57 protein-coding genes, 1 tRNA gene and 1 pseudogene (2 of these 59 running past the window's edge) are annotated in these 53,879 nt (G+C 73.0%); 28 read left to right on the forward strand and 31 right to left on the reverse strand.

All coding sequences use genetic code 11. The features are described from left to right. The 4 genes from ACIRRS_RS05065 to ACIRRS_RS05080 form a co-directional block, all read left to right on the forward strand. A protein-coding gene (locus ACIRRS_RS05065; protein ID WP_402965174.1) for an ABC transporter ATP-binding protein crosses the window boundary here: on the forward strand, nt 1–582 show its 3' portion. The gene continues 189 nt to the left of window position 1, outside the view; the window shows 582 of its 771 coding nt (coding positions 190–771); the start codon falls outside the window, past its left edge; its stop codon occupies nt 580–582. Next, the gene (locus tag ACIRRS_RS05070; RefSeq protein WP_402965177.1) at nt 582–3,077 is read left to right on the forward strand and encodes an ABC transporter permease; all 2,496 of its coding nucleotides are present in this window, start codon (nt 582–584) and stop codon (nt 3,075–3,077) included. The genes ACIRRS_RS05065 and ACIRRS_RS05070 overlap by 1 nt, the downstream gene beginning before the upstream one ends. A gap of 130 nt (nt 3,078–3,207) precedes the next feature. Further along, nucleotides 3,208–4,527 (forward strand): sensor domain-containing protein, encoded by a 1,320-nt coding sequence (locus tag ACIRRS_RS05075; RefSeq protein WP_402965179.1) that lies wholly within the window; start codon nt 3,208–3,210, stop codon nt 4,525–4,527. Beyond that, a complete protein-coding gene (locus ACIRRS_RS05080) occupies nt 4,479–5,123 on the forward strand; it encodes a response regulator (RefSeq protein ID WP_402965182.1) in 645 nt (214 codons plus the stop codon). Before ACIRRS_RS05075 ends, ACIRRS_RS05080 begins: the two co-directional genes overlap by 49 nt. A 67-nt stretch (nt 5,124–5,190) precedes the next feature. On the opposite strand, the gene ACIRRS_RS05085 is transcribed toward ACIRRS_RS05080, so the two are convergent. The 3 genes from ACIRRS_RS05085 to ACIRRS_RS05095 all read right to left on the reverse strand — a co-directional run bounded on the left by ACIRRS_RS05085 (nt 5,191) and on the right by ACIRRS_RS05095 (nt 9,028). Further along, nucleotides 5,191–7,290 carry a hypothetical protein gene (locus ACIRRS_RS05085; RefSeq protein WP_402965185.1) on the reverse strand — a complete coding sequence of 700 codons (2,100 nt, stop codon included), beginning with the start codon at nt 7,288–7,290 and terminating at the stop codon, nt 5,191–5,193. A gap of 124 nt (nt 7,291–7,414) precedes the next feature. After that, the gene (locus ACIRRS_RS05090; RefSeq protein ID WP_402965187.1) at nt 7,415–7,891 is read right to left on the reverse strand and encodes a hypothetical protein; all 477 of its coding nucleotides are present in this window, start codon (nt 7,889–7,891) and stop codon (nt 7,415–7,417) included. A gap of 114 nt (nt 7,892–8,005) precedes the next feature. After that, complete coding sequence (locus tag ACIRRS_RS05095; RefSeq protein ID WP_402965190.1) at nt 8,006–9,028, reverse strand: LuxR C-terminal-related transcriptional regulator; 1,023 nt, start codon at nt 9,026–9,028, stop codon at nt 8,006–8,008. A 149-nt stretch (nt 9,029–9,177) separates the two neighbouring features. On the opposite strand from ACIRRS_RS05095, the gene ACIRRS_RS05100 reads away from it, so the two are divergent. Next, nucleotides 9,178–9,405: a hypothetical protein gene (locus tag ACIRRS_RS05100; protein ID WP_402965192.1), complete on the forward strand. Its 228-nt coding sequence runs from the start codon at nt 9,178–9,180 to the stop codon at nt 9,403–9,405. A 55-nt stretch (nt 9,406–9,460) separates the two neighbouring features. Beyond that, nucleotides 9,461–9,694 carry a response regulator transcription factor gene (locus ACIRRS_RS05105; RefSeq protein ID WP_402965195.1) on the forward strand — a complete coding sequence of 78 codons (234 nt, stop codon included), beginning with the start codon at nt 9,461–9,463 and terminating at the stop codon, nt 9,692–9,694. Nucleotides 9,695–9,756: 62 nt separating this feature from the next. On the opposite strand, the gene ACIRRS_RS05110 is transcribed toward ACIRRS_RS05105, so the two are convergent. After that, a tRNA-Met gene (locus tag ACIRRS_RS05110) sits at nt 9,757–9,830 on the reverse strand. A gap of 136 nt (nt 9,831–9,966) precedes the next feature. On the opposite strand from ACIRRS_RS05110, the gene ACIRRS_RS05115 reads away from it, so the two are divergent. Genes ACIRRS_RS05115 through ACIRRS_RS05125 form a run of 3 tightly spaced genes read left to right on the forward strand, consistent with a single transcriptional unit; the run spans nt 9,967 to nt 13,573 of the window. Continuing rightward, nucleotides 9,967–10,500 (forward strand): PadR family transcriptional regulator, encoded by a 534-nt coding sequence (locus tag ACIRRS_RS05115; protein ID WP_402965198.1) that lies wholly within the window; start codon nt 9,967–9,969, stop codon nt 10,498–10,500. Further along, nucleotides 10,497–11,198, forward strand: a complete 702-nt coding sequence (locus ACIRRS_RS05120; RefSeq protein WP_402965200.1) for an ABC transporter ATP-binding protein — start codon at nt 10,497–10,499, stop codon at nt 11,196–11,198. The genes ACIRRS_RS05115 and ACIRRS_RS05120 overlap by 4 nt, the downstream gene beginning before the upstream one ends. Next, on the forward strand, nt 11,195–13,573 hold the full coding sequence (locus tag ACIRRS_RS05125; protein ID WP_402965203.1) for an FtsX-like permease family protein: 2,379 nt from the start codon (nt 11,195–11,197) through the stop codon (nt 13,571–13,573). The genes ACIRRS_RS05120 and ACIRRS_RS05125 overlap by 4 nt, the downstream gene beginning before the upstream one ends. Before the next feature lie 265 nt (nt 13,574–13,838). Here ACIRRS_RS05125 and ACIRRS_RS05130 read toward each other — a convergent pair whose 3' ends face one another. Then, the gene (locus ACIRRS_RS05130) at nt 13,839–14,690 is read right to left on the reverse strand and encodes a hypothetical protein (protein WP_402965206.1); all 852 of its coding nucleotides are present in this window, start codon (nt 14,688–14,690) and stop codon (nt 13,839–13,841) included. After that, the gene (locus tag ACIRRS_RS05135) at nt 14,683–15,195 is read right to left on the reverse strand and encodes a SigE family RNA polymerase sigma factor (protein ID WP_402965208.1); all 513 of its coding nucleotides are present in this window, start codon (nt 15,193–15,195) and stop codon (nt 14,683–14,685) included. The genes ACIRRS_RS05130 and ACIRRS_RS05135 overlap by 8 nt, the downstream gene beginning before the upstream one ends. A 255-nt stretch (nt 15,196–15,450) precedes the next feature. Between ACIRRS_RS05135 and ACIRRS_RS05140 the strand changes: the two genes are divergently transcribed. Continuing rightward, complete coding sequence (locus tag ACIRRS_RS05140) at nt 15,451–16,239, forward strand: hypothetical protein (protein ID WP_402965211.1); 789 nt, start codon at nt 15,451–15,453, stop codon at nt 16,237–16,239. A 276-nt stretch (nt 16,240–16,515) separates the two neighbouring features. Here ACIRRS_RS05140 and ACIRRS_RS05145 read toward each other — a convergent pair whose 3' ends face one another. Next, nucleotides 16,516–16,722 (reverse strand): DUF397 domain-containing protein, encoded by a 207-nt coding sequence (locus ACIRRS_RS05145; RefSeq protein WP_402965213.1) that lies wholly within the window; start codon nt 16,720–16,722, stop codon nt 16,516–16,518. Then, nucleotides 16,712–17,623 (reverse strand): Scr1 family TA system antitoxin-like transcriptional regulator, encoded by a 912-nt coding sequence (locus ACIRRS_RS05150; RefSeq protein ID WP_402965216.1) that lies wholly within the window; start codon nt 17,621–17,623, stop codon nt 16,712–16,714. Before ACIRRS_RS05150 ends, ACIRRS_RS05145 begins: the two co-directional genes overlap by 11 nt. Before the next feature lie 57 nt (nt 17,624–17,680). Here ACIRRS_RS05150 and ACIRRS_RS05155 point away from each other — a divergent pair, with 57 nt between their 5' ends. From ACIRRS_RS05155 to ACIRRS_RS05200, 10 genes are all read left to right on the forward strand, one after another. Beyond that, complete coding sequence (locus tag ACIRRS_RS05155) at nt 17,681–17,956, forward strand: hypothetical protein (protein ID WP_402965219.1); 276 nt, start codon at nt 17,681–17,683, stop codon at nt 17,954–17,956. Further along, on the forward strand, nt 17,953–18,198 hold the full coding sequence (locus ACIRRS_RS05160) for a hypothetical protein (RefSeq protein WP_402965221.1): 246 nt from the start codon (nt 17,953–17,955) through the stop codon (nt 18,196–18,198). Before ACIRRS_RS05155 ends, ACIRRS_RS05160 begins: the two co-directional genes overlap by 4 nt. Nucleotides 18,199–18,712: 514 nt before the next feature. Next, nucleotides 18,713–18,982, forward strand: a complete 270-nt coding sequence (locus tag ACIRRS_RS05165) for a hypothetical protein (RefSeq protein WP_402965224.1) — start codon at nt 18,713–18,715, stop codon at nt 18,980–18,982. After that, nucleotides 18,963–19,481, forward strand: coding sequence for a DUF6879 family protein (locus tag ACIRRS_RS05170; RefSeq protein WP_402965227.1), 519 nt, complete (start codon nt 18,963–18,965; stop codon nt 19,479–19,481). The genes ACIRRS_RS05165 and ACIRRS_RS05170 overlap by 20 nt, the downstream gene beginning before the upstream one ends. A gap of 15 nt (nt 19,482–19,496) precedes the next feature. Next, a complete protein-coding gene (locus ACIRRS_RS05175; protein WP_402965229.1) occupies nt 19,497–19,814 on the forward strand; it encodes a helix-turn-helix domain-containing protein in 318 nt (105 codons plus the stop codon). Nucleotides 19,815–20,296: 482 nt separating this feature from the next. Next, complete coding sequence (locus ACIRRS_RS05180) at nt 20,297–20,860, forward strand: hypothetical protein (protein ID WP_402965232.1); 564 nt, start codon at nt 20,297–20,299, stop codon at nt 20,858–20,860. Nucleotides 20,861–20,979: 119 nt separating this feature from the next. Further along, on the forward strand, nt 20,980–21,669 hold the full coding sequence (locus tag ACIRRS_RS05185; RefSeq protein WP_402965235.1) for a hypothetical protein: 690 nt from the start codon (nt 20,980–20,982) through the stop codon (nt 21,667–21,669). Between the two features lie 60 nt (nt 21,670–21,729). Beyond that, nucleotides 21,730–22,416, forward strand: a complete 687-nt coding sequence (locus tag ACIRRS_RS05190) for a tetratricopeptide repeat protein (protein ID WP_402965238.1) — start codon at nt 21,730–21,732, stop codon at nt 22,414–22,416. A gap of 41 nt (nt 22,417–22,457) precedes the next feature. After that, on the forward strand, nt 22,458–23,369 hold the full coding sequence (locus tag ACIRRS_RS05195) for a transcriptional regulator (RefSeq protein ID WP_402965240.1): 912 nt from the start codon (nt 22,458–22,460) through the stop codon (nt 23,367–23,369). Nucleotides 23,370–23,558: 189 nt separating this feature from the next. Then, the gene (locus tag ACIRRS_RS05200; RefSeq protein WP_402965243.1) at nt 23,559–24,116 is read left to right on the forward strand and encodes a uridine kinase; all 558 of its coding nucleotides are present in this window, start codon (nt 23,559–23,561) and stop codon (nt 24,114–24,116) included. A gap of 347 nt (nt 24,117–24,463) precedes the next feature. Here ACIRRS_RS05200 and ACIRRS_RS05205 read toward each other — a convergent pair whose 3' ends face one another. From ACIRRS_RS05205 to ACIRRS_RS05215, 3 genes are all read right to left on the reverse strand, one after another. Next, nucleotides 24,464–25,963 carry an Ig-like domain-containing protein gene (locus ACIRRS_RS05205; protein ID WP_402965245.1) on the reverse strand — a complete coding sequence of 500 codons (1,500 nt, stop codon included), beginning with the start codon at nt 25,961–25,963 and terminating at the stop codon, nt 24,464–24,466. A gap of 240 nt (nt 25,964–26,203) precedes the next feature. Next, nucleotides 26,204–27,631, reverse strand: a complete 1,428-nt coding sequence (locus tag ACIRRS_RS05210) for a PTS transporter subunit EIIC (RefSeq protein WP_402965248.1) — start codon at nt 27,629–27,631, stop codon at nt 26,204–26,206. Nucleotides 27,632–27,922: 291 nt separating this feature from the next. Next, nucleotides 27,923–28,975, reverse strand: a complete 1,053-nt coding sequence (locus ACIRRS_RS05215; protein WP_402965251.1) for a chitinase — start codon at nt 28,973–28,975, stop codon at nt 27,923–27,925. 182 nt (nt 28,976–29,157) lie between these two features. Here ACIRRS_RS05215 and ACIRRS_RS05220 point away from each other — a divergent pair, with 182 nt between their 5' ends. Continuing rightward, nucleotides 29,158–30,309: a hypothetical protein gene (locus ACIRRS_RS05220; RefSeq protein WP_402965254.1), complete on the forward strand. Its 1,152-nt coding sequence runs from the start codon at nt 29,158–29,160 to the stop codon at nt 30,307–30,309. Between the two features lie 96 nt (nt 30,310–30,405). Here ACIRRS_RS05220 and ACIRRS_RS05225 read toward each other — a convergent pair whose 3' ends face one another. The 5 genes from ACIRRS_RS05225 to wecB all read right to left on the reverse strand — a co-directional run bounded on the left by ACIRRS_RS05225 (nt 30,406) and on the right by wecB (nt 37,544). Beyond that, a complete protein-coding gene (locus tag ACIRRS_RS05225; RefSeq protein ID WP_402965256.1) occupies nt 30,406–30,930 on the reverse strand; it encodes an RICIN domain-containing protein in 525 nt (174 codons plus the stop codon). A 217-nt stretch (nt 30,931–31,147) separates the two neighbouring features. After that, on the reverse strand, nt 31,148–33,925 hold the full coding sequence (locus tag ACIRRS_RS05230; protein WP_402965259.1) for a bifunctional YncE family protein/alkaline phosphatase family protein: 2,778 nt from the start codon (nt 33,923–33,925) through the stop codon (nt 31,148–31,150). Nucleotides 33,926–33,976: 51 nt separating this feature from the next. Continuing rightward, on the reverse strand, nt 33,977–35,338 hold the full coding sequence (locus ACIRRS_RS05235; protein WP_402965262.1) for an ABC transporter permease: 1,362 nt from the start codon (nt 35,336–35,338) through the stop codon (nt 33,977–33,979). Continuing rightward, nucleotides 35,335–36,282: an ABC transporter ATP-binding protein gene (locus ACIRRS_RS05240; RefSeq protein WP_402965265.1), complete on the reverse strand. Its 948-nt coding sequence runs from the start codon at nt 36,280–36,282 to the stop codon at nt 35,335–35,337. Before ACIRRS_RS05240 ends, ACIRRS_RS05235 begins: the two co-directional genes overlap by 4 nt. Before the next feature lie 143 nt (nt 36,283–36,425). After that, nucleotides 36,426–37,544, reverse strand: coding sequence for a non-hydrolyzing UDP-N-acetylglucosamine 2-epimerase (gene wecB, locus ACIRRS_RS05245; RefSeq protein WP_402965267.1), 1,119 nt, complete (start codon nt 37,542–37,544; stop codon nt 36,426–36,428). Between the two features lie 459 nt (nt 37,545–38,003). Between wecB and ACIRRS_RS05250 the strand changes: the two genes are divergently transcribed. The 4 genes from ACIRRS_RS05250 (at nt 38,004) to ACIRRS_RS05265 (ending at nt 41,044) form a co-directional block, all read left to right on the forward strand. Further along, nucleotides 38,004–38,216, forward strand: a complete 213-nt coding sequence (locus ACIRRS_RS05250) for a hypothetical protein (protein ID WP_402965270.1) — start codon at nt 38,004–38,006, stop codon at nt 38,214–38,216. Beyond that, a complete protein-coding gene (locus ACIRRS_RS05255) occupies nt 38,213–38,794 on the forward strand; it encodes an archaeosortase/exosortase family protein (protein WP_402965273.1) in 582 nt (193 codons plus the stop codon). Before ACIRRS_RS05250 ends, ACIRRS_RS05255 begins: the two co-directional genes overlap by 4 nt. Continuing rightward, entirely contained in the window at nt 38,791–40,161 is a 1,371-nt protein-coding gene (locus ACIRRS_RS05260) for a glycosyltransferase family 2 protein (RefSeq protein ID WP_402965275.1), read from the forward strand. The genes ACIRRS_RS05255 and ACIRRS_RS05260 overlap by 4 nt, the downstream gene beginning before the upstream one ends. Before the next feature lie 142 nt (nt 40,162–40,303). Continuing rightward, on the forward strand, nt 40,304–41,044 hold the full coding sequence (locus tag ACIRRS_RS05265) for a choice-of-anchor P family protein (RefSeq protein WP_402965278.1): 741 nt from the start codon (nt 40,304–40,306) through the stop codon (nt 41,042–41,044). 81 nt (nt 41,045–41,125) lie between these two features. On the opposite strand, the gene ACIRRS_RS05270 is transcribed toward ACIRRS_RS05265, so the two are convergent. After that, the gene (locus ACIRRS_RS05270; RefSeq protein WP_402965281.1) at nt 41,126–41,479 is read right to left on the reverse strand and encodes a zinc ribbon domain-containing protein YjdM; all 354 of its coding nucleotides are present in this window, start codon (nt 41,477–41,479) and stop codon (nt 41,126–41,128) included. Between the two features lie 156 nt (nt 41,480–41,635). After that, on the reverse strand, nt 41,636–42,109 hold the full coding sequence (locus ACIRRS_RS05275; protein ID WP_402965283.1) for a DUF2000 family protein: 474 nt from the start codon (nt 42,107–42,109) through the stop codon (nt 41,636–41,638). Here ACIRRS_RS05275 and ACIRRS_RS05280 point away from each other — a divergent pair. Continuing rightward, nucleotides 42,108–42,929 carry an AraC family transcriptional regulator gene (locus tag ACIRRS_RS05280; protein ID WP_402965286.1) on the forward strand — a complete coding sequence of 274 codons (822 nt, stop codon included), beginning with the start codon at nt 42,108–42,110 and terminating at the stop codon, nt 42,927–42,929. The genes ACIRRS_RS05275 and ACIRRS_RS05280 overlap by 2 nt on opposite strands. Here the strand turns inward: ACIRRS_RS05280 and ACIRRS_RS05285 are convergent. From ACIRRS_RS05285 to ACIRRS_RS05330, 10 genes are all read right to left on the reverse strand, one after another. Further along, nucleotides 42,902–44,146, reverse strand: a complete 1,245-nt coding sequence (locus ACIRRS_RS05285) for an MFS transporter (protein ID WP_402965289.1) — start codon at nt 44,144–44,146, stop codon at nt 42,902–42,904. The genes ACIRRS_RS05280 and ACIRRS_RS05285 overlap by 28 nt on opposite strands. After that, on the reverse strand, nt 44,137–44,643 hold the full coding sequence (locus ACIRRS_RS05290) for a MarR family winged helix-turn-helix transcriptional regulator (RefSeq protein ID WP_402965291.1): 507 nt from the start codon (nt 44,641–44,643) through the stop codon (nt 44,137–44,139). Before ACIRRS_RS05290 ends, ACIRRS_RS05285 begins: the two co-directional genes overlap by 10 nt. A 67-nt stretch (nt 44,644–44,710) precedes the next feature. Beyond that, nucleotides 44,711–45,058: a GNAT family N-acetyltransferase gene (locus tag ACIRRS_RS05295; protein ID WP_402965494.1), complete on the reverse strand. Its 348-nt coding sequence runs from the start codon at nt 45,056–45,058 to the stop codon at nt 44,711–44,713. A 12-nt stretch (nt 45,059–45,070) separates the two neighbouring features. Beyond that, nucleotides 45,071–45,619 (reverse strand): isochorismatase family protein, encoded by a 549-nt coding sequence (locus ACIRRS_RS05300; RefSeq protein WP_402965294.1) that lies wholly within the window; start codon nt 45,617–45,619, stop codon nt 45,071–45,073. Between the two features lie 38 nt (nt 45,620–45,657). Beyond that, the gene (locus ACIRRS_RS05305; protein ID WP_402965297.1) at nt 45,658–46,134 is read right to left on the reverse strand and encodes a MarR family winged helix-turn-helix transcriptional regulator; all 477 of its coding nucleotides are present in this window, start codon (nt 46,132–46,134) and stop codon (nt 45,658–45,660) included. A gap of 88 nt (nt 46,135–46,222) precedes the next feature. Then, a complete protein-coding gene (locus ACIRRS_RS05310) occupies nt 46,223–47,191 on the reverse strand; it encodes an aldo/keto reductase (RefSeq protein ID WP_402965299.1) in 969 nt (322 codons plus the stop codon). A 49-nt stretch (nt 47,192–47,240) separates the two neighbouring features. Further along, a complete protein-coding gene (locus ACIRRS_RS05315; protein ID WP_402965302.1) occupies nt 47,241–47,378 on the reverse strand; it encodes a hypothetical protein in 138 nt (45 codons plus the stop codon). A gap of 309 nt (nt 47,379–47,687) precedes the next feature. Further along, nucleotides 47,688–48,236 (reverse strand): DUF4240 domain-containing protein, encoded by a 549-nt coding sequence (locus ACIRRS_RS05320; RefSeq protein WP_402965305.1) that lies wholly within the window; start codon nt 48,234–48,236, stop codon nt 47,688–47,690. Between the two features lie 132 nt (nt 48,237–48,368). Beyond that, nucleotides 48,369–49,247, reverse strand: a complete 879-nt coding sequence (locus ACIRRS_RS05325) for a hypothetical protein (RefSeq protein WP_402965307.1) — start codon at nt 49,245–49,247, stop codon at nt 48,369–48,371. Between the two features lie 4 nt (nt 49,248–49,251). Beyond that, entirely contained in the window at nt 49,252–49,905 is a 654-nt protein-coding gene (locus tag ACIRRS_RS05330; RefSeq protein ID WP_402965310.1) for a papain-like cysteine protease family protein, read from the reverse strand. Between the two features lie 369 nt (nt 49,906–50,274). Between ACIRRS_RS05330 and ACIRRS_RS05335 the strand changes: the two genes are divergently transcribed. Then, nucleotides 50,275–51,246, forward strand: coding sequence for a hypothetical protein (locus ACIRRS_RS05335; RefSeq protein WP_402965313.1), 972 nt, complete (start codon nt 50,275–50,277; stop codon nt 51,244–51,246). Between the two features lie 79 nt (nt 51,247–51,325). Beyond that, entirely contained in the window at nt 51,326–51,745 is a 420-nt protein-coding gene (locus tag ACIRRS_RS05340) for a peptidoglycan-binding protein (RefSeq protein WP_402965315.1), read from the forward strand. Here ACIRRS_RS05340 and tgmC read toward each other — a convergent pair. The 3 genes and pseudogenes from tgmC to tgmA all read right to left on the reverse strand — a co-directional run. Beyond that, a complete protein-coding gene (gene tgmC / locus ACIRRS_RS05345) occupies nt 51,738–52,895 on the reverse strand; it encodes an ATP-grasp peptide maturase system methyltransferase (RefSeq protein ID WP_402965318.1) in 1,158 nt (385 codons plus the stop codon). The two genes, ACIRRS_RS05340 and tgmC, sit on opposite strands and share 8 nt — an antisense overlap. Beyond that, nucleotides 52,892–53,864: pseudogene (gene tgmB / locus ACIRRS_RS05350) on the reverse strand (ATP-grasp ribosomal peptide maturase). Before tgmB ends, tgmC begins: the two are co-directional and overlap by 4 nt. Then, nucleotides 53,864–53,879 carry the final stretch of a putative ATP-grasp-modified RiPP gene (tgmA, locus tag ACIRRS_RS05355; RefSeq protein WP_402965321.1) on the reverse strand. The gene runs 245 nt beyond the window's last position, so only the last 16 of its 261 coding nucleotides appear in the window; the start codon falls outside the window, past its right edge; it ends in the stop codon at nt 53,864–53,866. The pseudogene tgmB and the gene tgmA overlap by 1 nt, the downstream one beginning before the upstream one ends.

Genomic DNA, 53,879 nt, shown 5'->3' on the forward strand with positions numbered 1-53,879 from the left:
GGGCTGGTGCGGCCGGGATCGGGGCGGGTGCTGGTCGGCGGGACGGACCTGGCGGGGCTGGACGAGCTGCGGCTGACGAAGCTGCGGCGGGAGCGCATCGGGTTCGTCTTCCAGGCCTTCAACCTGCTGCCTGCCCTGACTGTCCTTCAGAACGTCGTGCTGCCGCTTCAGTTGGCGGGGAAGCGGCCGAACCGGGCGCAGGTGCGGGCGGTCGTGGAGAGGGTCGGGCTCGGGGACCGGATCGACCACCTGCCCGGGCAGCTGTCCGGCGGCCAGCAGCAGCGGGTGGCGATCGCCCGGGCGCTGGTGACCAGGCCGGCGGTGGTGTTCGCGGACGAGCCGACCGGAGCGCTGGACACCCGGACGGCGGCCGCCGTGCTCGCCCTGCTGCGGGAGTCGGTGGACGAGGCCGGGCAGACGCTGGTGATGGTGACGCACGACCCGGTCGCGGCCTCGTACGCGGACCGGGTGGTCTTCCTCGCCGACGGCGGCCTCGTCGGCGAGATGCGCCGGCCGACAGCGGAGGCCGTCGCGGCGCGGATGACGCGGCTCGGGGCCCGGGACGAGGAGGCGGCGCGCTGATGTGGGGCGTGGTCCTGCGCACGGTGAGGTTCCGCAAGGCGGCGTTCCTCGCGACCTTCACGGCGATGTTCCTGGGCGCCGCGATCGTGATGGCCTGCGGCGGGCTGATGGAGACCGGGGTGCGGATGGCGGTCGCGCCGCAGCGGCTGGCCGGCGCGCCGGTCGTGGTGACCGGCCACCAGTCGTACGAGGGCGGAGCGTTGACCGAGCGCGCCCCGATCGACCCGGCGGTCGTGGAGGCGGTCGGGGCGGTGCCCGGCGTCGGCGCCGTGGTGCCCGACGTGTCCTTCCCCGCGACGCTGGTGGCCGACGGCCGGGTGGTGAACCCCGGGACGGCCGGGCACGGTTGGGGCGGGGCCGCCCTGACCCCGTACGCGCTGACCGGGGGCACCGCCCCGGCCGCCGGGCAGGTCGTGCTGGACGCGCGGCTCGCCGCCGAGGCGCGGGTGCGGGTCGGCTCCGGGGTGCAGGTGGTGGTGCGGGGGGCCGCCAAGGCGTTCACCGTGTCCGGCATCGCCGAGCAGCACGTCGGCTCCTCCGTCCGCGCGGGGCTGTTCTTCTCGGACGAGCAGGCGCGCCAACTCGCCGGAACCGACGGCAGGTTCGACCTCCTCGGGGTGGTTCCGGCGGACGGCTTCGCGATCGGGGCGCTGGAGAGGGCCGTCGACGGGAGGGCCGAGGTCCTGACGGGCGAGCGGCGCGGGCTGGCCGACCTGCCCGGCGTGCTCTCCGGGCAGCGGACGGTGACCGTCCTGGCGGCGATCTTCGGCAGTTGGGCGGTGCTGATCGTCGTGTTCGGCGTCGCCTCCACCCTCGGGCTCACCCTCCAGCAGCGGGCCCGCGAGACGGCGCTGCTGCGGGCGGTCGGCGCCACCTCGCGGCAGGTGCGGCGGATGGTCCTCGGCGAGACGGCCGTGCTGGCGCTGCTCGCCACCGCCCTGGCGGTCGCCCCCGGGTACGCCGTCGGCCGGCTGCTGTTCGGGCAGTTGAGCGGCAACGGCGTGGTGTCCGAGGAGGTCGTCTTCCACCAGGGCCCGCTGCCGGTGCTGGTCGGCGCCGTCGCGGCGATCGCGGCCGCCCTGGGCGCGGCCCTGTTCGCGGGGCGCGCGGCGGCGCGGACGGAACCGGTCGCGGCGCTGGCCGGGAGCACCCCGCAGATCGGACGGCCCACCCGGGGCAGGCTGGTGCTGGCGCTGTTCCTGCTGGCCAACGGTGTCACGCTGGCCGTCGTCACCGCCACGGTGATGTCGGACGGCCCGACCCTGGCGAGCACGGCGGGGCCCGCCTCGGTGCTGTTCGCGATCGGGCTGGCGCTGCTGGCCCCCGGGATCACCAGGGCCGTCGTGGCCGCGCTGGGCCGGCCCGTCCGTGCGCTCTCCGGCCTGGCCGGGTACCTGGCGCTGCGCAACGCGGCGACGGGCAACGTGCGGATGGCCGGGGCGGTGGCGCCGGTGGTGCTGCTGATCGGCATCGCCACCGGGACGTTGTACATGCAGGCGACGGAGGACGCCGTCTCCGCCGCGTCCGGGGCGAGCAGCGTCCGGGCCGAGCACGTGCTCACCTCGCGCACGGGGGGCTTCGCGCCGGGCGTCCTCGGCACCGTCCGGAGCCTGCCCGGGGTGGCGGCGGCCTCCGAACTCGCGGGCTCCACCGGCTTCGTGGGCTCCTCGGGCGATGCCGTCGACCTGCGGGGGGTCTCCGCCGACGCCGTCCGGCAGACCCTCGCGCTCGACGGGCTGACCGGGCGGATCGAGGACCTGCGGGGCGACACCGTCGCCCTGTCGGAGAAGCAGGCGAAGGAGTTCGGCGTCGGCCTCGGGCAGCGCCTGAGGATCCACTTCGGGGACGGCGCGGCGGCCGAGCCGAAGGTCGTCGCCACCTATGCCGACAACCCGCAGGAGCGCCATCTGCTGCTGCCCGCCGAGGTGTTGGCGCCGCACACCGTCACCGGTCTGCCGGCCGAGATCCTGGTCCGGACGGCGGAGGGCGCCGACCCCGCCCAACTGCGGTCCCGGCTGGGCGAGGTGGCGGCCGGCCTGCCCGGCGCGGAGGTCGGCGACCGCTCGGCGCTGACCGGCTCGGAGAACGGGATCCAGCAGATCCTGGTCTCCTCGAACTACACCATCGTCGCGATGATCGTCGGCTACGCGGCGATCACCGTGGTCAACAGCCTGGTGGCGGCGACCCGCAGGCGCCGGGGCGAGTTCGGCCTCCAGCGGCTGACCGGCGCGACCAAGGCGCAGGTGCTCGGGATGCTGGGCGTCGAGGGAGCGCTGACGGCCCTCGTCGCGACCCTGCTGGGCACGGCGGCCTCGGCGGCGACGATCGTCCCGTACAGCCTGGTGAAGGCGGATTCGGTCCTGCCGAAGGGCTCGATCGGGATCTACCTGGGGATCGTCGGCGGCGCGCTGGCGCTGGTCCTCGGGGCGACGCTGCTGCCCTCCTGGCGGGGGATGCGGACGCCGCCGATCGAGACGGCGGCAGCCCCGGTCTGAGCGTGCGGGGCCGCTCCGTGCGGGCTTCCGGCAGGGGAGCGGCCCCGCGCCCGTGGTGCTAGCCTGGCCGACGGGCAGAATTTAGACGTACGTACGTATCGGGCGCGTCGGTGGATCGGGGGGTGGTGGGATGGACGTCGGACGGGAGCTGCGGGAGTTCCCCGCCCGGGTGCGCAGGGCCGGTGAGGACCTGCTGGTCGGGCTGCTGATCGCCGCCGGGGCGATGCTCTCCGTCTGCCTGTTCCTCGTCACCGCCTACTTCGTGATCCTCTTCGTCATCGGCATCGGCGCCCTGGTGCTGCCCGTCGTCACCGGGTGGGTCCGCCGGTTCTGCGACGCCAACCGGCGCGCCGCCGCCCGGGCGGGCGTCGAGGTGCCGAGGCCGTACCGGCCGGAACCCCCGGAGTTCGAGCGGGACATCGTCGGCTGGATGCGCCGCTGCAAGTGGATCCTCACCGACCCGGCCACCTGGCGGGACCTGCTCTGGCTGCTGGCCAACTCCGCCGTCGGCCTGCTCGGCTTCCTGCCCGCCGCGGTGCTCTACTACGTCCTCGAAGGCCTCGCCCTCGCCGGCGGGCTCTGGCGGCCCGTGCTGCGCGCGCAGGGCACCGGGCGGGAGTACTTCCTCGTCCCCGTCCAGAGCAGGCCCGGCGCCCTCTTCGCCGCCTGCGCCGCGATCGCCCTCCTCCTCGCCTGGGTGCGCTTCGGCCCCGTGCTGCTCCTCGGGCACGCCCACCTCGCCCGGCTGCTGCTCGGGCCGACCGAGCGCTCCCGGCTCGCCCTGAGGGTCCGGCACCTGGCGGAGACCCGCACCGGTGCCGTGGACGCCGCCGCCGCCGAACTGCGCCGCATCGAACGGGACCTGCACGACGGCGCCCAAGCCCGGCTCGTCGGCCTCGGGCTGACCCTCGGGGCGCTGGAACGCCACCTCGGCGAGGAGTCGCCGCAGGCCCGGCGGCTCCTGGGCGAAGCCCGTACGTCCTCCGTCACCGCGCTGCGGGAACTGCGCGACCTGGTGCGCGGCATCCACCCGCCCGTGCTCGCCGAACGCGGGCTGGCCGACGCGCTGCGCGCCCTCGGGCTGGCCAGCCCGCTGCGGGTCGCGGTCGCGGTGGACATCCCGGGGGAGGTGGCGCCGCCGCTGGAGTCCGCCCTGTACTTCGCCGTCTCGGAGCTGCTCGCCAACGCCCTGAAGCACGCCGAGGCCGAGGAGGTCGAGGTCCGGGCCTGGTACGACGGCGCGGTACTGCGCGCCCGGGTCGCGGACGACGGCCGGGGCGGGGCCGACATCGCCGGGGGCACCGGCCTGCACGGCATCCGGCGGCGGCTGGCCACCTTCGACGGAACCCTCGACATCGGCAGCCCGCCGGGCGGCCCGACCGCGATCACCATGGAGATCCCGTGCGCCTTGTCCTCGCCGAAGACCTCTTCCTCCTCCGGCAGGGGCTGATCCAACTCCTGGACGCCCACGGCTTCGAGACCGTCGCGGCCGTCGACAACGGCCCCGACCTGCTCGCGGCCGCCGCCGAGCACCGCCCGGACGTCATGATCGTCGACGTCCGGCTGCCGCCGGGCTTCACCAACGAGGGCCTCAGGGCCGCCCTCCAGGCCCGGCGCGAGAACCCCGGACTGCCGATCCTGGTGCTCTCCCAGCACGTCGAGCAGCTGTACGCACGGGAGTTGCTCGCCGACGGCACGGGCGGCATCGGGTACCTGCTCAAGGACAGCGTCTTCGACACCGGGCAGTTCGTCGACGCGATCCGGCGGGTCGCGGCCGGGGGCACGGCGATGGACCCGGCCGTGGTCGCGCAGCTGATGACCAGCCACGCGCGGGACGAGCCGCTGCGCACGCTGACGGCGCGCGAGCGCGGGGTGCTGGAGCTGATGGTGGAGGGCTGCTCCAACGCGGCCATCGCGCAGCGGCTCCACGTGACGGAGGGGGCGGCGGCGAAGCACATCTCCAGCATCTTCGCGAAGCTGGGGCTGGCGGCGGACGGGGACAGCAACCGGCGGGTGATGGCCGTGCTGACCTACCTGAACGCCTGAGCCGGGCCCTCGACGAACGGCGCCGAGGCCTCCCACGGGGGTGGGGGACTCGGCGTCCGGCGGGTCCTCAGTCGGCGTCCTCGTCCCCGCTTCCGTTCGTGAGCAGGACGGTGGCGAGGCTGATCCCGCCGGCGCGCAGGTCGGGCGCGTCGACCGGTGCGACCAGCACGTCCCGGCCGGCGCGGCGCAGGCGGTCCAGCAGGTCGGCCCAGCTCGGGGCGGGGGCGCTCTCCGTGGTGGTGAAGCCGTGGACGTCCTCGGGGGAGACCGCACCGGCCCGCAGGTCGTCGAAGAGCGGGTCCCCGGTGTCCGCGCCCGCCCTGGTGCCGCCACCCGCCCCGCCGCCGCCGAGCTGCACGCGGCCCAGCAGGTCGCGCACGGCCTCCAGCGCCGCGTCCCGGCGGCGCGGGGCGGCGGCAGCGGCCCACGGGCGGGCGCCGGTCAGCGGGTCCGTGCAGCGGGCGAGGACGACGGGGGCGGGGCGCCGGGCGGGATCGCCCAGCTCCAGCAGCTCCAGGCGGACGCCCAGGTGCTCGGCCGCCCGTGCCAGGAGGGCGAGTTCGGCGTCCCGGGCGAACTCCTCCGGGGCGATCCGGGCGACGGGCGTGGTGCGCCACAGGGCCCGGCGCAGCCCGTCGTGGGCGAGGGCGGTGAGCAGCCCGCGCCGGACGGCCCCGGCGTGGTCGGGGGCGGCGCCGAGGCCGGCGGCCGTCGCCTCGTGGAGCCGCGCGCGGTTGTGCGGGCCGAAGGGGCGCAGGGCGGCGGCGGGCACCCGGACGGTGCGGCCGTCGAGCAGGGAGACCGCCGGGGCCCAGGCGGTGACGGGCCCGGCGGGGGCGTCGGTGCGGGTGCCGGTGGACAGGGCGTCCGGGGTGACGGCCGGCCAGGGCGCGTCGGCCGGGGCCGGGGCGGCGGGGACGGCACGGGCGGCGTACGCCTCGGCGGCGCGCAGCAGGGCGCGGGCGCGGGCGGCGGCGGTGTGGTGCAGGTCGAAGGCGGAGACGAGGCGGCGGCCGTCGCCGGTGTCGACGGCGACGGTGCCGACCTTGAGGGGGGTCTGGTGCGCGTGGTGGTCGGGGAAGGTGGTGAAGAGGCCGGCGGGTCTCTCGCGTACGGGCTCTTCCCGTACGACGGCCTCGGCCTCGGCGTCCTGGGCGGCCTGGACTGCCGGGGTGTCCTGAGCGGCGAGGGCGTCCTGAGCGGCGAGGGCGGTGCAGTACGGGCAGTGCGGGTGGGGCAGCAGCCGTTCGGAGACCACGGTCAGCGAGTCCAGTTCCAGGGCGAGGCCGCCCAGCGTGGACGCCACCGGCCCGGTCCACGGCGTGGGTTCGGGTGCGCGCGCCTCGTCCGCCGTCCCCTCCTTCTCCGGGCCGTCCTCGTCCGGCCGCACCACCGTGCAGTTCCCGCAGTTCCCGCAGGAGCAGTCGGCGCCGGGAGCCGTCATGGCCGTCATGGGGTTGACGGCCGCGCTGCGCCCGAAGTCCCAGGCAGGCAGCAGGGTTTGGCCCTCCGGCACGCCCGCCGCCAGTAGCCGGGCGATCCGGCCGCTGCCGCCGACCACCACGGTCGGGTAGTGGTCGAGCTCCGCCCAGCCCGGCTCGTCGGGGCCGCTCAGGACGGTCACGGTGACGGGGCAGCCCGCCTGGGTCAACTCCTCGGCCTGGGCGATGAGTTCGGCCAGGCCAGGGCCATCGGTGACGGCGAGGTCGGCGCACCCGTCGCGCAGCAGCCCCAGGGCGCAGGAGCGGGCGAGCCGGTCGTCGCCGAGGACGGCCACCGGAGTGGTGCGGAAGTGCCGGAGGCGGTTCGTGCAGGGGGCCGGCCCGGCGGCTTCGGGGGTGGGCGGCTCTTCCTCGGGGGCGCCGACGGGGGCGGCGAGGCCGTGCTCGTACAGGGCGCCCACCAGCCGTACCAGCAGGGCGCGTTGGGCCGGTCGGAGGCCCTGGGCGAGGGCGGCGACGCTGCGGGCGCCGTCCAGGCGGGGGGCGAGGAGGGCGGCGAAGCGGTGGGCGTCGGGGCCGTCGAGGCCGAAGCCGCCCTCGGCGTCGTGGAACAGCACGCCGTCGGCCGTCTCGGTGAAGCGGACGTCGGGGCGCAGCCGGGGCCGGGTGCCGGCGATCCGGTCGTAGGCGGTGGCCGGTCCGGCCGTGGTGGTGAGGGCGTCCATGGTCGATCCCGTCGCTGGTCGGGGCCCTGGACGGCCGGGGGCGGCTGGCGCTCTCCAGCGGCGTGTCGAGGGCGTGCAGAACCGCGGAACGGCACGCGGGTGGGGGAGTTGAGGGGGATGTGGATCAGCGGGGCGGGAGGATGGAGAGCACGCCGTAGCGGGCCCCGTCCGTCCCGGTGAGGGTGTAGCGGGCGCCCGGTGGCAGGTAGAGCAACTCGCCCGCGCGCAGGCGGATGTGCTGGTCCCGTACGGTCCGGCGGGGGAAGGAGGCGGCGACGCCGACGGCCCCGGCGCCCTGCACGATCAGGGCGGCGGCCTCGGTCGCCGGGCACCCCGGGGACGGGGACGGGGACGGGGGCGGGGAGGCCGGCGGTCCGGCGGGGACGAGCTGCGCCAGGTGGACGGGCTGCTCCAGCAGCACGGCCAACTCGGCGCGCAGGAAGGCCAGGTACCCGTCGAACCCGGCCCGCAGGCCGCGCGGCTCGGCCTGCGGCCACAGGACGGCCGGGCGCAGGACGCGCCGCCGTTCGGCGAGGAAGCCCGCGATCTCGCGCAGGTGGTTCTCCTCGCCCGGCTGCTCGCGCGCCTCGCCCCACTGCATCGGGTGCCCTCCTCACGTCTCCCGGGCCGTCGTGCCCACGGGAGTCATGGTGGGGGCGCTGCGGGGGCCTGGCCAGTCACGTATTCCCGGCACCGTACGACCCGGCGGAGGCGGTCAGTCCTCCGTGAGCAGCCCGGCCCGGACGGCGGCCACGCCCGCCTGGAAGCGGCTCTCGGCGTTCAACTGCTGCATGATGTCGGCGATGTGGCGCCGGGCGGTGCGCAGCGACATGCCGAGCCGCCGGGCGATGGTCTCGTCCTTGAGCCCGGCCGCGAGCAGTTCGACGATCGTCTCGTCCAGCTCCTGGGCGACCTGCTCCAGTCCGTCGTCGGCCGCGTCGGCGAACGGCCGGGCCGCCGCCCAGGTGTGGTCGAAGAGCTCGCACAGGTACGTCACCAGCGAGGGGTCGCGGACGGCCACCGCGCCCCAGGAGCCGTCCTTGGAGGGGACGAAGGCCAGCTCGCGGTCGAAGACGATGAGCCGCCCGAACAGCTGGTGGGCCGTGCGGTACTCGCCGCCGAGGAGGGAGGCCGCGGCCACGTACGCCTGGCTGGGGCCGTTGAACCGCGCGGTGTGGTGGTACAGGGTGCGCATCTTCACGCCCCGGCCGAGCAGGGCCTGGTCCCGCCCGAGCGCCTCCTCCATCGCCTCGGGCACCCGGCTGCCGCCGCCGGGCTGGCAGGCGAGCACCTCGCGGGTGCACTCCTGCGAGGCGCGGTTCAGGGCGGAGCGGACCTCGGGCAGGCTGGCGAGGAGCTGCACCCCGGAGCCGGAGCAGCCCGCGCCGCAGCCGCCGCGCCGGTAGTACGGGGTGAACCCGGCGAGCAGGCCGCGCATCCGGGCCAGCTCCTCCTGCTCGGCCCTGATCCGCGCCTCCACGGGGGCGGCCAGTTCGGTGACGGCGAGTTCGGGGGCCACCGCGTAGCCGGTGTCCGGGTCGTCGGCGTCCCGGAAGACGAGGCGCAGGGCCACCAGCCGCTCCAGCGCCGCCCGGGCCTGCCCGTCGGTGAGGTCCAGGTCGTGGGCGGCCTCCTTGGCGGCGGTCCGGCGGTGGTGCAGCACCCAGGCGTACACCCGCTGGTCGACGGGATCGGCCGACGACCGTCCGCTTGTGGTGATTTCGGCGAATTCGTCCATCTTTCTCCCCCGCTCCCCTTCCTGCCGGACACCTTGGTGAGGCCGGGCGCCTCTAGTGCCCCCACGCGACCGTGATCAAGCTGGTTCCCAGTACCGGAGATCCATGGCACCCACGAGTCCTACGCTCGCCAGTTCCCAGGAGGACGCACATGAAGCGCTCGATCATCGCAGGTCTGGTCCTCGCCGGACTGTTGGCGGGCGGGGCCGTCGTCTCCGGGTCGGCCGAGGGCTCCTCGCGCAGCACGGTCGCGGACACCTCCTGGGGCGGCTGGGTGTGCCCGCCGAACTCGCCGCTGGAGATCTGCCGCAACCACCACTTCCCGCGGCCGCCGAAGCACGACGAGGTCGAGCCGGGCGCGGTCGTCGTGCAGGCCTGAGGCCTGTCTAGAGCCCGGTCCTGAGTTCGCAGAAACGATCCCGCAGGAGCCCGCCATGACCCAGCCCTCCCTCGCCGCGGCAGCCCCGGCCCTGACCGTCCGCGAGCACCAGGTCCTCGAACAGCTCGCCGGCGGCGCCACCTACCGGGCGATCGCCCGCCGCCTGAACCTCAGCCCGCACACGGTCGACACCTACCTGCGCCGCATCCGCAGCAAGACCGGCGCCGTCAACCGCACCCAGCTCGCCCTGCTCGCCTTCTCCCTGGGGCACGGCCCGGCCAGGGGCTGACGGCACGACACGAAGACCGGGCCCGTCGCACGAGGTGCGACGGGCCCGGCCTTGTTCTGCAGTAGCGGGGACAGGATTTGAACCTGCGACCTCTGGGTTATGAGCCCAGCGAGCTACCGAGCTGCTCCACCCCGCGTCGGTGAGACCAACCCTACGGCATGGCGTACGCCAGGCGAAATCCGGCCCTCGCCCGCCGGCGGGCGAGGGCCGGCGGGAGGGCTCGCCGCCTCGCTATACATGCCATGTATACGTGGTGTGTATAGTTCCCGATCATGTCACTCGGACAGATGCTCCTCGGCCTCCTGGAAGACCAGCCGCGCCACGGATACGACATCAAACGGCTCTACGACGAGCACTTCGGGCGGGACCGCGCCCTGCACTACGGCCAGGTGTACGCCACGCTCTCCCGGCTGCTGAAGAACGGCCTGGTCGTCGTGGAGGGCGTCGAGTCCGGCGCCGGCCCCGACCGCAAGCGCTACGCGATCACCGACGCGGGCGTCACCGACCTCGCCGACTGGATCAACCGGCCCGAGAGCCCGCAGCCGTACCTCCAGAGCACGCTCTACCACAAGGTCGTGCTCGCCATCCTGACCGGCCGCTCCGCCGCCGAGGTCCTGGACGTCCAGCGCGCCGAACACCTGCGCACCATGCGCGAGCTGACCCGCCGCAAGCTCTCCGGCGACCTCGGCGACGAACTCATCTGCGACCACGCGCTGTTCCACCTCGAGGCCGACCTGCGCTGGCTGGAGCTGACCGCCGCCCGCCTCGACGACCTCACCGCACGCCTGACGGAGACCCCGCGTTGACCACCGCCCAGCCCCTGTCGACCCAGCCCCTGCTCAGCGCCGTGGACCTGCACAAGTCCTTCGGCCTCACCCCGGCACTGGCCGGAGCCTCGCTCACCGTCGGTGCCGGCGAACTCGTCGCCGTCATGGGCCCGTCCGGCTCCGGCAAGTCCACGCTCCTGCACTGCCTGGCCGGCATCACCCGCCCCGACAGCGGCGCCGTCCGCTACGACGGCCGCGACCTCACCACCTGCTCCGACACCGAGCTGAGCGCACTGCGCCGCTCCCACTTCGGCTTCCTCTTCCAGTTCGGCCAACTCGTGCCCGAACTCTCCTGCCTGGAGAACGTCGCCCTGCCGCTGCGCCTGAACGGGCTGCGCCGCCGGGCCGCCGAGGCCCGGGCCGTCGATTGGCTGGAGCGGCTGGAGGTCGCCGGCCTCGCCGCCAAGCGCCCCGGCGAGGTCTCCGGCGGCCAGGGCCAGCGGGTCGCCGCCGCCCGGGCCCTGATCACCGGCCCCAAGGCCGTGTTCGCGGACGAGCCGACCGGCGCCCTGGACTCCCTCGGCGGCGAACGCGTCATGAAGCTGCTGACCCGCGCCGCCCGGGAGAGCGGCGCGGCCGTCGTCCTCGTCACCCACGACGTACGGGTCGCCGCCTACGCCGACCGCGAGGTCGTCGTCCGCGACGGCGCCACCCGCGACCTGGCGGCCGCCCGGTGAGCACTCCCGACAAGCGCGTCCTCTCGCCGTTCCTGGACCAGGTGGGGCTGGGCGTGCGCCTCGCCGTCACCGGCGGGCGCGACGGCCTCGGCCGACTGGTCCTCACCGCCCTCGGAGTCGGCCTCGGCGTGACGCTGCTGCTGTTCACCGCCTCCTTCCCCGGCATCGTCCACCACCGCGACCAGCGGATCTACGTCCAGAACGACACCTTCCGGGACGAGGACGTGCCCGCCCCCGGCGACAGCACCGCCCTGATCGCCGTCGCCGACAGCACCTGGCACGGCACCCCCGTACGCGGCCGGATCGTCCAGGCCGAAGGCCCGCACGCGGCGATCCCACCCGGCCTGGCCGCCTACCCGGCGCCCGGCGAGATGGCCGTCTCCCCGGCCCTCGCCGAGCTGCTCGCCGACCCCGCCAACGGGCTGCTGCGCGAACGCCTGCCCTACCCGGTCGCCGGCACCGTCGGACCGGCCGGGCTGCTCGGGCCCGGCCAGGCGGCCTTCGTCCTCGGCGGCGACCACCTCTCCGTGGACACCGGCGCCATCCGGATCGCCTCGTACGGGCACTTCTCGCCGCCCAAACCCATGGACCCGAGGCTCGTGCTGCTCAACGCCGTCGGGCTGACGGTGATGCTCGCCCCCGTCGGCGTCTTCCTCGCCGCCGCCGCCCGCTTCGGCGGTGAGCGGCGCGACCGGCGGCTCGCCGCGCTGCGCCTGGGCGGCGCCGACCGGCGGATGACCGCCCGGCTCGCCGCCGGGGAGTCGCTGGCGGGGGCGGTGCTGGGGCTGGTGGCGGGCGTGGGGCTGTTCCTCGGCGTCCGCGCGCTGATCGGGCGGATCCGGCTCGCCGGGTTCAGCTTCTACCCTGAGGACGTCGCCCCGCAGACGGGTGTGGCCGTGGCGATCGCGGTGGTCGTGCCGCTGATGGCCGTCGGTGTCACGTTGCTGGCGATGCGCCGGGTCGTCGTCGACCCGATGGGCGTGGTGCGCCGCACCGGCCCCGGGCGGCGGCGGATCGGGTGGCGGCTGCTGCTGCCGCTGGCAGGGCTGGCGTTGACGGTCTTCGCCATGGTGCTGCCCTCACGCGGTGTGCCGGGGTACCGCAGCACCGGTGTCTTCGACCCCGTGCGGGACACCCGGGGCTCGCTGCTGGTCTCGGCGGGCGTGCTGCTGATGCTGGTCGGCGTCTGCACGCTGCTGCCCTGGCTGCTGGAGGCCGCCACCCGGCGGGCGGGCGGCGGGCCCCTGTCCTGGCAACTGGCCGTCCGGCGCCTCCAGTTGGGCTCAGGACCGGCCGCTACAGCGGTCAGTGGCGTGGTCGTGGCCGTCGCCGGGGCGATCGCGCTGCAGGCGCTCTTCCTCGGAATCAACGTCCAGTACGAGGGACAGCCCCGGCCGCTGCCCGCGGCCGGCCCGTACCAGCAGTCGATCACCTTCCCCGGCGGCGCGCCCCGGGCCGAGCAGCTCGCCGACCGGCTCGCCCGCACGGAAGGGGTGAAGGCGGCGGCTGCGTACACCGAATTCTCGCTGGAGAGCGGGACGTTGAAGACGTGGGAGCTGCCCTCTGTTCGCATTGCCCCCTGCACGGTACTGAGCCAGCTCGCCACCCTGCCCGGCTGCAAGGACGGCGACACCTTCGCCGTCCAGGGCAGGGAGCCCGTCCAGTCCGTCCAGCCCGGCACGCTCGTCCACGCCGCGCACTTCGAGGGCTCCGGCCGGCCGGCCGGCTTCCCGCTGCCCGCCGCCACGGTCACCGTCCCGCCCGTCGAGGGCGCCGACCCCAACGGGCGCATGGGTACGGGCCTGCTGCTCCTCACCCCGGGCGCCGTCCCGGCCGAGGCGCTGCGCGGGCAGGCGGCGACCGTCCTGGTCTCTCCGGACCCGGGTGTGACGGACTGGAAGGAACGGCTCACCACGGCGGTCATGGCGATGGACCCGCAGGCCCGCGCCGAGTTCCCGCTCGACCGGACACTCGATCCGACCTACCTCGCGGTCAAGCGCCTGCTGATCGCCGGATCGGCTCTGACCGTGCTGCTGGTCTCCCTCAGCCTGCTCGTCGGCCAGCTGGAACGCTTCCGCGAACAGCGCCGTGTGCTCGGGGTGTTGAACGCCGTCGGCACCCGCCGACGAGTCCTGGGCCTCTCCGTGCTGTGGCAGACCGCTGTGCCGATGGCCCTGGGCCTCGGCTTGGCGGCGGTCGGCGGCCTGCTGATGGGCGCGGTGCTCCAGCTCTCGGCCGGCGTCTCGGCGGGCGTGGACTGGAGCTCGATGACCGCGATCACGGCCATCGCGGCTGGAGCGGTCCTCCTGACGACGGCCCTCGGCCTGCCGCAGCTGCTTCGCCTGATGCGCGCGGACGGCCTGCGCTACGAGTGAAACCCGCTTGTCAGCTGCTGAGTTGAGAGGTTCTCCCGCCGTTCCCCACCGTCCACCCCCCACCCGCCTGTCGGCGGGTGCCCACCCCCGGCCTCACCGCGCGCCGCCCGCCCGGGCGGCGCGCGGTGCCGACCTCGCGCATCGCTGGGCGTAGGTCGGTCAAGCGGGTTTCGGCGAAGGAGCGTTCCAGTTCGCGCCGGAAGGCGAGGTAGATCCCGGCGCCGGGCGCGGCGGGGCAGGGGCGCTCCGACCGGCGGGTTCGTGCCTACCGGCGGGTGCCCCCGGTCGTGAGCTGGGTCTTCTGGTTGTAGATCTCCTTGCCGTCCGCGCTGTAGGCGTGGACGTAGGGGGTCGGGGGGACGGCCTTCGCGTCGTGGCCGGTGGCGATGGCGGCCGCGTAGACGAACGCGCCGCCCGCCATGACGGCCGGGTACTGCGTCGCGTCGTCGCCGTAGCTGATGGTGACCTTGGCGACCCCGGGCGTGTAGTGCCCGGCGCCCAGCGAGAGGAACTGTCCGGTACCGGCCGGCGCACCGAAGCTGTCGAAGAACTCGATCCGGTGACCGGCACCCCACAGGCGGTCGTTGATGAACGTCGGAGGGGCGGAGATGCTGCTGCCCTCGTTGCCCTTCGACTGGCACTGCACGTACTGGTTCGCGGAGTTGACGGCGATGACCACGCCGTCCGTGTCCGAGGAGGCGACGGGCGTACGGACCGCGAGCACCGAGTGGAACTGCGAGGCCTCGGAGCCCAAGCAGGAGGCCAGGATTCCGGCGACGGCCCCGGCGTCGATCGGGGTCGTCGCCGTACTGGTCACGGCGAAGGGAGCCGGGGGGTGAGGGGAAGCCGAGACGGTGGAGGCGCTTGCGGGTGCCGCTCCTTGCTGCGGTTCCGGTGAGAGTCGTGGTGTCGGCGAGTGCGACGCGAACGGGAGGGCCAGGCACAGGGCTGCCGCGCAGGCCACGGTCGCGCCCAGGGCGTGCCGGCGGTGACGGCGCCGGTCGGCGCGTCTGCGGATCTCCGGGGCCGGCAGGGCCGGTGCGGGCATCTGTGCGGGCATCTGCGTGCCGAGCAGCCGCAGCCGGTCGCCGAGGGTGTCGTGGACGGGGTCAGACACGGAGTTCTCCTTTCTCACTGGTCAGGGTCCGGTCGGCGAGTCTGGCCGCGAGCGCGGCCCGGCCGCGGGCGAGGCGGCTCTTGACGGCGCTGACGCTGGCGCCGGTCTCGGCAGCGACCTGCTCGACGGAGAGGTCGCACATGTGGTGCAGGACCAGGGCTCCTCGCTGCGCCTCGGGCAGGTCGCGGAGCGCGGCGACCAGCATGAGGTGCTCCTCGGAGGGCGGCTCGATGGCGGGTGGCTCCTGGCGGTGGTGGCGTCCGGCCAGCTGCAGGCCCCGGGTGAGACGTCGCCAGCGGGAGATGGCCAGCCGCCGGGCCGTGGTCCGGATCCATGCCTCCGGCGCGTGGCCCGACTCGAACGAGAACCTCCGGTCCCACGCGCGGATGAAGGCCTCCTGGACCACGTCCTGCGCCTCGGACCAGCTGCCGGTCAGTGCGTAGAGCTGCCCGGTCAGGCGGGAGAAGGACGCCGCGTAGAACGCGTCGAACTCCTGTGGCGTCATCAAGGGCCTCTCTCCCGGGACTGTCCGTCAGCTCGCGGCCGAAGCCGTGCGCGAGGAAGCGCTCCCCGGCCGCGAGGGTGGGAGCCGTGCCTCCTGGACGCGGTCTCCCGCCCTGTACGCACGAGAACCGTCCCGGGGTTGCACCGGCGGTCTGTTATCTGGATCACGTGCGCGAGTCGCGACCGGTCGGACGTAGGGGGGCGTACAGGGGTGCTGGGCGTCAACTGGATGCCCGCAGGAAGGGACACGGATCTCATGCGTATCCGCCCGGTCATGCTCATAGCCGCCACCGCGACCGCAGCAGCCCTCGCGACGGCGGGGGGACTGGCCACCGCCGCGACCGGCAGCTCCACGCCCACCGCCACGCCCACGGCCGCTCCAACGGCCCTCGGTCAGCCCGCCGCCGCACCCACCGCCAAGGCCGATGCCCCGGCGGCCCCCAGCAGCGGGGCCTCCGCCACCGGTGAGGCTGCCACCCCGACCGCCTCCACCGTGACCAGTACGGCGACGACCCCGATCGACGCCGGGGCCGTCGCCGGAATCCTGGCCTCCTGCCTGGGCTCCGAGGCCTCGCAGTTCCACTCGGTGCTTGCGGTTCGTACGCCCGTCGCCTCCTCGGACACGGACGGCGTGGTCATCGCCGTCAACTCCGCGAACCAGTACGTGCAGTGCGAGTCGAAGGGCAACAAGGGCAACAGCATGTCCTCGCCCGCGACGTTCATCAACGACCGCCTGTGGGGCGCCGGTCACCGGATCGAGTTCTTCGACAGCTTCAGCGCGCCGGCCGGTGCCGGGCAGTTCCTGTCGGTGGGCGCCGGGCACTACACGTCCGAGGTCGCCAAGGTCACCATCAGCTACGGCGACGACGCGACGCAGTACCCGGCCGTCATGGCGGGCGGCGCGTTCGTCTACGCGGCCGCCATCGCCACCGGCCACGACGCGAAGGCCGTCCCGCCGGCCCCCTACGTCCACGCCTTCAACAAGGACGGCAAGGAGATCTACAACCAGAAGACCCAGCCCAACATCAAGGGCGCCCACCAGTAGACGCTACGTCAGGCACACGGTGGTGGGGCGGTCACCCCGGCGACAACGCGGCAGACGCGCATCCCGGTCCGGCACCGCAACGTGCCGAAGCCGCTCGTCCACGAGCGGTTCCGCTCCACCAGCTCAGCGGGTGATGAACTCCCGCTGACACCTGAGTACTTCGGCGATGTGCGCGTCATCCCCGAGCTGGGCGTCACCACCCGCGCCGCCCTGCGCGACGCCCTCACCAGGCTCGCCACCACGTTTGATGCGAAGAGCCCGTACGGGCTCTTCGCATCAAACGTTGCCGAACTCGCCAGCCTGGACGGCGGCGACGAAGGACTGCCAGGAGCCGGCCGGGAAGACGAGGGCGGGGCCCTCAGGGTCCTTGGAGTCACGGACGGGCAGGACGCCTGCGTAGCCATCGGCCACCTCGATGCAGTCACCCCCCTGACCGCTGAATGTGCTCTTGCGCCACCGGGCACCGGAAAGGTCAACACTCATCCTCAAATTCCTTCCGAACCAAGCTGATCCGCCCAATCGACCCAGACTGGTTCAACGCTTCAACTTGAAGCCGATCGTAGTCCCTGGTCCACTCCGACAGTATCCGCGCGTCCCGCTCCAGGTAGCCGGTCTTGTGGCTCTCCGTGTAGCCCAGGAGCTTGCCGTTCGGCATGGTCAGCAGCGTGACCGTGTGGGCGAAGGGGCGAGCTTCCCCGAGGGAGATCGGCGCCACCTGGATCGTCACGTTGGGCTGCTCCGCGAGTCGTTCGAGATGCCGAAGCTGCCGAGCCATGACGGCAGGGCCGCCGATCGGTCGCCGCAGGTTCCATTCGTCGATGACGACGTGGACGAAGGGCGCCGGCGTGCGGGTCAGCCTCGCTTGACGGGCCAGCAAGTACTGAACCCGAGAGTCCGCCTGCTGCTGCGTTGCCGTGCCGCGTGAGACCAGGGCCTGTTCGTAGGCGGCGGCGTACTCCTCGGTTTGGAGGAGACCTGAGATCAGCCCCAAGTGGAACAGCCTGATGGCGACGGCCTCTGACTCCTTTGCCGCGTACTCCGGAAACCCCTCCTTGAGAGCGCCGTGGTTGAGCTGATCGAGCATTAGGGAGATCGTGCCACCGGTTTCCAGGGCCTGGTCGACCGCTTCTGCGAACGCCCGACTTGGTGGCACGATCCCACGTTCAATTCGCGAGATGTAAGAACCCGAGAACTTGATCTTCGCTCCGAGCTCGTCCTGCGTCAGGCCCTTGGCCTCCCGTGACCTGCGGAGTTGTACGCCCAGAGGAGCGTAGGGAGATGACGACGGGTCAAGTCGGCGCACGCGCACGGGCTTCCCCTTCTGAACCTCGGTGGTTTTGGTCAGTTCGGAAGCTTCCGATCGTAGTTGGCGCGACGCCATCATGACTACATCCAGTGAGGCGCTGACAGCGCAGAGCAAGTCATGGAGGTCCCTGTGGCCATGTGCAATCGAATCCCCGTTCCCCCGACCGAATCGAGGTGCTACCGGCCCCGGGTCGGCGAGTTGGTCAGGGACGAGACCACCGGCCAGGACGTCGTCCACATGGAGACGATCCGCGGACGCGCCTACATCCGTCCCCCGGGCGGCGGCGTCGAGCGGGACGTCGACGCCGCCAAGCTCAGTGAACTGCCGGACGGGCCGGGTGTGGTGGTGCACATCGTGCCCGACCGGCTGTGCGGCTTCGCCGACACCGGGGACAGCGAGCGCCCCGAATGAACACCGCAAGCGAGTGGGCCATCTCCATCGACCCCACGCCCGACGAGCCGGCCGAGTACGTCCTCGTCTGCATCTCCGAGGCCGCGCCCGGCGCGGCCTGCAACGAGTCCTCGGGCAGTCTCAACAGCCCCGAGGCCTACGGAGACTGGGCCGGTCGCCACACCGGCTCCCACCTCGACCACCGGAAGTACCGCCTCGTCGCCGAGGTGCCGATGCGAGTGTTCCAGGGAACGACGCTTTGACCCCCGCCGTACTCCTCCTCGCCGGCCTGCACGCGGCGACCCTCCTCGCCCTGGCCTTCGCGGCATCGGCGCACTCGATGCCCTCTCTGCGCTCAGGCGGAGAGTCCCCTACGGCTACCGACCCCCCCTGCCCCCTGACTCAACCCCCACCACCGCAACCCCATGGTGGCGGACCCCAACTCCGTTCGCGTGACTGGTTGGCGTAACGCCGCGAACGGCCCCGGCGGGCCTTCTGCTCCCCCCGCCGGCTACTCCGGGGGCGCGCTCCCCGGAGCAGCCGCCCTCTGTCGACACCTCCCGTGGCAGAGGGCGGCACCACTTGCCGCGTGCTACGGCCAAGCGCAGAGATTTGATCGGTGTCCCGCGGTCGCGCTTCGGTGCTGGCCGCCCGTGGCTCCGGGCAGCGCGTCCGCAAGAAGACTGACTAGTAATCAAAGTCAGGTGCTCCTGACAGGAGCACGCCCCACGAGCATTCTTGGAAGAGCGCAGAATCCGACCGACGTTGGAGGACGACATGGCCCTAGAGTTCCTGGGTATCTACCCGAACACGCCGGACGACGGTTCCCCGACCATCTGGCGGGACACGGAGACCGGCGACCTGCTCATCCAGTCGTACAAGGCCAGCGAGGCTGACATCCACGCCGCTCGGGAGGTCGGCTCGATCCCCGGCCACAGTACGGACATCCCGGATCACGAGTTCATGATCCGACTGCCCGAGAACATGATCCAGTTCATCCCCCGGCCCGAGAACAAGGACAACAGCGGTGGCAACAGCGGTTCGTGAGCAGCTGGCGAGGGCCAAGCACTCTGCGGTGCACCTGGAGATGCGGGACAGCTACATGGTCGACGACCCGGAGTTCATCGCCTGGCAGCAGGGCAAGCGGCTCGACCCGGCCGACCGGGAATCCTGGTGGCGGTCGTGGCTGGACGTGGTGACCGAGGCGACCGGCCGAGGGGTCGCCATGCGTCGCCTGCGCGTGGTCTCCGAGCCGGTCACCGACTACATCCGGTACGAGTACGACGTGACGTTTCCCAACATCGCGGCGGGCGAAGAGGTCCGGTGGTTGCCGCGCTCTCGCACCGGCGATCTGTTGCTCCCCGGTCTGGACGGCTGGGTCATGGACGGTCAGTTCGTGATCCTGCACCACTTCACTGGTGAAGGTCAGTGGGCCGAAGCCAAGATGGAGGTACGGGAGGACACCGCTCTGGCCGCCCAGTACCTCAAGGCTTATGAGGCTGCTTGGGAACGGGCCGTTCCGCACTCGGAGTACCATCCCGCCTGATCGGCAGCCGCGCACATGGCCGATTCGGCATCGTCGAGTGTTCAACGTGCCCGGCAGGGCCTCGCGGACCAGCTCCGCGAGATACAGCGGGATGCCGGGCTCAGCGGACGGGCCTTGGCCGCGGCCTGCGGCTGGTACCCATCGAAGGTCAGCCGTCTGCTGAACGCTCACACGTCCCCGTCCGAGACCGATATCCGGGCCTGGTGTCGGGTATGTGGTGTGCCGGAGCGGGCGGTCGACCTGATCGCCACGCTGCGGACCGTGGCGGGCCTGGCTGTTCACGGGGTGGCTGCGCGGGCACTGATCGCGGCTGCCCTTGGCGCACTGGGGTGACCGTGGCGAACCGGCGTGGAATCTCGTAGAACCCTGTCGCCCTGCTCTGAGTCCGATCCGTACCTTGCTGACTACGGATCGGAGTTGGCGGCAGGGACCGAGGTCATGTCGCAGATGGCGGACTCGGACAGCTTGAACGGTCGGATTGGGTCCGCAACGCCGAACGGTCCGGTCATCAGTCGGTGACCGGAACTCCCACAGTGTGAGGAGTTATCAGCATGCGTCACGACCCGCCGGAGAGGCCGCCCGGCCCCATGCCGCCCGACGTCGTCACCGCCCCCGCCGAGTAGGAGGAGTCACCATGCGCGTCGAGACGATCGTGTCCAAGCACAAGGGCAACGAGAAGCCCCCGCCGAAGCACGCGGGCAAGCCCGCCGAGGAGAAGCCCGTGCAGCCGTCGAAGTAGTCGTTCACAGCAGACTGGCGGGCCCCTCGCGTGCGTCGGTGAGGGGCCCGCTTCCTATCGTCAAGGGAGAGCATCGATGGCCGATCGTCTCGTCATCTCGTACGAGTCACGCCACTTCGCGGATGTTGACTGGTCGAAGAACGCGGATCGCTGGAGGGCCAACTTTTACGAGAACGGGGGCAAGATCTTCGGCAAGGCCGACATCACCCGTGTCATCCCCGGTGTCACGCCGAACCCCCGGGAGGCGCTGGGGCAGGACCCCGGTCTTCTCGACCGCATTCCGCGTGTGGTCTTCGCCGAGGACGGGGCGCTCGCCCCGATGGTGGCCGAGCTACGGCCCTCGTTGCTGCTCCTGTTGGAATCCGTCGAGGTCTCGGCCGAGTGGCGAGGGAAAGGCGTCGGGATGCGCCTGGCCGTCGAGGCGCTGCGTCGGCTGGCGGTGCCTGGGGCGCTCGCCGTCTGTTACCCGGCGCCGATCCACGACCACGGGCCGGACGAGCCGTGCAGCTACGACTCGGACGACCCGGAGGTGCGGCGGCCGGACGAGGAGGCCATCGAGAGGCTTCGGAGGGCCTGGGAGGGGCGTGGGTTCTCGTTGCTCGCGGAAGGGGTCTACGCTCGCCGGACGGAGCCGTGCTGAGGGGGCCAGAGTTCGCAGTGGCGCGCACCGAATGGGCTCGGCTTCCCGCCGAGGCACGGGAAGCCGTAGAGGCGCTGACCGGCCCTGTCGTCAAGGCGCAGAGTGCGGACAACGGGGTCATGTCCGCCTTCGCCAGCCTGTTGCAGACGGCCGCCGGCGAGGTGTTCGTCAAGGGCGTGCCGACCGACGCGCCGGGGGCGTGGGTGTACCGGCACGAGGCCGACGTGTCCGCGCTGGCCCCGCTGAGCGCGTCCCCGAAGTGGCGCACGGAGGGCGGCGGGTGGAACTTCTACGGGTACGAGGTCTGGGGCGGCCGTCACCCCGACTTCTCGCCGGAGTCCCCGGACCTGCCGTTCGTCGCGGCGACGCTCGCCGTGGTGTCGTCCTGCCCGTGGCCCGCCGTCATCAGCAAGAAGCCGCTGAGCGACCGCCTGGTCCGGTTCGTCCCGCCGGACGGTGTGGGGGCACTGGACGGCTACTCGCTGGCGCACACGGACATGGGGGAGTTCAACCTGATCGCGTGCGGCGCGCAGGTCCGGGTGATCGACTGGGCACTGTCGTGCCCGGGACCGATGTGGACGGACGCCGCCCTGTGGGTGCCCCGGCTGATCGCTGCCGGGCACAGCTTCGAAGGCGCCGACCGGGCGGCGCGGGGCATCGCCGCGTACCGCGACGCGGACCCCAACCGGCTGGCCGTGTTCGCCCGGACCATCAGGGCCGCCTGGTCGGCGCGGACGGCCGAGGACCCCCTCCCGCAGCGCGTGAAGCTCGCGGAGGCGGCGGAGGCCTGGGCGGCGGTGTACGAGTGACCGAGAATGACCCCGTCCTGCGGCTCGTCGATTCGAGTAGAACCAACGACGGAGGGCCCCGTGCTGGATCACCTCATCACGCAGGACGACAGCCTGCGGATGGTCCCGACCGACCGGAGCGAGCTGACCACCGCGATCGGCCAACTCCACGTCGAGCTGAGGGCCTTGCCCGAGGGGACCGACCCTGATCGCACTCGGGTCCTGTCCAGATGGATCGGCATCGGGCAGATGTGCCTGGGCAACCACGAGGAAGCCCGTACGATCCTCCGGCAGTCGCTCGACCTCGCCGCAGCGCTCGGCAACACCCGGGCCGTCGTCGCCACCGGGCTCAACCTCGGCGACGCACACCGCTACGCCGGCGACGTGCAGACGGCGGACGCCCTCTACCGCAGCGCCCTCGACGCCGCGCGAAGCCGGCATCCGGAACTCGTCGACTTCGCGCTCCAGCACACCGGCAAGCACCTCATGGAGCGGGGCGACCTCGCGGGCGCGCGGGCTCATCTACGAGAGGCGCTGCGCCTGCGGATCGCCAAGGGGGACACAGAGCTGGTCGAGTCCACGCAGGCCGCTCTCGACAGGGTGGACCTGCTGATCGGCCGGACCGACGCAGCGGTGGCGGGTGCCGGACGGTCAGACGGCTCGGGTGCGGGCACGATGGCAGCAGGTGGCATCGGAGCCATGCTGGGGGAGACCCGGGGCCGCCGAACCGGGTGGCCGCCGGCAGTGGAGGAGAGGGGACGACGGTGAAGCGACGGCAGTTCCTCGGCGCAGCGGCCGCGGGGGCAGGGATGGCTACCCTGCCCGGCATCGCGGAGGCCCGGCAGGGCAGCGACGCGGGTGATCTCGCCTACCTCGGCGGGGCGTTCGAGCGCCATCGGGGCGGCTACCACGGGCGCCCGCCGGGTGTGGTGCTTGCGCAGATGCGGGCCGACCTGGATCTCCTGCGCGAGGTGTTGAGCCGCCCCCACCCCGCCGATGCCCGGGCGGACCTGGCCCGCACTGCTGCCGGGATCACCGGTCTCGTCGCGATCATCCAGCACGACCGGGGTGACCAGCGCGAGTCGTACGGCTGGTTCGCCACCGCAGAAAGGGCCGCCCAGGAGTCCGGTGACCGGCACATGCTGGCCTGGGTCCTGGCGCGGCACGCCATGGTGCCGCTCAACTACGGCGCCCCCGGCGCGGCCGCCGCGCTGGCGGCCCGCGCCCGCACCGCAGCGGGCACTGCCCCGACCGCTGCGGTCGCGCTGGCCGCAGCGGTCACCGCGCGGGCACTCGCCGCCGTCGGCGACCGCCGGGGCGCGCTGCGTGCGGTGGCCGACGCCCGGACCACCGCCGAGCACCTGGACGCCGTCCAGGCCGCCGACACCTGGTTCGGCTACCCGCTCCAGAAGCACCACGTCCACCTCTCCCAGACGTTCACCCTCATGGGCAACACCCGCGAGGCGTACGCCGAGCAGGAGGCCGCACTCGCCCTCACCCGGTCCGCCTCCGTGATGACCCGCGCCCTCCTGGCCACGGACACCGCGACGTGCCTGAGCGGGGACGGCGATCCCACCGCAGCGGCGGACATGGCGGCCGAGGTCTGGCAGCGGCTCCCCGACGCCTTCCGCGACGGCCTCGTACGCTCCCGGGCCGAAGCGCTCCACCTCACGCTCCCCGGTGTGGCCCGGGCCAGGCTCGGCGAAGCCCTCGTGAGCTGATCGGGCCGCTTGGCGCGGCTCCGGGCGCCGAAGCACGCGGGCAAGCCCGTCGAGGAGAAGCCCGCGCAGCCGTCGACGTAGTCGTTCGCAGCGGACTGGCGGGGCCGCTCGTGGAGCGGTCGCGGGCTGCGGCATGAACGCGGTTCCGTCGTGCGATGCTCGGTCTGTTGATCGAGAAGAGGGGGACGTGTGCTGCTGACGCTGACCGGTGGTGCGGGGGCGGGGAAGACGACGCTGGCCGGTGCGCTCGTGGCGTCTGCGGGGGAGGGCCCGGCGAGCGTGTTGCACGGTGACGACTACTACTTCACCACTCCCGGGCGAGGGATTTGGGCGCGGGACGAGGCTGGGATCGCGCGCCTGGATGTCGGGGATCCGCGCTCGGTGGACATGGAGCGGCTCGATGCCGACACCGACGCCGCGCTCGCCGTCGCGCCCGTCGTGATCGTCGACGGGCTCTTCGCCCGCCGGGTCGCTCCGCAACGGCCTTGCCTGCGCCTCGACGTCTTCGTCGACCTCGCGGCGGACCTTCGGTTGGCGCGCAAGATCGAACGGAAGTGCGTCAGGGGCGGCTTCCCGTTGGAGGTTCTCCTGCGGAACTACGTGGACCTGCGGCGGGCCGCCCACGAGCGTCACATCGAGCCGCTGCGGGACGAATGCGACGTGGTCGTCGACGGCACGCTGACTCCGGGGATCTTGGCCGAGCAGATCTGGTCAGCAGCCGCCGCCCACGCACCCGGCCTTCCGTGACACCACGGGCTGTCCGGAGCCGTTCGCGTCCAACCACCGGGGTGCGCTGTGGGCGGTGGCCGACGCCCGGACCACGGCCGAGCGCCACCCTGCCTCCGGACGGGCTGCCGCGCAGGAAGTCGGGCGGGCCGACTTCCTGCGCGGGGGCCTCGGGGTGCCGGGTGGGTGGTGGGGTCAGGCTGAGGTGTTGAGGGCTGANNNGTACGGGGGGGGGGGGGGGGGGGGGGGGGCCCCCCCCCCGCCCCCGCCCCCCCCCCCCCCCGCCCCCCGGGGGGCGCGCGGGCCGGCGGGGGGGGGGGGCCCCCGCCCCCCCCCGCGGGCCTCGGGGTGCCGGGTGGGTGGTGGGGTCAGGCTGAGGTGTTGAGGGCTGCGACGGCGATGTTGACGGTGCCGGTGGCGGTGCGGCCGAGGTCGTCGCGGACGGTGTAGGTGAAGGTGTCGCAGCCGGTGAAGCCCTCGGCGGCGGTGTAGCGGACCTTGCCGTCGGCGATCGTGGCGGTGCCGTTGCCCGGGGTGGAGACGGCGGTGAGGGTCAGGCCCCGGCTGTCGGTGCGGCCGGTGCCGCCGGCGGTGGCGAGGGCGTCGATGGTGGTGGTGCCGCCCTGGGTGGTGGCGCCGGCGGCGGTGCGGGCGATCGGGGCCTGGGGGAGCTGGGTGCTGCCGTAGTAGGTGAGGAGGGCGTAGGTGCCGTCGCCCAGGTCGATCAGTTCGAGGCTCTGGGGCTGGGTGCCGTTGTAGGGGGTGGTGGTGACGGCGCCGGAGGAGCGGTCGACGGTGATCGCGGCGCCGGTGGCGGTGTTGCGGATTCCGGTGGAGCCGTCGTTCTGCGGGGTGAGGGAGAACCGCTGCGTGGCCAGGCCGAGCGAGGGGGCGGCGCCGACGGTGAGGCCGTCGACGGTGGTGGTCATCACCAGGCCGGTGGCGGGGTTGCGGATCTCGGTGGAGCCGTCGCCCCGGGGTGCGAGGGTGAACTTCTGGGCCGCGTTGCCGTCCTGGAACGCCGAGCCGGTGACGAGGACCCCGGACACCGTCAGGGCGGTGCCGCTGACCGGTTGCGCGACGGCGTCGTTGGTGTCGGCGACGGCCACCCGCGCGGTCGCGGTGGAGCGCTGACCGAAGATGTCGCGGATGGTGTACGTGAAGGTGTCGCAGCCGGTGAAGCCCGCGGCGGGGGTGTAGCGGACCCTGCCGTCGACGATGGCGGTGGTGCCGTTGGCGGGCTTGGAGGCGCCGGTGACCGTCAGGTCGAGCGGCCGGGTGGTGCCGGTGCCCGAGGCGTTCGCGAGGACGTCGACGTCGACGGCCCGGCCCTTGCTCGTGGCGGCGGCCGAGTCCCGGGCCTGCGGTTCCTGCGGGAAGGTGTGGTCGGGGTAGAACGCGCGGATGCCCCAGGAGCCGTCGGCCTGCCGGACCAGTTCGAAGCTCTGGGGCTGGGTGCCGTCGTAGGCCTGGCCGGAGACGGTCGAGCCGTTCATGGTGAGGGCCAGCTTGTCGCCCTGGTAGAGGCTGCGGATGCCGAAGGAGCCGTCGGCCTGCTTGACGACCCGGAAGCTCTGCGGCTGGGTGCCGTTGTAGGTCCGTCCGGAGACGGTCGAGCCGTTCATGGTCAGGACGGAGTCCTTGCCCTGGTAGAAGCTGCGGATGCCCCAGGAGCCGTCGGCCTGCCCGACGAGCGCGAAGCTCTGGGGCTGGGTGCCGTTGTAGGTCAGGCCGGAGACGGTCGAGCCGTTCATGGTGAGGACGTTGGCCGTGCTCGCCTGCGCCGGCGCGGCGGTGACGCCGACGCCGACGATGGCGGAGCAGATCAGGGCCGTCGCGGTGCGCGCGCGGCCGGTGGGGATGGACATGTTCCTCTTCCTCGGAGCGGGGGAGTGCCCGGGAAGCCCCCGGGCAGCGGCCAGCCTGCCGAGGGAGGTTCGGCTCGGATTGATTTTGCGCGGGATTGAACACGTTTGAGTGCGGATATTCACTCGCGCGTGCAGATATCGATCGCTCGGTTGTCGGTTGCGTAACCAGTCGGTGGCCTGTCCCGGAAGGCCCCGAAAGGCCCAGAAAGGCCCCGAAAGGTTCCCGAAGGCTCCGGAAGGTCAGGTACCGGCCCGCTCGGGTGGGGAGTTGAGGGCGGCGAGCATGGCGGGGGTGAAGCCGAAGGCGTAGGTGAGGGCGCAGGAGGCGAGGGCGGAGGTGAGCCAGCCGGTGGTGTAGATCAGGACGGCCGGGGCGATGCCGTGACTGCCGTCGAGGAGGGGGAGGAGGACGAGGCCGGAGGGGCCGATGGCGGTGGAGCCGGTGGTCAGGCCGAGTTGGGCGAAGAGGCCGACCAGGCCGCCGCCGATGGCGGCGCCGATGCCCGCGGTGACGAAGGGGCGGACGAGGGGGAGGGTGACGCCGTAGATCACGGGTTCGGCCACCCCCAGGACGCAGGTGGGGAGGGCGGAGCGGATCACGCGGCGGAGGTCGGGGTTGTGCTTGGCGTGCAGGTAGACGGCCGCGGCGGCGCCGGCCTGGCCGCCGCCGGCCATGGCGAGGATCGGGTAGAGCACGCTGAAGCCCTGCTGGCCGATGAGGGTGGCGTGGATGGGGATCAGGGCCTGGTGGAGGCCGAGCATGACGAGGGCGGCGAAGGTGCCGCCGAGGACGACGCCCGCGCCGACGCCCGCGTGGGCGAGCAGCCAGGTGGCGCCGTGGCCGATGCCGTCGGCGACCACTCCGGCCAGGGGCATCAGGACCATCAGTGCTGCCAGCCCCGAGACGGCGACGGCCACGGTCGGCACCAGCAGCATCCGCAGCGCCTCGGGTACGTGCCGCTTGGCCCGGCGTTCGACGGCCGCGCAGAGCACCGCCGCGCCGAGGGCGCCGAGGACGCCGCCCTGGCCGGGCTTGAGGTGGCCGAAGAGGGTGTGGGTGACGTTGGCGACGCCCGGGTACACGACGATCCCGGCCACCGCACCGCCCAGGACCGCCGTCCCGCCGAACACCTTGGCGGCGTTGTAACCCGCGAACACGGCGATGAGGGACATGAAGCCCTGGGAGAGCGCGGTGGTGATGGGGACGACGCCGCTGAGTGACTGCCAATGGGTGGACAGGTAGAGGGAGTTGAGGAGTCCGCCGAGGCCCGCGATGACACCGCAGGCGATCAGGGCGGGGATGAGGGGGACGAAGACGTCGGCGATCCGGCGCAGCAGCAGCTTGGCGGGGGTCGCGTTGCGCCGCCGGTTGGCCTCCCGCAGGGCCTCGCCCCGCGCGGTCGGCCCGGCCTCGCGCACCAGGTCCTCGAAGGCCTCCGCCACCGGCCCGACCGCCGCCGGGCCCAGCACGATCTGGAAGGTGTCGTCCTCCACCACGCCCAACACCGCCGGGTGGTCGGCGATCCGCTGCCCGAGGAGGAGGCCCGGATCGGCGATGCCGAGGCGCAGGCGGCTGATGCAGTGGGCGACGGAGGTGACGTTGCCCGGCCCGCCGACGAGGTCGAGCAGGTCGCGGGCGGTCTGGGCGTGGGTGCTGGGCTGCGGCATCCGGAACCACCTTTCAGGGGAGGGCCCTTCGATGCTGCGCCCGGGAGCCGGTTCGTGGAAGAACCCCCACCGTCAACTTGCATACAGCCCGTCACCGTTGCGGGGGATGCCGGCGGGACGGGCGGCGAAGGCGGGACGGATGGCGAGGGCGGGACGGACGGCGAAGGCGGGACGGACGGCGAGGGCGAGGTGGCGGCGGTGCCGGCCCTGCTGCGGCCACGGCGGTGCGGGCCGGGCGTGTCCTCGGGAGAGCACCCGGCCCGCGTCATGTCGGCGCTGCCGCGCCGTTGTTCACGCGTCGAGTTGCCGGAACACCGAGCTGAACTCGTACTCCGCCTGCTCCGGGACCCCCGAACAGGTCATGGACAGGGTTCCCGCGGCACAGGGGTGGTCTCGCTGGATCTGCCAGAAGGACAGCAGCCCCATGTGCTTGGCCCGGGCCCAGCGCAGGAGCTGCTGGGCGTCCTCGCGCCCGAAGACCTGCCCCGCGCTCACGTTGACACCGATCATCGTGGTGACACCGATCCGGTGCCAGAGCCGGTCACGGTCGGCGTGCTTGTACGCCTTCGAGAGCTGCTCGTGCAGACCCTCGGACGCCGTGATGGCGGCGGTGCCCATGGTGCCGGGGTTCTGGCGGTAGTTCAGGGCCATGAGGTTCCACCTGTCGACCCTCACGTGGTGGGCCACGGCCCCCCGGAGAACCCGCAGGCCCTCCGGGGTCAGCCCGTCGGGCTGGGCCGGGAGGGTGTACATGGTGTGCAGGGTCCGGCCCTCCCGCGCATACTCGGCCTGGAGTCGGGCGACCGCCTGCGAGCGGCGGTCGTTGGCCGCATCGTCGGCCAAGGTGCCGCGCTCGATGTCGAACTCCACCTTGTCGGCCTGCAGGCGATCGATCACGCTGCGGTAGGTGGCGACGAGTTGACCGACGTCCTTGATGCCCTGCGCGAGGTCGTTGGTGTCGGCACCGCCGAAGGACACCACCACGTCCCCACCGGCCCGGCGGAGTTCGTTGATCTCCGGCACCATGAAGTTCCCCGAGACGGGGAGCCTGTCGTCCGTGTTCCACACCGGCGTCCTGTTGTCCGAGCCGGCCACGATCAGGGTGACAGCGAACTGTTTTGCTCCGCTGTTTGCGGCGAGCGCGGCCAGGTTCGGTCGCGAGGAGAGGGAGGAGTCGACGTACGGAACGTACGGGGCGAAGGCGCCGCTGCCCGGTACGGCTTCGAGCACCTGCTCTTCGCCCTGCGGCGCGGCGCTGCCCACTCCGGCGAGCGTCGAGGCGCTCAGGGTCAGGCACACGGTGCCGATGGTGACGAGTTGTCTTATGACGAATTGTCTTTTCACAGTCATCCTCGGAACTGGATGGGCGTTCCTTGCACGGTGGTGCCGCAATCTGGAGACCCGGTCGCGATGGGCTGGAAAGGGCAGGAGACCGGCGACCTTGCGTCCACGGGAGCCGGTTCGTGGAAGAACCCCCGCCGTCAACTCGCTTACGGGCCGCCACCATTGCGGGGGATACTGGTGGGATGGACGGCAAGGGTGGGATAGCGGAGGCGGTGGCGGCACTGCCGCGCTCGCGCCGGGGCGGGAGCGGGATGGGCCCGCTGGAGTTGCTGGGGCGGCAGCGGCACGAGGACAGCCACGAGCGGTACCTGGCGTTCCTGCTCGACCCCCGGACGGGGCACGGTCTCGGCGCCGGGCTGCTCGGGGCGCTGCTTACGCTGGCGGGCAGGCCCGAACTCGCCGACGCCCCGGGGCTCGTACGGGCCGGGGTGCACCGGCAGGTGCGCGGGGCGAGCAGTCGGCCGGACCTGATCGTCACCTGGCCCGGCGGCAGCCTGCTCGTCGAGCTGAAGGTGGACTCCCGGGAGGGGCACCAGCAGACCACCCGCCAGGGCGACGACTTCGCGGACCTGCACGAGCCCGTCTTCGTCTACCTCACTCCCGGCGGCCGTCCGGCGGGGGACGGGCGGTTCCGGCCGGTCTCCCTGCGCGACCTCGCGGGGCACCTGGCCCGGCTGCTCGAAACCGCCGGTACGACGGCGCCGGGGCGCCGGCACGCGGACGACTACCTCAGCGACCTGGAGAGCACGGTGGGCATCAGCACGGACGACGACGAGGACGCCCGCCTCTGGCTGACGCACAGCACGGCGATGCTGGCGGCGCAGGAGGCGACGAGGCGGCTGCTGCGACAGCTGGCGGGGAGGGTGCTGACGGAGTTCGAGGGGCTGGCAGCCGAACTCGGCGAAGGGGTCGTGGTGAGCTCGTTCCCCTACGAGGCCGCCGGAAAGCTGGGGACGTACCCGGAGACGGCCGTCCTGCTCAGCCGGCCGCAGTGGCTGGAGGGCGGCGAGGTGCTGCTCGGATTCGGGTTCGGCGTCCGCTGCCGGACTTCGCAGAAGCACCCCGGCCCGGACCCGGACGACTGGAGGTTCCGGCCCTTCCACGGCATCTACTGCGCCGACTCCACGGTGCGGTCCGCCGTCACGAAGCGCTTCGCGACGGGCGATTGGGGCGGCTGCTGGGGCTGGTCGGAGCAACTGCCGCTCCCCCCGCACCCTGAGGGCGTCGGCTTCCTCGACCACCACGGCCCCGCCGTCGCCGCCCTGGTGCGGCGGGCCTGGCAGGACCGGATCGCCACCGTGGACGCGCTCTGGGCCGAGCACCGGGCCTCGTAGCCAGGGAAGCTACGAGGCCCGGTGCTCCGTCAGTGCGGGATCTTCAGTCCTGGATCTTCAGCGCGGGATCTTCAGCGCGAGATCCTCGGCGGATGCCTAGTAGGACTTCCAGAACTGGTTGTTGCCGTAGTTGTACGGCCACTGGACCATCTGCGTGCCGTTGGCCGTGCTGCCGTTCGGGTTGTCGATGACCATCCAGCTGTTCTTGTTCCGGAGGGTGACCTGACCCGAGGAGTCCCTGCCCGAGACGACCCACTTCTGGTTGTCACCGCCGTTGCACGAGAACTGCTGCAGCTGGGTTCCCTGGCTCTTGCTGAGCCAGGGAACGTCCAGGCAGTCCCCGGACGCGTAGTTCACGAGCGTGCTGTACCCGTCGCTGGTCGGGTAGACGACCCACTTCTGGTTGTCACCGCCGTTGCAGGTCCACTGCTGCACCGGCGCGCCGTCGCTGTGGTTGTTGCCGGGGATCTCCAGGCACTTGCCGCTCGCGCCGTTGGACAGGAACGTGTGGTACGTGGCGCTCGCCGGCGAGGCGCCCACCAGTGCCACCGCCGCCGCGATCGTGGTGGCCGCGGCCAGGGTTCCGGCGCGCAGCGCCAGTCGGGTTGCCGTCTTCTTCATGTGAAGCTCTCCTCAACTCATCGTCCCCCGTCGGCCGTGTGGTCAGGCCGCCGAGCCCAGGAGACTGGGCGTTGCAGACCGTATCAAACGATCTTCATCACCACGGCATCGACAGGTTGACGCCGCCTCATCACCACCTCCCGACACGAGAGAACAGCGCGCCGCCCGGACGGAATGGTCCCGTCCGGGCGGCGCGCCCCGGTGAGTCAGGCCCGGATCAGCCGTCGTGGTCGGCCGAGGGGATGTACGCGCCCGGGACGTCGTTCGGGGCGAGGATGGTGGACTCGCCCGGGTAGGGCTGCGTCCAGTTGTGGGTCTGGTACCAGGTCAGGTGGTTCATCTGGGCCGGGTTGACGCGGTCCGGCTTGGCGTTCGGGCCGGTGAGGTGCTGGTCGTTCTTCCACTGGTCCCACTGCGCCGCCAGGCCCTGCTCCGCCGTCGGCGGGGCGACGGTGGTGGGCGCCGGGGCCGGCGCGGCCCGGTTGTTCGGGGCGGCGGCCGCAGGGGCAGCCGTCGCGGGAACGTCCACGCCGCAGGACGGCGGGGTCTTGAGCCCGTCCGTCAGCGAGGTCCGGTTCGGCACGGCGTTGAACGGCGTGAAGTCCGGCTTGCCGGTGAAGGCGGTGGCCATCGGTGTGGCCGCGCTGTCCTTCTGGTTCATCGGCTTGACGCCGAGGATCTGCTCGATGGTGCGGACCATGGTGATCTGCGAGTAGAAGCGGCTGTCCACGGTGCCGTGCTGCGCCCACGGGCTGATGACCTGGATCGGCGCGCGGTGGCCGTCCACGTGGTCGAGCCCGGCCTGGGAGTCGTCCTCGACCACGAAGATCGCGGAGTCCTTCCAGTACTCGCTGTGCGAGATCTCGTCGACGATCTTGCCGGTGGCCAGGTCGTTGTCCGCGACGGACGCGGCCGGGCTCGCCGGGCCGCCGGTGTGGTCGCTGGAGAGCCACAGCATGTTGAGGGCAGCCGGGCCGTTCTGCTCGAAGTCCTGCTTCCAGACCTGGTACCGGTACACGTCCGGCACGTCGAGGTCGAACTTCGGGAAGCCGGGCACCGACACGCTGTTGAGCGAGGGGATCGGCGAGGAGGAGTTGAGCGGGTAGGCGGTGGGCTTCCCGGTCGCGTCCATGGTCTTCGAATCGCAGTACAGGTTCTGCCAGTTGGCGCCGTCCGGCTTGGTCAGGAACTGGTGGAACTCGCCGAAGTCCCGCACGTCCTGGCCGGTGGCCTGCACGCCCGTCCAGAGGAAGCCGCTGCGCTGGTGGCCCAGGGCGTCGTCCTCGGTGTCGTAGCTGCGCTCGTACTCGCCGGCGGAGGACTCGGTGTACGCCGGGTTGTCCGCCTGCATCAGCCAGTTGTGGCCCTCGGCGGAGTTGGTGCCTATGTCGTACGTGTTGTCGTAGACGCCGAACTGCCGGGCCAGCGCGTGCTGGTTGGGGGTGACGGCCTCGCCGAACTGGGCGAGCTTCGGGTCCCCGTTGCCCTTGCCCAGGTCGCCGAAGAGCTGGTCGAAGGTGCGGTTCTCCTTGACGATCAGGAAGACGTGCTTGATCGTCGACGGGTCGCCGATCCGCTCGGGCACCGGGACGGGCTTGGCCTGGCGCCAACCGGCCGTCTTGACCGAGCCGTTGGTCCAGCCGTTCTGGCGGAAGACCTTCTCCGTCTGGGAGCGGATGTCCTTGTCGCCGGGCAGGGTGAACCAGGTCAGGCTGGACGTGGTGTCGTGGGTGTTGTGCGCGCCGGTGGAGTTGGGGCGCAGGGCGTCGATGCCGCGGGTGTTGGAGACGAGGACCCGGGAGCCGACGGTGGTGACGGCCGCCGGGAAGTAGTCGGTGGGCAGCAGGCCGACGTAACTCACGGGCTCCTGGGCGCCCTTGAAGCGGTACACGGCCACGGCGTCGGCCCGGCCGAGGGTGACCAGCAGGCGGCCGTCGTCGGTCAGGGTGATGCCGGTGGGCTCGTAGCCGACGGAGGCCTCCGGCCAGGGCTTGGTGGAGATGCGCTGGACGACCTTGTCGTGCTTGGAGTCGATGACCGACACCTGGTCGGAGCCGGTGTCCGCGACGAACAGCACGCCGTTCTTGCCGTACAGGGCGGTCGGGTGCAGGCCGACGTCGATGGACTCGACCGGGGCGTTCAGGTCCTCCAGCTCGATCACGCTGACGGTGCCGCTGGTGGCGGCGCCCGTGTCCGGGTCGGCGGGGACCTGGGTGCCGTAGGAGTTGAGGGTGTCCTCGCCGGCCTCGGGCGTGCGGCCGCCCTCGTTGCCGACGTACAGCTTGTTGCCGACCTGGGCCAGCTCGCGCGGGGCGTTGCCCACCGCCCAGCTGCGCTGGACGGTGCCGGTGGCGGCGTCGATGGCGACCACGCGGTTCTGGCCGTTGACGGCCGCGTACACGGTCTTGCCGTCGGCGGAGAAGACCACGCCGGAGGCCAGGGCGTGCTTGTCGCCGTCCGCCGCGATCGGCACCGCGACGGGCGCGGAGAGGGTGCCGTCCGCGTTGACGGTGAAGCGGGTGAAGCCGTCGAGCTGGCCCAGCCACAGCTGCTTGCCGTCGGGGGAGTAGGCCGGGGGCGCCTGGCCGACCGACTTGTTCGGGATGCGCAGCTCGTCGGCCTTGGCGGTGCCGACGCGCTGCACCACCTTGTTGGTCTTGAGGTCGACGATCACCAGCGCGGCGTCGCCGTCGGCCACGGAGGCGGCCAGGTGGGTGCCGTCCGGGCTGGCCTTGGAGGCCATGATCTTGCCGGAGTTGATGACCAGCCGGTCGCCGTAGGGGGCGATGTACTGGTCGGCGGAGACGAGTTGGCCGTTCTCGTAGACCTTGCCGACCTGGTCGGTGCCGAACTGGTTGGTGGCGGCGAAGGCGGTGCCCGTCGCGACGCACACCGCAGTGATGCACGCGGTGGCGAGCGTGGCGCGGCGGCCTGTGGAGTGGCCGAGGAGGGCGTACGGCTCCTTGCGGACCCGGCGGCGACGCGTGACCTGCATGACGTCAATTCCTTCTGGGGAGGGGGAAGTACGGACGGTGCGGGGAGCGTGTCAGGAGGGGGAGGCGGCCAGCAGCGGGATCTGGGCGTCGAACTGCCACAGCGGGTTGGGCGCGTCGCCGACGGAGGTGTGGACGAGGAAGTAGCCGTTCACTTCCTTCGGGCCGTCGCCGTCCGCCATCACCCGGCCGTCCGAGGTGATGTTGAGCTGGTAGACGGCCGTTCCGGGGGCCGGCGCGCCGGGCAGGTGCCAGGTGACCACGCAGCGCCAGTCGTTGCCGGGGCCCTGCGGGTCGACCTGGCCGTCGCCGCGGTCGCAGGCGGTGGAGACCTGGAGGTCGGCCTCGGTGACGGCCGGGCGGTTCAGCTGCTGGGTCTGGAGGCGGTACAGGTGGGCGAACACGGTGGACACCTCGTGCTGCACCTTCGCCTGGGTGACGCCCTCGCCGCCTTCGTCCCCGGAGGGCGCGGCGACGGCGACGGCGGCCGTGCTCAGCGCCAGCAGGCCGGCCAGCGGCAGCACCCCGTACGTGAGGGTGCGGCGGCGCACGCCGTCCTCGGCGCCATTGGTGAAGTCCCGCCGTACGAAGATCAGATAGGCGGCGGTGGTCGCCACGGCGGCCCACAACAGGCTCACCGCGACGGAGACCAGCAGCTCGCCCGGGCGCGACGGATCGGCGAACAGGCCGTTCCAGGAGACGAAGGCGTAGCCCGGCAGCGCCAGGCGCAGCGCGACCGGCAGCGGCAGCATCTGCGCCAGCTGCATCACCACGGCCGACAGCGCGGGGACGAGCAGGCCCATCGGGGAGCGCCCGAGGAGGACGGAGCCGAGCAGGCCCAGCGCCGCCAGCGCGAGCGTCGGGGCGAGGGCGCAGGCCCAGGCGAGGAGGACGGCGCCGGCGGCGTCGGAGGAGGAGAGCAGGTGGCCGTCCACGCCGACCAGCGGCTCGTCGCCGACCGCCGCCAGGCCGCCGACGACGCTGGACGCCACCAGGCCGAGGACGAGGAGGACGAGGACGGTCAGGCTGGCCAGGGCCTTCGCGGCGAAGAGCCGGCGCGGCGAACGGACCGTCACCAGCAGGTGGCGCCACGTCCCGAGGCGGTCCTCGGAGGCGAAGACGTCACCGGCGACCACGGAGGTCAGCAGCGGCAGCGCCCAGGAGCCCGCGAAGCCCAGCACCACCAGGGGGCCCGCCCAGCCCGTCGCGTGCATCCAGCGGCCGAACAGGGTGTCGGAGGGCAGCACGCCCTGCTGGGCGACGGCGGCCACGAACAGGCCCGGGGCCGCCCAGCAGGCCAGCACCAGCAGGCGCACCCGCCACTGGGAGACGAGCTTGACCAGCTCGAAGCGGTAGACCCGGGGGGTCGGGACGCTCCGTGTCCGCGTCCTCGGTTCCGTCATGGTGGCGGTCATCGCTCGCCCTCCTGCTGCTGGTCGGTCAGGGCGAGGTAGGCGGACTCCAGCGGCGAGACCACGGGCGCGACCTCGCGCACCCGCACGTCCGCCTGCACCAGGGCCGCCAGCAGCTCCTCGACGGCCGGGGCGGTGGCGCGCACCACCAGCGACTCCGTGCCGCGCCACGCACCCGCGCCGTCCAGGACGGTGACCCCGGCGGTGCCGGTCGCTACACGGCGGGCGGCGGCCGGGTCGGAGGTGAGCAGGCGGTGGGCCAGCGGGCGGCTGTCGGTGGCGAGCTTGCCGAGCGGGCCGGAGAAGCGGACGCGGCCGGTGGCGAGGATCGTCACCTCGTCGCAGAGGGCCTCCAGGTCGTCCATGCGGTGGCTGGACAGGACGACGGTCACGCCGTCGGCGGCGAGGCGCTGCAGGGCGGTGTGCACATGGCGCTTGCCGGCCGGGTCCAGGCCGTTGGAGGGCTCGTCGAGGATCAGCAGCCGGGGCTCCGTCAGCAGGGCGGCGGCCAGGCCGAGGCGCTGGCGCATGCCGAGGGAGAAGCCCCGGACGCGGTCGTCGGCGACCTCGGTGAGGCCGACCTCGGCGAGGACGGCGTCGACGCGGGCGGCGTGGTCCGTCTCGCCGCGCAGGGCCGCGAGGGCGGCGAGGTTGCCGCGGGCGGTGAGCGACGGGTACAGCCCGGGCCCGTCCACGAACCCGGCCACGCCGTCCGGCGCCCCGGCGCCGCGCCCGATCGGTCTGCCCAGCACCTCCAGCTCGCCGCCGTCGGCCGCGGCCAGCCCGAGCAGCAGCCCGAGCAGCGTCGTCTTCCCGGCACCGTTCGGCCCGGCCAGTCCGTGGATCTGGCCGGGCGCGAGGTTCAGCTCGATGCCGTCGAGGGCGATGACGTCGCCGAAGCATTTGGTCAATCCACGTGCCCGTACGGCAGGTTGTGTATCGCTCATGGCCCCTTCTCGCAGTCCACCACGGAAGGTAGGGCCTTGTCGGCATGCGGACAGGAGCCCCCGGTTGAACACCGAGGGAACACCCGGCAGTTCCCCCTCGGTCGCGCGCCGGGGCCGCGCGGGGGCGGGCGTGGTGCGCCCCGTCAGGCGGGGAGGAGGGTCGGGGCCGGGGTGAGGTAGCGGGCGCGGAGGGCGGTGACGATGGTGGTGGAGGCGTCGCCGGTGCCGTAGGGGGAGGGGGTGCGGGCGAGGCGGGCGGGGAGGGTCTCGTCGGCGAGCACCTCGCGGAGGGCGGTGGCGAGTTCGGGGCCGGGCCTGGCGAGGCGGGCGAAGCCGGCGGCGACGGCCTCGGGGCGTTCGGTGGAGTTGCGCACCACGATCAGGGGGCGCTTGAGGACGGTGCACTCCTCCTGCACCCCGCCGGAGTCGGAGACCAGCAGCCGGCTGTGCCGGGCCAGCGCGAGGAACGTGGCGTGGTCGAGCGGGGGGATGCGGCGCAGCGCGGTGGCGGTGTGGTCGAGGCGCAGGCGGCCGAGGGCGGCGGCGGTGCGCGGGTGGAGGGGGAGCAGTACGGGCAGGGCGAGGGCGGCGAGTTGGTCGAGGATGCGGGTGAGCCGGGCCGGGTCGTCGGTGTTCTCCGGCCGGTGGACGGTGGCGAGCACGTACCCGTCGGGGACGACCCCGTGCTCGGCGAGGATGCGGCGGACGCGGCCTTCCGGGGGCAGCGTCTCCAGGGTCGCCTCGACGACGGTGTTGCCGGTGACGACCACGCGTTGGGGTTCTATGCCCTCGCGCAGCAGGTACGCCGCCGCGGTGGCGGTGGGCGCGCAGTGCAGGTCGGCGACGGGGGCGATGAGGCGGCGGTTGGCCTCCTCGGGCATGGCGCGGTCGAAGGAGCGCAGCCCGGCTTCGACGTGGACGACCGGCACGCCCGCGCAGTGGGCCGCGAGGGCGCCGGCGGCGGCGCTGTTGGTGTCTCCCTGGACGACCACCGCGGCGGGCCGCCGGGCGGCGAAGTGGTCGCTCAACGCGCTCACCATCAGGCCGAGTTGGCGCCCCCTGGGTTCGCCGCCGATGCCGGTGAGCAGGTGGTCGGGCCGGGGGAGTCCGTACTGCTCGAAGAAGGAGGTGGTCAGGGTCGGGTCCCAGTGCTGCCCGGTCCAGACGATGCGGGCCCGGGGCCCCAGGAGCCGGGCGACGCCGGCGAGTTTCACGATCTCGGGCCGGGTGCCGAGGACCAGGGCGACGTCGGTCGGGGACATGGCTCTCCACGGTGGTGCGGTGGGGGCGGGACGTGCGAGACGCGCGGGAACTGCGGGAACTGCGGGAACTGTGGGAACTGCGGGAAGTGCGAGAAGTATCGGCGCGGGGTGCGCCCGTCCCGTGGGAGGAGCTCGCCAAGGCTCGGTAGCGGTCCCTCACTTGGCGTAATCGGTGCTGGTCGTCGCCACTGCGGATACACCCGTACGGAGTAGCGCTTCGGCGTGTCGCGGAACCCCGGGGGCCCCGCCCGGCCTGCACCCGTCCGTGGCGCCGACCCGGCGGCACAAGGCCCCGAAAGCCGTTCGTGCCCGGCTCATTGACGCGTTCGGGTGATTCTTACGCCCTTCGGCGTGTGGCGCCGGTCTGATGATCCGCCGAATGCGCCACGGTATGGCCCAGCCCGTTCGGGCGATGCGTCCGGAAATCGGGCGTTCCGTGCACAACGAGAGGGTGTGTCCATGTACGGACCCATAGCCGGCGGCCTCCCGCCGGCGGCCGCGGGCGGCGCGCTGGCCTCCACCGGATCGCCGGCCCTGGGCGCCGTGGTGGCCTCCGCGCTGGCCCTGATGGTGGTCGGGGTCGCACTGGTCCGCCGCAGCCGGATCGCCGCCGCGAGCGGCGAGGTCGAGGCCGAGGTCGAGGCCGGGGGGAAGCGGGACGGCGGGTCGTGACGGCCGCCCACGCGATACCCCGCGGTCGGCCGAGGGCAGCGGGCCCGCGCACCGCCGCCACCGCCCTCGGCCGGCTCGCCGGACCCCTGCTGATCGCCCTCGCCGTCCTCATGCCCGTCAATGAACACGCCTACCGCGTACGGGAGTTGACCGGAGCCCAGTGGGTCGTCGAGCACCTGCTCGGCCTGCGGACCCTGCTGCTGGACGCCCCCAGCGCCCCGGTGCTCTACGCCGGAGGCAGCGGCGGACTGGAGCACGGGATCGCCCTGTCCACCGGGTGCAGCAGCGTGCTGCTGATCGCCCCCTTCGTCGCCGTCTCCGGCCTGCTGCTCCTGCTCGGCCGCCGCCGGCCCGGCCGCATCGTGCTGGGCCTCGCCCTCGCCGCCGCCCTGATCGGCGCGGCGAACCTCGGCCGGCTGACGCTGATCGTCGCGATGCAACACCGGTACGGCGGCGAGGGGTTCACCTGGACGCACGTCCTCTTCGGCTCGGTGCTGATGCTGATCGCGGCCCTGGTCGCGCTGCTCTGCTACCTGCGTCTGGTCACCCGCGCCACCGAGAGGAGGGCGGCCCCGTGACCCTGCTCGACGTCTCCGTCGTCCTCTCCTTCGTCCTCGGCGTCACCTTCCTCGGCTACGTGCTCGTCATCGTCCGCAACTTCCTGCGCGCCGAGCCCGACGAACCCGGCGACCCGGCGCCCTACGACTGGCACTTCCTCGTCCCCTGCCGTGACGAGGAGGCCGTGATCGGCACCACCCTCGACTACCTCGCCGAGCACTTCCCGCAGGCCACCACCTGGGTGGTGGACGACCACTGCGCCGACCGCACCGCCGAGACGGTCCGCGAGCGCGCGGCGCGCGGACTGCCCGTACGGCTCGTCGGCCGCCGCCTGCCGCAGGCGCGCACCGGCAAGGGCGACGCGCTCAACGCCGCCTACCGGGAACTGGAGGCTTCGCTGCCCGAAGGCGCCGACGCCGAGCGGACGGTGGTGATCGTCGTCGACGCGGACGGCCGCCCCTCGCCCGGCCTGCTGCACCAGTTCGCCGGGCCCGCCGCCTTCGGCGATCCGGGGATCGGCGCCGTCCAGGTCGAGGTGCGGATGTCCAACCGCGACGTCGCCGTGCCACTGCCCGGGCGCGGACGGCTGCGCAACGGCTTCGCCCGGCTGCTGGCCCGCCTCCAGGACGTGGAGTTCCGGGGGCCGATCTCCGCCATGCAGATCACCCGCCGCCGCACCCGCACCGTCAACGTCGGCGGCAACGGGCAGGCCAACCGCCTCGCCGCGCTGCGCTCGATCGGCGGGGAGAAGGGTGAGCCCTGGGGCTCCGCGCTGCTGGAGGATTTCGAGCTCGGCCTGCGGATGATGCTGGCCGGCTGGCGCAACGGCTACACCACCGGAGCCTGGGTCGACCAGGAAGCCCTGTGGAGCGTACGGCAGTTGGTGACCCAGCGGGTGCGCTGGGCGCAGGGCTCGATGCAGTGCGCGCCGTACGTGCGCAAGGTCTGGAGCTCGGCCCACTTCACCACGGCGGGCTTCCTCGAAGTCCTCTACTTCATGCTCCAGCCCTGGATCCAGGTCGTCGGGCTGGTCGTCTACACCGTGCCGATCGCCGCGTTCGGCTACAACGCGGTGATGTACCCGAGCTTCGTGCTCGCCTTCCTCGCCCAGGGCGGCGCGGTGCTGATCGGGCTCTACGTCCTGGTCGGCGTCGGCGAGTTCGCGATCTGGGGCCTGCTCTACCGCAGGCGCTGCGAGCCCGGGACGAGCCGCCCGGCCGCCCTCGGGTACGGGCTGGCGCTCACCCTGTACGCCGCCACGACGTACCTGGTCGCCGTCCGCGCCTTCTGGAGGATGCTGCGCGGCAAGGGGAGTTGGAGCAAGACGGCCCGTACGGCGCCGGTGCCCACCCCGGTTCCCGCGTCCCTCTCCGGCGGAAGCACCTGAGCCGCCCACCAGTCGTACCTGCCGTGCCCGGCGCCCTGTCGAACTCCGCCGCGCCGCAGGTCCGTTCGGGGCACCACGCCCCGGAGCACCACCACGCCCCCGGCCGTACCCACGCGGCCGAACACCCGAAAGGCACCCCATCGTGAGAACCCGCACTCGCGTCCTCGCCGGTACCGCCCTCACCGCCGTCGGCCTGCTCGCCGTCGGTGCCCCGGCGTACGCCGCCCTGCCCGCCCCGGCGGCCAGTGCCTACGTGGTCTCCGCCGACGCCGTCGGCACCCTGGTCTCCGTTCCGGCCCAGCCCGCCTCGACGTACCCCTCGGGCGGCACCTCGACCCTGGCCGGCATCCACCTGGGCCCGTTCAACACCGCCTCGGTGCTCACCGCGACCACCACCGGCGACCCGACGGCCGGCACCTCCTCCGCCTCCTCCTCGGTGAGCGCCATCAGCCTCAACCTGATCGCCGCGTCGGCGAGCCTCAACGGCGTCAACGCGACCTGCACCGCCACCCCGACCGGGGCGACCGGCTCCGGCACCATCACCAGCGGCTCCGTCACCGTCGCGCTGATCCCGATCAACCTGCCGGTCGGCGCCGCGCCCAACACCGGTGTCTCCCTGCCGGGACTCGGCTCGGTGGTGCTGAACGAGCAGAGCACCGACGCCAACGGCGTCCTGACCGTCAACGCCGCGCACTTCACGCTGCTGCCGACGCTCAACGGCGCCAACGTCGTCATCGGCCACGCCCAGTGCGGCGGCGCCGACCCGGCCACCGCCGTCCCGATGATCAGCCCGAAGGTCGCGGCGGCGGGCGGCGGCCTGGCCGTGGCCGGCCTCGCGGCCCTCTACCTGCAGCGCCGCCGCAGGGCCGGCTCCCTGGGCTGAGCCCCGTGAAACGCCTCGCGGCCGCCGCCCGGGAACGATCCGGGCGGCGGCCGCGAGGGCACGGCGTCAACCAGGGGCCGGTCAGGCCTTCTTCACCACGCTGGACTTGAGCTGCATCGCGCCGAAGCCCTCGATGCGGCAGTCGATGTCGTGGCCGTCCACGCCGTCCACCAGGCGGATGTTGCGCACCTTGGTGCCCGCCTTGATGCCCGAGACACTGCCCTTGACCTTGAGCGCCTTGACGACGGTCACGGTGTCGCCGTCGCTGAGCACGTTGCCCACCGAGTCCTTGATCACCCGCTCGCCCGCGCCGGCCGCGGCCTCGCCCTCGGCGGGCGCCCACTCGTGGCCGCAGGACGGGCAGACCATCAGGGCGTTCATCTCGTACGTGTACTCGCCGGCACACTGCGGGCACGGGGGAAGGGTGTCGCTCATCGGGGCTCCTGCGTCGTTACGGTCGGCCGCCGGTCGTGAAGGCACGGGCGGCGGGCAGCACGCAAGCATCTAAGAATGTGAAGAACTTTTCAAGTCGCCCATCCCGTCGCTCATCCCGATGGGGGAGGGTGCGGACGGTGACCGCGCGGGCGCCGGTCAGGGGTGCATGCGGCTGCCCTTGAGGGTCTTGTCGACGGCGTTGCGCGGCCCGTGGAGGGCGAGGCCGACGAGGTCGAGGGCGGGGGTGGGGACGGCGCGGACGGCGGCGCGGTTGTCGTGGTCGTTGCCGGTGGTGAAGAGGTCGGCGGTGAAGACGGCGGTGCGCAGGGAGCGGGAGAGGGCGCGCTCGTGGGCGGCGGTGAGGGTCTCGGCGGAGCCCTCGAGGACGAGGACGGGCTGGCGGAACATCGGGTGGTAGACGGTGTCGTCGGCGTCGAGGTAGGGCTCGCCGATCAGTTCGGGGAAGGCGGTGCCCAGGCCGCTGACGAGGAAGGCGGTGACGTTCAGCCGCTGCCAGGGTTCGAGGTCCTCGCGGAGCAGGACGGCGATCTTGGTGTCGAATCGGGTGGGACTGTTCATGGATCGAGACTGCGGCACGGTCTGCGGCGCGGTCTTGTACGTTCTTCGCATGGTGCCGCGTCAGGAGGTCTCCGCCTGGCGCCCGGCCGTCCCGGGCGTCGTGGAGGTGCTCCACGCCCGGTTCACCGAGCACCGGTACCCGATGCACGTCCACGACGCGTGGACGGTGCTGATCGTCGACGACGGCGCGGTGCGCTACGACCTCGACCGTCACGAGCGCGGCACCCCGGGCGGGACGGTCAGCCTGCTGCCGCCGCAGGTGCCGCACAACGGCTCGCCCGCGACGGCGCAGGGCTTCCGCAAGCGGGTGCTCTACCTCGACATGACGCTCCTGGACGCCCGGTTCATCGGCCCGGCCGTGGACGGCCCGGACTTCGACGACCCCCTGCTGCGCCGCCGGGTCGGGCAGCTGCACGCGGCGCTGGCCGCGCCGGGGGACGAGCTGGAGGCGGAGAGCCGGCTGGCCTTCGTCGGCGAGCGGCTGCGCGAGCGCCTGCGGCCCCGGCTGGTGCGGCCGTCCGAGGGCCCGGCCGGGCGGCGGCCGGCCGCGCGGGGCCTGGCCGCCGACCTGCGGGACCTGCTCGACGCGCGGCTCCCGCAGGCCGTCACCCTGGAGGAGGCCGCCCGGCAGCTGCACGCCCACCCCGCCCACCTGGTACGGGCGTTCAGCGCCGCGTACGGGATCGCGCCGCACCGGTACGTGATGGCGCGGCGCGTCGACCTCGCCCGGGGTCTGCTGCTGGGCGGGCGCCCGGCAGGGGAGGTCGCGGCGGAGGCGGGGTTCTACGACCAGTCGCACCTGACGCGGCACTTCAAGAGGGTCCTCGGCGTCACCCCCGGCCGCTACTCCCGGGCGGGGCGCGCGGGTTGAGGCGCCGGCCGCAGGGCCGGGGTGGTGGTGGCGACGAGGGAGACCGCGGCGAGGCAGAGCAGGCCGCCGCTGACGAGGGCGGTGGCGCCGGAGGTGGCGTCCGCGACGAGGCCGCCGCGCAGGTTCCCGAGGTCGGGCCCGGCCTGGCCGACGATCTGCTCCACGGCGCTGACGCGGCCCAACAGCTCGCCGGGGGTGTGGAGTTGGACGATCGTGCCGCGCGAGACCACGGCGACGGTGTCGGCCGCGCCCGCCAGGGCGAGCAGGGCGAGGACGGGCCAGCGGCCCGGGGCCAGGCCCGCGAGGGCCAGGGCCGCGCCCCAGGTGCCGGAGGCCGTGAGCATCACCACCCCGGGGCGGGGCAGGCGGGTGAAGGAGCCGGAGAACACCGAGGCGGTGACGCCGCCGACGGCGAGGGCGCTGAGGAAGAGCCCGAGGGTGCGGGGGTCGTCGCCGAAGCGCTCCGCGTTGATCAGCGGGAAGAGGCTGATCGGCATGGAGAGCACGGTGGTGGCGAGGTCGGTGACCAGGGCGCCGCGCACCACGGGCGTGCGCAGCAGGAAGGCCAGGCCGTCCGCGACGCCGCGCAGGCCGGGGCGTGCCGCCGCGTCGCCGCTCGGCATGGCGGGCAGGCCGAAGGCGCCGTACAGGGCGGCGAGGAAGGTGAGGGCGTCGACCAGGTAGCAGACGTCGACGCCGTACCGGGCGATGACCAGCCCGCCGAGCGCGGGGCCCGCGAGCATCGACGCCTGGAAGGCGAGGCCCTGCAGGGCCAGCCCGGCGGCGAGTTGGGAGGCGGGCAGCAGGTGGGGGAGGAAGGTGCGGGCGGCGGGGCCGCCGCCGGCGACGAAGCAGGACTGCGCCGCGACCAGCGCCAGCACCCCGGGGACGGGCAGGTGCCCGAGGAGGGCCTGGGCGGCGAGCAGCAGCGAGCAGAGCGCCTGCCCGGCGGTGGTGAGGAGGTAGAACCGGCGCCGGTCCACCCGGTCGACGAGGGAGCCGGCGAACAGTCCGAGCAGGGTCAGCGGCAGCGCCCGGGCCAGGCCGACCGCGCCCGTCCAGGCCGTGCTTCCGGTGGCCTCCCAGACCTGGACCATTACGGCGACGGTCGCCATCCGGCCGCCCAGCCCGGAGAGCGCCTGCCCGGCCCAGAGGCGGCGGTAGGCGGGGGAGGAGCGTAAGGGGGCGGGGTCGAGGAGGGCGCGGGTCAGTCCCATGCCGGGTCCTCCGCCAGCTTCGCGGCGATCCGGTCGTGGAAGCTCCGGCGTTCCAGGGCCGCCTCGATGTCGGTGACGACCCGGCTCAGCGGGTACGGGATCTCGGCCTCGAGCTCGGCGAGGGCGGCCTCGGTGGCCCGCCACTCGGCGGCGAGGCGGCCGACGACGGCGGTGGCCCGCTCGGTGAGCGTGACCTTCTTGCTGCGGGCGTCGTCGCCGGGGAGGGTGCGCACCCAGCCGGCGGCGCGCATCGCGGCGACCTTCTGGCTGAGCGCGGAGTGGGTGCGGCCCACGGACTCGGCCAGTTCGGTGATGGTCATCGGCCCGGCGGCGTGCAGGCGCAGCAGCTCCATGACGTAGCTGGGCTTGAGGTCGGCGGTGTCGCCGGTGCGGGCCTCGGCGTAGAGGCGGCCGATGTCGGCGTCCATCGAGGCCTGGAGCAGGCGCAGGGGGCGCCAGAGGCTCTCGAGGGTGGGGTCGGGCGTGGTTTCGGTCACGACCGCATCGTAACAGGACTTATATAAGTGCTGTCACGATGCGGCCGCCGCCGTTTCCCGGGGGGCCTCAGAGGCCGAAGCGGGCCCGGTGGCTCGCCGGGACGAGGTCGGCGTACTCGGGGTGCCGGATGATCCAGGCGCGGATGTACGGGCAGTACGGCAGCACGGACAGCTTCTGCTCGCGGGCCGCGTCCAGGGCCGTGCGGGCCAGCTGGCCGGCGAAGCCCCGGCCCTCGAAGGCGGGGTCGACCTCGGTGTGGATGAAGGCGATCTCCCCCTCCGAGCGGTGGTACTCGGCGAAGCCGGCCAGTGCGCCGTCCTCGTGGATCTCGAAGCGGGACTTCTCGGGGCTGTCGGTGACGAGCTGCGCCATGGGATCGCTCCTGGGGGAGGTGGGGCCGGTGTCGCGCCTCAGCTTAGTTTAAAACTAAACATCTGTCGCGCCCTCACGGCCGTGGCCGCCGAACGCGTCGGCCGAGGCGATCGTGACACCCAGCCCCCGCAGTGCGGCGAGCGACGCGGCGTGGGCCGGGGCCGACAGGGCGGCGCAGGCGTCCTCCACCACGGTGACGGGGTACCCGAGCGAGACGGCCGTCCGGGCGCTCTCGCCCACCGCGTACTCGGTGGCGATGCCCGCCAGCACCACGGCCGAGGCGCCCAGGCGGGCCAGGCGCTCGGCGAGGTCCGTCCCCGAGAAGGCGTCGATCGCGTACTTGGTGACGACACCGTCCCCCGGCCCCGCCGTCAGGCCGGCCGCGAAGCGGTTGTGGTGCGAGTCCGGGCCGCCGTCGCTGCCGTCCAGGCGCGCGTGGCGGACCAGGACCACCGGCCGGCCGGCGGCCACGAAGGCCTCCTTGAGCCGGGCGGCCGAACGGACCACGGCCGGGCCCGGCAGCGGGGCGACCGGGCGGTCCACGATCCACTGCTGGAGGTCCACCAGGACCAGGACGGAACCGGGGGCGGGCGTGTCGGGCATGTGCTGCTTCCTTCGGGGGGTCGACCGGGGGATCGGCGTCAGTCCGTACGGCGGAGCGCCGCCGTCGAGCGGTCCAGCAGGTCGCGCAGCTGCGCCTGCTCGGCCGCCGAGAGGGCGTCCGTCAGTCGCTGCTCCACGCCCAGGGCCAGGGTGTCGGCCTTCTTGGCCAGCGCCCGCCCGGAGCGGGTGAGCCTGGTGACCAGCACCTTCTGGTGGACGCTGGAGGGCTCGCGGCTGATGAGGCCCTTGTTCTCCAGGTTGGTCAGGATCGTCGTCATGGTCTGCGGCGTGACCATGCACTCGCGGGCCAGCTGCGCCCCGGACATCCCGGAGGACTGCTGGAGGACGAGCAGGGCGACGTACTGCGGGACCGTGAGGTCGACGGTGCGCAGCGCGCGGGACTTCTCGGCGATCAGCGCCTGTTCGGCCCGCTTGACGGCGTGGCCCAGGCGGTCGTGGAAGCCGGGCTGTTCGGCGCTGCGTTCAGTGCTGTGTTCGGTGCTGTTTCCGGTCAAGGTGATCGCGTCCCCGCCTCCCGTGGTGGATTGTTCGAGCATGAACGTACATCAGTGGCCTGATGCCTGCCAGGAGGCCGGCGGCGGGTCAGTAGCGGGTGCCGACGGCGGCCGGGAGGGAGTCGAGCCCGGCCAGATCGGCCGCGTCGAGGCGCAGGTCGGCGGCCGCCGCGTTCTGCCCGATGTGCGCGGGGCGGGTGCTGCCGGGGATCGGGACGACGTGCTCGCCCTGGGCGAGGGCCCAGGCCAGGGCGACCTGGGCCGGGGTGGCGCCGTGCCGGGCGGCCACGGCCCGGACGCCGTCCGTGATGCGCTGGTTGCGCGCCCGGGCCTCGGCCTGGAAGCGGGGCAGCCCGGCGCGGAAGTCGCCGGCCCCCAGGGCCTCATCCTCGTCGAAGCGGCCGGCGAGGAATCCCCGGCCGAGCGGGGAGAAGGGGACGAACGCGGCGCCGTGGGCCTCGCACCAGGGCAGGACCTCGGCGAGCGGGTCGCGGCTCCACATCGACAGCTCGGACTGGACGGCGACGACCGGGGCGATCGCGTGGGCCTCGTCCAGTTGGGCGGGGGAGACCTCGGACAGGCCCAACCCGTCGATCTTTCCCTCCTGTTGGAGCTCGGCCAGGGCGCCCCAGCTCTCGGCGAGGGGGACGGCCGGGTCGACGCGGTGGAGGAAGTAGAGGTCGATCCGGTCGGTGCGCAGCCGGCGCAGCGAGCCCTCGACGGCGGCGCGCAGGTGCTCGGGGCGGCCGTCCGCGAAGACCTGCACCGCGTCCGGGCGGGAGTCGGGACCGGCCCGCAGACCGCCCTTGGTGGCGAGCACCACCCTCTCGCGCAGGCCGCCGGAGAGGGCCTCGCCTAGCAACTCCTCGTTGGTGAAGGGGCCGTAGAGGTCGGAGGTGTCGAGCAGGGTGACGCCGAGGTCGACGGCGTGGCGGACGGCGGCGATCGACTCGGCGGCGCTCTGGCGCTGGGAGGTGTAGACCCAGTTCATGCCCATGCAGCCGAGTCCGACGGCGCCGACGGTGGGGCCGGTCGCTCCGAGCCGACGTGTCCTCATGGTGCTCCTCCTGCTGGTGAGTTGGTTTCAGGGATCGATGGTGACGGGCTCAACCGGCGCCCAGATCGGTGGCGATCCTCGGCAGCGCGACGGAGGTGCCGGTGAGGGAGGCGCTGGTGAGGGAGGCGGGCGGCAGTCCGCCGGCGAGGCACACCACGGCGGGCGTGGCGCGGGGGCTGGTCGTCAAGGGGGCTCCACAGGGTTCGTCGAATCCATAGACGTCTGCAGTGAGTCCGAACCATGATGTGTATCAGGGTTCGAACTCATGACAGGGGACGATAGAGGCTCGGCGGAGAGGGAGTCAAGGGCAACGGGAGTGGGGCGGAAGCGGGAACGCCGACGGCTGGTCCCCCCGATGGAGGGGACCAGCCGTCGGCGTGCGCGTGGGTACTACCAGGTGACGGGCGTCTCGTAGACGCCGTACATCACGTTGCCACCCCCGGAGGTCAGGTCCTCCAAGGACTGATGCGGTCCGTCGACCACGTCGATCTCTGAATCACTCACCGTCAAGGCAGAGCGCCGCGAGCCGGGGCAGGCGGCGGTGCATCTCCTCGTCGTCCTCGAAGTCCCACGCCTCGCCCATGTCGGGCTCGACGTCCTCCGCCGCCGGTCGCGCGGCCGCCTGCGCCTCGTAGCAGCTGCCGTCCACCCCGGTCACCCGGTCGTAGGCCTGCTGCGCCGCGTAGTTGGCGTCCTCCTGGAGCAGAGCCTCCTCCAGGTCGTCGAGCGAGCCGTCCACCAGCGGGTGCCCGGCCAGCGCGTCCGGATCGGCCGCCACGCGCTCGAACCACTCCCGGCCGAGGCTGATCAGTCCGGCCCGGAAGTCCATGAAGCCGTCGTCCGAGCAGCCGCCGTGGACGAGGTAGCCCGCCGCCCACACGTCCCAGCGGTAGACGGACGCGTGCACGGCGTCGAAGCACTCGTCGAAGGCGAGGATGCGCTCCGGCGGCAACCCCGCCAGCACGTCCGTCAACGCCTCCGCGAACGGCTCGTCCGCCGCCGTGCGCGCCGCCTCGATGATGGCCCAGAACTCGTCGATCCCCATGCCCGCCGACTCTGCCACCCCCCACCGACAGCCGGCCCCACCGGGCCCTGGGGAGTGTCCTTCCCGGCCGGCAGCACCGATGCCCGGCGCGCACCGTACCTCCGGGTACGGTGCGCGCCGGGCATCGAGGGATCAGCCGGCGGCGCGGGTGGTGGCCCGGCGGCGACGGAGGAGGCCGCCGAGGCCGAGGGCTCCGGTGACCGCGACCAGTGCGGCCAGGAGGCCCGCCGCACCGAGGCTCACGGAACCGTGTGCCGGGGTGCCGGGGGCGGCGAGCGCCTTGCCGGGGGCGGCCGGGCCCCGGTCGAGGCCGCCGAGCATGTGGGCCTTCGCGTACTCGGTGCCGGGCAGCTTGTCGGCGTAGCGGTCGTGGACGAGTTGCCGGTACTGGTCGAGCGTGATGCCGTCGGCGCCGACCGAACGGACGGCGTCCGGGTTCAGCGGCCTGACGTGGCCGTCGACCAGCGCGTACCAGGCGCGGATCTGCGGCTCCTCGAAGGCCACGGCCTGCGGGCCGAGCGCGGCAGCGGCGGCGGCCTGGTCGGTCTCGTCGCTGCCGGAGGCGATGTTGATCTCGACCCAGGCCCGGGAGCCCTGCGGATCGGGGGCGGTCCAGACCGAGGCCTTGCGGCCGTCGGCCGAGCGCGCCTCCGTCGCCGCGAACGCCAGCTTGGCGACCGGGGCCGCGGCCGACGACGAGGACGCCGCCACGAAGTCCGGGTTGAGGTAGTACACCGGCACCGTGGCGCCGACGACCTGGGGCGCGGCGACCGCCAGCGGCCTCGCGGCGGCGGGCGCGTTGCTGTCGTGGGCGAAGAACCCGCTGAGGGTCTGCGCCACGGGCGCGGTCCTCGCCGCCTGTCCGGCGGCCGCGAGGTCGGCCGCCGACGGGACGCCGACCGCCGGTGCGACGGGTGCGCCGTCCGCGGTGGCGAGCGGGGCGGTGGCGAGCAGGCCGCCGCCGGCCAGGGCGAGGACGGCGAGCGTGCGGGAGACGCGGGGGATCGTCATGACGTCACGCTCCGATCTGGTAGAGGGAGTCGTTCCAGTTGAACTGGCCGTTGTAGCCGGCGTAGTAGGAGTAGGACCCCAGGTTGTAGCGGTTGCTGGAGGGCCACGGGTCGCCCCAGTAGATCGACTGGCTGCTCTGGTCGTAGCCGTAGATCACCTGGGCGTGCCCGCCCCCGGCGACCCAGGAGATGCCGGTCTCGATCGGCCTGCCCGCGTTGACCTCGCTGACGATGCTGTCGAAGGGCAGCGCACCGGTCTCCTGGCCCGGGGAGACGCCGAGCGAGGAGAGGGCGGTCTGCACCCAGGCCAGCTGGCCCGGCTCGTTGGGGCACTGGTAGTCGGTGCTCTGGCCGTAGGCGAGGTCGCAGAACGAGTTCTGGCTGGTGCCGTGGCCGAGGAAGGTCGCGATGGTGTTGCCGGAGGCCGCCCAGCACCACTGGTCCTGCTCCTGGGCCTGCATGTCGATGTTGAGCTTGGTGGCTCCGGCGTCGTACGGGGCGGCCGCGGTGGTGGTCGCGGTGGTGGTCGCGACCGTGCGGGAGGCGTGGCCGGTGGGGTCGGCCACGGCTGCACCGGCGCCGGTGGTCAGGACGGCGGCCAACGTGCACAGGACCGCCAACCCGGCGCGGAGGAACGACCCACGGATGGGTCCGTTCATGGGGGATCTCCTTCGGGGAGGGACAGCGCGCGGGACGGTTCCGGGTGCTCCCGGAACCGTCCGGTGCGCGTGGGGGAAGTGCCGCGCGGCCGTCGCGGCGCCTGAACCAGGACTGCGCCGAAGCATAGGCAGCGTGCCCGGGGCCGTCCCAGAGCCGTGGGCGGCCGGTCGGCCGAACTGTGAACAGCTGTGAGGGCCAAGCGGGTTGACGGCGGGGAACACCGCAGACCGCCGCCCTGATCGACGGTCCGCGTATCTGGACGCGGCCGGGGTAAACGGGTAATTTCACAGCCCGCCACACCCTGTTTCCGCTCGGTCCTGTCCCGCGCCGCTGCACGGCCGGTGTTCCCACAGCCCCAGGGAGGTCCGATGGCCAGTCGTCAGAAGTCGGCAGCCGGCTCCCCCGCCGAGAACGGCGCGGTCCTGGCCGCCCTGCGGACCGGGCCCTTCGAGGTCGCCCTGCGCACCGCGATCGAGGCCCGCGGCCTGCCGCTGGAGCGACTGCGCAGCCACCTGGCGACGAACGGGCTGCGGATCGCCGTGACCACCCTCAGCTACTGGCAGCGCGGACTGCGCCGGCCCGAACGCCCGGAGTCCTTACAGGTGGTGGCCGCGCTGGAGACGATCCTGGGGCTGCCCGCGCACTCGCTCACCGTCCTGCTCGGGCCACCGCGCCCCCGCGGAGCGGCCGTACGGGCGCCGCGCGGACCGCACCCGTACCCGCACCCGTACCCCGAGATGGTGCACACGCCCGGCGATCTGACCGGACTGCTCGCGGAGCTGAACAGCCCGGCCGCCGGAAAGCTCCAGGTCGTCACCGAGCACACCACCGCAACGATCGGTCCGCGTCGCGAACTGGCGCTCGTCAGCTCGATGGTGGCGGTACGGGCGCGGCAGGACGGAGTCGACCGGGCCCTGCTGATCTACGACTGCGACGAGGGGATGGACGAGAGCGCGGTCGAGGTGCTCGCCGGGGACAGTTGCCGGCTGGGCCGGGTGCGCCGGGACCGGCCGGCCCGGGTGGTGCTCGCGGAACTGCTCTTCGACCGGTCGCTGCACCGCTGCGAGACCCAGGTGTTCTCGTTCGAGATCCGGCCCCACAGCGAGGTGCGGTGCCACCGGCACATCACCGCCTTCCGGCTCCCCGCCGACCAGTACGTGCTGCGCGTCCGCTTCGATCCGGCCGAACTCCCGGTGCAGTGCCAGTGGTTCACCGCTCGTGACTCGGACGGGCCGGACGACACCACGGTGGACCTCACCCTGGACAGCCACCATCTCGCCCACGTGGTGGCCACCGGGATCGGGCCGGGGGTCGCGGGCATGCGCTGGTCGTGGGTCTAGGGAGTGTGCTGCCGGTCATCGGCCCGGCCGGCACATCCGACTCCCGTGATCGACAGGACGGGCCCTAGGATCGGCCCCCATGCGACACATCCGCACCATCCGCCGCGCCGCGACGGCCCTCGCCGCCACCGCCCTCCTCGGCGCCCTCACCGCTCCTGCCGCCCACGCCGACCCCGGCATCCCCACCGTCGGCTACGGCTACCCCAACTGGAGCCCATCCGTCCGCTGCATCCAGTACTACGTCAACCAGTTGACGGACGTACACATACTGGAAGACAGCCGCTTCGGCCCCGAAACCGAACTCGGCATCAGGCGCATCCAGCAACTCGCCAGCACCAAGTGGGCCGCCGCCCCGCTGATCGTCGACGGCTACTTCGGCCCCGCGACGGGCCAGGCCGTCCTGGAACGCATCAAGAAGTACCCGTGGCTCGTCAACGACTTCCAGAAGGCCAGCACCTGCGGCCACTACGTCCCCTCGCACACCGTCGTCCTCAACTGACCCTGCCCGGGCCGTGCTGCCAGTTGAGGGCCGGCTCGCCGTCGATCCAGTAGTGATGGGCCTCGCGGGTGATGCGGAGCCGCACGGCCGTGATGTCCGGGCTCCCCGCCGCCTTCCAGGCCAGGAGCGTCCGCTCGATGTCGTCCCAGAGCGCGACGGGGCCGCCCTGGCGGACCGTCCAGCCGTCGTCAGTGGCCGTGAACTCCGCGAAGGACTCGCGCTCCGGGGCGAACAGGTAGCGCAGCTGCGCGCCGTCGCTCGTCATCGCGTGGACGAACTGGGCGTCCGGAGCCGCGAGTTGGGCCAGGAAAGCGGGCATCCACTCGGCCAGGAGGGTCGGCGGCAGCTCGGCAGCCCGCTCGCTGTCGGCGTAGGCCGTACGGGCGGAGAGGTCGCCGGACACCGGGACGGCGGCCTCGGCCCGTGCCTGCATGAACGAGGAGCGCTCGACGATGCGGCCAGCGGCCGTCCCGTCCTCGCCCACGGTGACCTTGGCGAGGCCGGTGCCGTAGCCCCAGGAGCCGACGGTCGCGAGGACGACTCCGCCGGGTCTGGTCTGGCGGACCCAGGCGTACGGGATGCGGCGGACGGCGCAGGTCGCGATCACGCGGTCGTACGGAGCGCGGTGGGGATACCCGAGGAGGCCGTCGCCGGTGACGGTCCAGGTGGAGAAGCCGACCGCCTCGAGGGCGTCGTCCGCACGGCGGGCGACGCCCGGATCCACCTCGACCGTGGTCACGTTGTCCTCGCCGAGGCGGTGGCACAGGAGGGCGGCGGAGTAGCCCGTGCCCGTGCCGATCTCCAGCACGGAATGCCCGTCGCGGACGTCCAGGTGCTCCAGCATGCCGACCACCGTCACGGGCGTGGTGGACGAGGAGGTGGGGGAGCCGGTGACGAGATCCGTCGACCGGTCGGCCGTCAGATGGCCGTCGAGCTGTGTCGTCAACGACTCGTCGCTGTAGGCGATCTCGGCGTCTGGTGCGGTGACGGGCCGCCAACGGCCACCGTCCTCGGGCAGGAACACCCCGGGGTGGAGGAACCGTTCACGCGGAACCGCCTCCACGGCGGCCCGCCACGCGGGGTCGGACAGGACGCCGGCTTTCGCCAACCGGTCGGCGAGCGCACGTCGGTGAGGCGTGGTATCGGTCATCGGGCTTCTCCTCGTGTCAGCAGATCGGCGAACGCGGCGGGACATCTCCAACCCGATCGCATCCTCCAGCCAGGCCCACTGGCCGTTGGGATTCAGCTCCAGCCACCAGTACTCCCCGGCCCGGTCGACGGCGAGGTCGAAGGATCCGGAGACGAGCCCGAAGCGATGAAGGAAGGCGTGGAGCATCGCGGTCAGCCGATCGGGAAGGTTTACCACGCAGTAGGACAGGGCGGAGTAGTCCCGCCGCCAGTCCAGCAGGCCGGAGTCGATCCGAACGGCGAACATGCGGCGACCGACCACCAGCACCCGCACGTCGGCGACCTTGTCGACGAGGGCCTGGAACAGGTGCGGTGCTGCGCGCACGGTGTCATCGAGCTCGGCGGCGGTCACCGCCTCCGCCCAGCCGGTGACCGGCACGCCGTCGCGTTCGACCGGCGTCCACCGGAGGGTCTTGAAGATCACCTGGTCGTGATCGGTGATGAACTGCCGGGCCTCGTCGAGATCGTTGGTGACGATCGTGGGCGGAACGGGCAGGCCGAGGCGCTGGGCCTCGGCGAGCTGGGCGGGTTTGAAGTCCGCTGCCGCCTCGCGCAGCGGGTGGTTGACCCACAGCGGGCCGTCGAGGGCGTAGAGCGCGCCCCCGAGGCCGTAGCGGACCTGGGCGGCGGCGAAGCGGGCTTCGTCGTCGCTCAAGCCGGTGCCCTGGAACGTCGGCCAGACGGGTCGGCGCCAGTAGACCGACCGCAGCCGGGCCAGGTCGGCGGTCCTCGACGGGGTCCGCACCTGCCCGGCCACGGGGGCCGGGCAGGTGCCGAAGCGAGCCGAGACCGTCAGTCCGGTTCCGATGTCGGACGGGTCGAACCTGACCACCGGAACACCGTGCCGGTTGAGTTCGGTGATCACCATGTCAGCGGTGACGTCCACCGCCTCGGTGACCACGAGAACCGGCCTCTCCTCGGTCGACGGCATCAGTCTCGGGTGCTG

The sequence above is a fragment of the Kitasatospora sp. NPDC101183 genome (assembly GCF_044767945.1).
Taxonomy (GTDB): domain Bacteria; phylum Actinomycetota; class Actinomycetes; order Streptomycetales; family Streptomycetaceae; genus Kitasatospora.

Bases quoted from the DNA above. Each gene is read 5' to 3' on its own strand.
- ACIRRS_RS05105 (WP_402965195.1), top strand. From the start codon at position 9,461: ATGACCCAGCCCTCCCTCGCCGCGGCAGCCCCGGCCCTGACCGTCCGC.
- ACIRRS_RS05175 (WP_402965229.1), top strand. From the start codon at position 19,497: ATGGCCGATTCGGCATCGTCGAGTGTTCAACGTGCCCGGCAGGGCCTC.
- ACIRRS_RS05335 (WP_402965313.1), top strand. From the start codon at position 50,275: ATGGCCAGTCGTCAGAAGTCGGCAGCCGGCTCCCCCGCCGAGAACGGC.
- ACIRRS_RS05100 (WP_402965192.1), top strand. From the start codon at position 9,178: ATGAAGCGCTCGATCATCGCAGGTCTGGTCCTCGCCGGACTGTTGGCG.
- ACIRRS_RS05280 (WP_402965286.1), top strand. From the start codon at position 42,108: ATGGTGCCGCGTCAGGAGGTCTCCGCCTGGCGCCCGGCCGTCCCGGGC.
- ACIRRS_RS05095 (WP_402965190.1), bottom strand. From the start codon at position 9,028: ATGGACGAATTCGCCGAAATCACCACAAGCGGACGGTCGTCGGCCGAT.
- ACIRRS_RS05140 (WP_402965211.1), top strand. From the start codon at position 15,451: ATGCGTATCCGCCCGGTCATGCTCATAGCCGCCACCGCGACCGCAGCA.
- ACIRRS_RS05230 (WP_402965259.1), bottom strand. From the start codon at position 33,925: ATGCAGGTCACGCGTCGCCGCCGGGTCCGCAAGGAGCCGTACGCCCTC.
- ACIRRS_RS05160 (WP_402965221.1), top strand. From the start codon at position 17,953: ATGAACACCGCAAGCGAGTGGGCCATCTCCATCGACCCCACGCCCGAC.
- ACIRRS_RS05115 (WP_402965198.1), top strand. From the start codon at position 9,967: ATGTCACTCGGACAGATGCTCCTCGGCCTCCTGGAAGACCAGCCGCGC.
- ACIRRS_RS05180 (WP_402965232.1), top strand. From the start codon at position 20,297: ATGGCCGATCGTCTCGTCATCTCGTACGAGTCACGCCACTTCGCGGAT.
- ACIRRS_RS05085 (WP_402965185.1), bottom strand. From the start codon at position 7,290: ATGGACGCCCTCACCACCACGGCCGGACCGGCCACCGCCTACGACCGG.
- ACIRRS_RS05325 (WP_402965307.1), bottom strand. From the start codon at position 49,247: ATGACGATCCCCCGCGTCTCCCGCACGCTCGCCGTCCTCGCCCTGGCC.
- ACIRRS_RS05150 (WP_402965216.1), bottom strand. From the start codon at position 17,623: ATGATGGCGTCGCGCCAACTACGATCGGAAGCTTCCGAACTGACCAAA.
- ACIRRS_RS05090 (WP_402965187.1), bottom strand. From the start codon at position 7,891: ATGCAGTGGGGCGAGGCGCGCGAGCAGCCGGGCGAGGAGAACCACCTG.
- ACIRRS_RS05235 (WP_402965262.1), bottom strand. From the start codon at position 35,338: ATGACCGCCACCATGACGGAACCGAGGACGCGGACACGGAGCGTCCCG.
- ACIRRS_RS05330 (WP_402965310.1), bottom strand. From the start codon at position 49,905: ATGAACGGACCCATCCGTGGGTCGTTCCTCCGCGCCGGGTTGGCGGTC.
- ACIRRS_RS05275 (WP_402965283.1), bottom strand. From the start codon at position 42,109: ATGCGAAGAACGTACAAGACCGCGCCGCAGACCGTGCCGCAGTCTCGA.
- ACIRRS_RS05195 (WP_402965240.1), top strand. From the start codon at position 22,458: ATGGCTACCCTGCCCGGCATCGCGGAGGCCCGGCAGGGCAGCGACGCG.
- ACIRRS_RS05070 (WP_402965177.1), top strand. From the start codon at position 582: ATGTGGGGCGTGGTCCTGCGCACGGTGAGGTTCCGCAAGGCGGCGTTC.
- ACIRRS_RS05310 (WP_402965299.1), bottom strand. From the start codon at position 47,191: ATGAGGACACGTCGGCTCGGAGCGACCGGCCCCACCGTCGGCGCCGTC.
- ACIRRS_RS05185 (WP_402965235.1), top strand. From the start codon at position 20,980: ATGTCCGCCTTCGCCAGCCTGTTGCAGACGGCCGCCGGCGAGGTGTTC.
- ACIRRS_RS05320 (WP_402965305.1), bottom strand. From the start codon at position 48,236: ATGGGGATCGACGAGTTCTGGGCCATCATCGAGGCGGCGCGCACGGCG.
- ACIRRS_RS05135 (WP_402965208.1), bottom strand. From the start codon at position 15,195: ATGACGCCACAGGAGTTCGACGCGTTCTACGCGGCGTCCTTCTCCCGC.
- ACIRRS_RS05250 (WP_402965270.1), top strand. From the start codon at position 38,004: ATGTACGGACCCATAGCCGGCGGCCTCCCGCCGGCGGCCGCGGGCGGC.
- ACIRRS_RS05075 (WP_402965179.1), top strand. From the start codon at position 3,208: ATGGACGTCGGACGGGAGCTGCGGGAGTTCCCCGCCCGGGTGCGCAGG.
- ACIRRS_RS05225 (WP_402965256.1), bottom strand. From the start codon at position 30,930: ATGAAGAAGACGGCAACCCGACTGGCGCTGCGCGCCGGAACCCTGGCC.
- ACIRRS_RS05340 (WP_402965315.1), top strand. From the start codon at position 51,326: ATGCGACACATCCGCACCATCCGCCGCGCCGCGACGGCCCTCGCCGCC.
- wecB (WP_402965267.1), bottom strand. From the start codon at position 37,544: ATGTCCCCGACCGACGTCGCCCTGGTCCTCGGCACCCGGCCCGAGATC.
- ACIRRS_RS05240 (WP_402965265.1), bottom strand. From the start codon at position 36,282: ATGAGCGATACACAACCTGCCGTACGGGCACGTGGATTGACCAAATGC.
- ACIRRS_RS05205 (WP_402965245.1), bottom strand. From the start codon at position 25,963: ATGTCCATCCCCACCGGCCGCGCGCGCACCGCGACGGCCCTGATCTGC.
- ACIRRS_RS05155 (WP_402965219.1), top strand. From the start codon at position 17,681: ATGTGCAATCGAATCCCCGTTCCCCCGACCGAATCGAGGTGCTACCGG.
- ACIRRS_RS05270 (WP_402965281.1), bottom strand. From the start codon at position 41,479: ATGAGCGACACCCTTCCCCCGTGCCCGCAGTGTGCCGGCGAGTACACG.
- ACIRRS_RS05145 (WP_402965213.1), bottom strand. From the start codon at position 16,722: ATGAGTGTTGACCTTTCCGGTGCCCGGTGGCGCAAGAGCACATTCAGC.
- ACIRRS_RS05210 (WP_402965248.1), bottom strand. From the start codon at position 27,631: ATGCCGCAGCCCAGCACCCACGCCCAGACCGCCCGCGACCTGCTCGAC.
- ACIRRS_RS05300 (WP_402965294.1), bottom strand. From the start codon at position 45,619: ATGCCCGACACGCCCGCCCCCGGTTCCGTCCTGGTCCTGGTGGACCTC.
- ACIRRS_RS05165 (WP_402965224.1), top strand. From the start codon at position 18,713: ATGGCCCTAGAGTTCCTGGGTATCTACCCGAACACGCCGGACGACGGT.
- tgmC (WP_402965318.1), bottom strand. From the start codon at position 52,895: ATGACCGATACCACGCCTCACCGACGTGCGCTCGCCGACCGGTTGGCG.
- ACIRRS_RS05285 (WP_402965289.1), bottom strand. From the start codon at position 44,146: ATGGGACTGACCCGCGCCCTCCTCGACCCCGCCCCCTTACGCTCCTCC.
- ACIRRS_RS05220 (WP_402965254.1), top strand. From the start codon at position 29,158: ATGGACGGCAAGGGTGGGATAGCGGAGGCGGTGGCGGCACTGCCGCGC.